The following is a 54552-nucleotide window of genomic DNA, read 5'->3' as shown; positions in this document are numbered from 1 at the left end:
GAGTTCCTGCTGGCGGGCCTTTCCTCACGCCTGGCCGACAGCATGCGCGAGGAGATGGAAACCGTGGGCAAGGTCACCTCCAGGGACGCCGAAGAGGCGATGAACGCCGTTGTCGCCGCGATCCGGCGGATGGAACAGGCGGGCGAGCTGTTCCTGCTGGTCGAGGAGGAGGACGACACCGGTGGGGCCGGATGACAGGGCTGCGGGGTGCCGCGCAGGATTGCGGCGGAAGGACGGGCTTCCCCCGTGGACTTGCAGGCCGTGCGCGCCCGTGACTAAGAGGATGCGGTATCGTTCCGGGGCGGCCCCATGACCAACAAGATCGCGCTCGTGCTGGCGCTGCTGATCCTCGGCCTTTTTGTCCTGGACGCGGCCGCCCTGCACTGGAACCTGCCGCTGCTGGTCGGGCGGCAGATGCTGCACCTGGTCGAATGGGTCAGCTTCTGGCGCTGATCCGCCTGCGGACTTTCCGGGACAGCCGAGCCCCGGAAACCATGCACCTGGTCGCCTGATTGCATTTCCCGCCCATCTTGGGCATTCCCCTTCCCGCGCAGACCAGCGGTTGGAGGTATTCATGGCAGTCAAGGTAGCGATCAACGGCTTTGGCCGGATCGGGCGGAACGTGTTGCGGGCGATTGTTGAATCGGGCCGCACCGACATCGAGGTCGTGGCGATCAACGACCTGGGTCCTGTTGAGACCAACGCGCATCTGCTGCGCTACGACTCTGTCCACGGCCGCTTCCCCGCCCAGGTGACCACCACCGCCGACAGCATCGACGTGGGCCGCGGGCCCATCCGCGTCACCGCCGAGCGTGACCCGGCCAAGCTGCCGTGGGGCGACGTGGACGTGGCGCTGGAGTGCACCGGCATCTTCACCGACGGGCAGAAGGCCAAGATCCACCTGCAGAACGGCTCGAAGCGCGTGCTGGTCTCGGCCCCCGTCTCGGGCGAATGGTCCACCGACCGCGCGCTGAAGACCATCGTCTACGGCGTGAACCACGAGACGCTGGAATCGGGCGACCACGTCGTTTCGAACGCATCCTGCACGACGAACTGCCTGGCCCCCGTGGCCTATGTCCTGAACGAGGCGGTGGGCATCACCCGCGGCTTCATGACCACGATCCACAGCTACACCGGCGACCAGCCGACGCTGGACACGATGCACAAGGATCTCTACCGCGCCCGCGCCGCGGCGCTGTCGATGATCCCGACCTCGACGGGCGCGGCCAAGGCCGTGGGCCTGGTGCTGCCGAACCTCAAGGGCAAGCTGGACGGCGTGTCGATCCGCGTGCCGACCCCGAACGTCTCGGTCGTGGACCTGGTGTTCGAAGCCGCCCGGGACACCTCGGTCGAGGAAATCAACGCCGCGATCAAGGAAGCAGCCAACGGCAAGCTCAAGGGCATCCTGGGCTATACCGAGGAGCCGCTGGTGTCCTCGGACTTCAACCACGACCCGCATTCCTCGGTCTTCCACATGGACCAGACCAAGGTCATGGAAGGCAAGCTGGTCCGCATCCTGTCCTGGTACGACAACGAATGGGGCTTCTCGAACCGCATGTCGGACACGGCGGTCACCATGGGCAAGCTGATCTGAAATCGCCCGCCGGATCGACGAAAGGCCCGGCAATCGCCGGGCCTTTTCATTGCGGCTGCCCTGTCCGGCAGCATTCGGCATCGTCCCGGCGCGAGGCGCCGGAGTCCGCAGCTTCAGCGACGCGCCAGCCGCTTGGCATTGGCGCGGGTCCGGCGGCCGTAAGGCTTCAGCGCCGCCGCGAGGATCTGGTCGGCGCGTGCACCACGTGCGGCCGAACGGAACGCCGCGCTCAGCGATTCGCGGCAGGCATCGGTCTTTTCGGTGACCATCAGCCTGTTTTCGTCCTTGCCGTGGGGCAGCATCCCCAGCATCCCCGCCGTGCGCAGGGTCATGATGAACTGAGCCTCGATCCCCATGTGCATCAGATCCCCCCAAAGCCGCATCGAAGGCGCGTAGGGTGCGATCATCATATTCATCCACGATATCCTTTCACGATAAGCCGCCGCGTCAGCCGGGATCATCCTGCACGGCGAAGGCTGCGCGCACAGTTGCCACGGCCTGCCCTCGGGCAACGTCGGGCTTCTGGCTAACGCCATACGGTTCATTATAGATGCAAGTCATGAACAACTTCTTGCGACTGCGCCGTCCGGATGACTGGCATCTTCACCTGCGCGACCAGCAGATGCTGGCGGCCGTGGCCCCCTGGTCCGCCGGACTGGGCCGGGCGATCATCATGCCCAACCTCGTTCCTCCGGTGGTGACAGGGACGCATGCGGCAGAATACCGCGCCCGCATCCTGGCTGCACTGCCGGAAAACGCGACGTTGCGTCCGCTGATGACGCTGTATCTGACCGAGACCACCGATCCGGCCGATGTCCTGGCCGCCCACGGGGCCGGCATCATCTCGGCGGTCAAGCTGTATCCGGCAGGCGCCACCACGAACTCGGCCAGCGGCGTGCGCGACTTCGACCGCGTGCGGCCCGTCTTCGAGGCGATGGCGGAAGCGGGCATCCCGCTGTGCGTCCATGGCGAGGTGACGGACCAGGCCGTGGATATCTTCGACCGCGAGGCCGTCTTCATCGACTGTGTCCTTGACCCGGTCCGCCGCGCGACCCCAGGCCTGCGCGTGGTGATGGAGCATGTGACGACCAGGGACGGCGTCGACTACGTCCGCGCGGGCGGCGACATCGGCGCGACGATCACCACGCATCACCTCGTCATCAACCGCAACCACATCCTCGCTGGCGGCATCCGGCCGCACTACTACTGCCTGCCGGTCGCCAAGCGCGAATCCCATCGGCTGGCGCTTGTCGAGGCGGCGACCTCGGGCGACCCGCGCTTTTTCAGCGGCACCGACAGCGCCCCCCATCCCGACCGCGCCAAGGAAAGCGCCTGCGGCTGCGCGGGCTGCTTCACCGCGCCGAACTGGCTGTCCATCTGCGCCCATGTCTTCGAGGAAGCGGGCGCACTGGACAAGCTGGAAGGCTTCACCAGCCTGAACGGCCCCGCCTTCTACCGCCTGCCCCCGAACGAGGACCACATCCGCCTCGTCCGTCATGACGAGCCCGCCGTCTTCCCCGACCGCATCGAGGCGGGGGGCGAGACTGTGACCGTCTTCGACCCCGGCTTCCCCCTGTTCTGGCATATCGAGACCGACGCATGACCCTGAGTTTCCCCACGCGCGAGGAGATCGCCCGCCTCTCCGCCCGGATGCTGCTGGAGATCAGGGCCGTGCACTTCTCGGCCGAGCCTTTCACCTATGCCTCGGGGCTAAAGGGGCCGACCTATATCGACTGCCGCAAGCTGATCTCCTACCCGCGCATCCGCGGCACGCTGATGGACTTCATGGCGGCCACGGTCTGCCGCGACGCGGGCTTCGAGGCCTTCGACAACATCGCGGGCGGCGAGACGGCGGGCATCCCCTTTGCCGCGCTGGTCGCGGAACGGCTGGGCCTGCCCATGACCTATGTCCGCAAGAAGCCCAAGGGCTATGGCCGCAACGCCCGGATCGAGGGCGAGATGCGCGAAGGCCAGCGCGTGCTGCTGGTCGAGGACCTGACCACCGACGGCGGATCGAAGCTGTCCTTCGTGGACGCCATCCGCGAAACGGGGGCGAGTTGCGCCCATACGGCGGTGATCTTCTACTACGGCATCTTTCCCGAGACGACGCAGCGTCTGGCCGACCATGGTGTAACGCTGCATCACCTGTGCACGTGGTGGGACGTGCTGGAAGAAGCCAGGGCGCAGGGATCTTTCAACCAGGCAACCCTTTCGGAAGTCGAGGCTTTCCTGAACGACCCGCGCGGCTGGCAGGCGGCTCATCCCTGATTCAGCCACAGGGTTATCCACAGGTTCATACCTTATCCACAGGCTTTCCACCGATCCGTCCCGCGCCGATGCGGGGCGGGATCGTGGACCCCTGCGGCGGGGCGTGAGATAGTCAGCGCACCCGAGTCGAGGACATGAGATGAACGAGCTTCGCGCGCTCGAGCCCCGCCGTCCGGCGGCCGCTGACGAGTCCGATATCCCTTCCGTGCCCTTCTCGATCGAGGCCGAACAGCAGCTTCTGGGCGCGCTGCTGACCAACAACGACGTGTTCGACTCGATCACCCGCCTCATCCGGGCCGAGCATTTCTACGACCCCGTCCACCGCCGCATCTTCGAGCTGTGTTCCGAGCGCATCGTGCGGAACGCGCTGGCGAGCCCGGTGACGATCAAGGCCTTCATGGAACATGACGCGGGGCTCAAGGAACTGGGCGGCCCCGCCTATCTCGCACGCCTGGCCGGGGCCGCGGTGTCCTCTTACGCCGCGCGCGACTATGCCCGGATGATCCGCGAGTTCGCCCTGCGGCGCGAGCTGATCGCGCTGGGGCAGGAAATCTCGGCCCGCGCCGCGACCGTCGCCATCGACGACGACGCCGAGGACCAGATCAAGACCGCCGAGCAGACGCTGTACAAGCTGGGCGAGCAGGGCGTGGCCGAGCGCGGCTTCCAGTCCTTCCTGCAGGCCGTCACGGGCGCCGTGGAAACCGCAAACGCCGCCTATCAGCGCGGCGGCAAGCTGTCGGGGATCTCGACCGGGCTGATCGACCTCGACGCCAAGCTGGGCGGCCTCAACAAGTCGGACCTGCTGATCCTCGCCGGGCGCCCCTCGATGGGGAAGACCTCGCTGGCCACCAACATCGCCTTCAACGTCGCCAAGGCGCACCGGATGGGCGATCTGCCCGACGGCAGCCGGGGCACGGTGGACGGCGGCGTCGTCGGCTTCTTCTCGCTGGAAATGTCGGCCGAGCAGCTAGCCGCCCGGATCCTGTCCGAAGCCGCCGAGGTGCCCAGCGAACTGATCCGCCGGGGCGAACTGTCCGAAGAGGAGTTCCGCCGCTTCGTCGAAGCCGCCCACGCGCTGCAGAACTGCCCGCTGTACATCGATGACACGCCCGCCCTGCCGATCAACCAGCTAGCCGCCCGCGCCCGCAAGCTGAAGCGGACCATGGGGCTCGACCTGCTGATCGTGGACTACCTGCAGCTTCTGCGCGCGGCCTCGGCCAAGGACAGCCGCGTGAACGAGGTGAGCGAGATCACCCAGGGGCTCAAGGCCATCGCCAAGGAGCTGAACATCCCGGTGATCGCGCTGTCGCAGCTAAGCCGTCAGGTCGAAAGCCGCGAGGACAAGCGCCCGCAGCTTTCCGACCTGCGCGAATCCGGCTCGATCGAGCAGGACGCCGACATCGTGATGTTCGTCTTCCGTGAGGAATACTACCGCGAGCGCGAGAAGCCCTCGGACCACGACCTCGACAAGATGGCCGACTGGCAGAAGCTGATGGAACAGGTCCATGGCAAGGCCGAGGTCATCATCGGCAAGCAGCGCCACGGGCCCATCGGCTCGGTCGAGCTCAGCTTCGAGGGCCGCTTCACCCGCTTCGGCAACCTGGAACGCCACCACGTCCAGCAATGGGGCTGAGCCTGCCCGTCCCTGTCGTCACCATTGGTCTGCTGGTCGCGTCGAACCTGTTCATGACGCTGGCCTGGTACGGGCATCTCAAGTTCAAGACGGCGCCGCTGGTCACGGTGATCCTGGTCAGCTGGGGCATCGCCTTCTTCGAATACGTCCTGCAGGTGCCCGCCAACCGCATCGGTCACGGGCATTTCAGCGCGGCCCAGCTGAAGACCATCCAGGAGGTCATCAGCCTGACCGTCTTCGCGGGCTTCTCGTGGCTCTACCTCGGCGAGCGGCTCGGCTGGCAACACGCCGTCGGCTTCGGGCTGATCTGCGCGGGCGCCTGGTTCGTGTTCCACGACTGGGGGTGACGGTGCGTGCAAGGCACGCACCCTACCGTCTTCCAAGGACCGTGCACCTGATGCACGAGCGATGCACAGGCCATGCACAGCCGATCTGAACGCCATCCTGCATTTGCGTTTGCAAATCCTCGACGATTTTGCAAACGACGCGGCAGGAGGGACCGATGGCCAGCCACAAGATCTATGCCGGGGCCTCGCTGCGCGAGACGCGCAACCGCCACGGGCTGACGCAGCGGGTCTTCGCCGACCGGCTGGGCGTCTCGCTGCCCTATCTCAGCCAGATGGAGAACAATCACCGCCCCGTCTCGGCCGGGGTGCTGCTGCGGCTCGCGTCCGAATTCTCGGTGGACGTCGGCGCGCTGGCGGCGGGCGACGCGGACCGGATGGTGGTGGACCTGGCCGAGGCGCTGGCCGATCCGCTGTTCGACGATGCGCCGACGCTGGCCGACATGCGGCTGGCGGCCTCGAACACGCCGGGGCTGGTGCGGGCCTTCCTCGACCTTTACCGCGCCCACCGCGAGGGGCAGGACCGGCTGGCGGCGCTGGACGAGGCCATCGGCGCCACGGGCCAGAATGCGCTGACCTCTCCCTGGGAAGAGGTGCGCGACTTCTTCCATTACTGCGACAACTACATCGACGCCGTGGACCGCGCCGCCGAACGCTTCGCCTGCCCCGAGGGACGGCGCGTGCCCCCCATGGAGCGGGCGCTGGCGGCGCTGGCGGAACGTGGCATTTCCGTGCGCACCGCCGAACTGCCGCCCGGATCGGTCTTCCGGCGCGATGGCGAGGTGATCACGCTGAACGCGGTGGCGGACCCCGCGACGCAGGTCTTCCAGCTGCTGAACCTTGTCGCGCGGGAAACCCGGGCCGAACTGCTGGACGCGACGCTGGATCTGGCCCGCTTCCGCAGCGAGGCGGCAAGGGACATCGCGCGGCTGGGGCTGGCCAACTACTTCGCCGGTGCGGCGCTTCTGCCTTACCGCAGCTTCCTTTCGGCGGCGCGGGCGGAACGGCACGACCTTGAACGGCTCGCGCATCTCTTTGGCGCCTCGCTGGAGCAGGTGGCGCATCGGCTCTCCACCCTGCAACGGGCGGGGGAACGCGGCCTCCCCTTCTTCTTCGTCCGCGTCGACCAGGCGGGCACGATCACCAAGCGCCATTCCGCCACGCGCCTGCAATTCGCGCGCTTCGGCGGCGCCTGCCCCCTGTGGAACGTCCATCGCGCCTTCGAGACGCCGGGCCAGTTCCTGCGCCAGCTCGCGCAGACGCCCGACGGGGTGCGCTACCTGTGCCTGTCGCGCGAGGTGTCCAAGCCCGGCGGCGCCTTCCGCGCGCCCGTGCGCCGCTTCGCCATCTGCCTGGGGGTCGAGATCGCCCATGCGCGCGAACTGACCTATGCCGATGACCTGGATGTCGCGAACCCGGCGGGTTACGAGCAGATCGGCGTCAGTTGCCGCATCTGCCCGCGGCAGGATTGCCACCAGCGTTCCGTCCCTCCGATCGACCGGAAGGTGACGATCCCGGGCGACCGCACCGGCCCACTGCCCTACGCGATCGCCTGAGTCGGCAAGGGCTGCCATCGTCGCAATGGCGGGTTTGCGCGGAAAGGTTCCACCCTTTCCGCCGCATTGGGCGAGGTTCCGCCGACCAGAATGCAAAGATTTCTGCAAGCGTTGCATGCGCGCCACGGTTTCCGTTAGCAAGCCGCAACCTCGAGGCCTTGGCCTCGGCCTCTCACGACTGGATCACCCCATGACGCGATCGGCTTCTCTCCGTTCCGCAACCGATACTCCTGTGGCTGCGCCCCGCCGCCCGATGGTGCGCCGGGTCGGCACGGTGATGGCCTTCGGCTGGGCTGCGGTGGCCACCTCGATCCTGGCGCTGGACGCCACCGGCCCGCGCACCACAACGGCGGCCCTTGAAGGCGAGCTTGCGCAGCTGGTCGCCGAGCGCGACGCCCGCGCGGCCGACGCCACGGCCGCGCAGACGCGCTTTACCGCCGCGCTGGACCAGATCTCGGCCATGCAGTCGCAACTGCTGGCGTCGGAAGAAAAGCGGCGCGAGCTGGAAAGCGGCATCGGCGCGGTCCAGGCCTCGCTGCACGACGCCCTGGCCGAGGCGCAGGACACGCGCCGGCAGTTGGCCGAAGCCGAGGCCCAGGCATCCGGCGCCCTGCCCCAGGCCGCGCGCGCCGAGGAGATGTCGGCCGCCCTGGGCGTCCTGTCGGACGAGCTGAAGACCGCCGCCGCCGAACGCAGCGCCGCCGCCATGCGCGCCGACCAGGCCGTCCGCACGGCCGAGGCGATGGCTGTCGAGCGCGACGCCATGATCGCCCGCAACGAGGAGATCTTCGCCCAGCTCGAGGAAGCCGTCGAAGCCTCGGTCAAGCCGCTGGACGAGATGTTCAAGCAGGTCGGCGTGGACAGCGAGCAGCTTCTGGCGACCGTCCGCGAGGGTTACGAGGGCACCGGCGGCCCGCTGACGCCCATGGGCTATTCGTCGCGCGGCAATGCGGCGATCACCGAATCCGAGGCCCGCGCGAGCGAGGTCATGGTCTCGCTGGGCAAGGTCAAGGACTACAAGATCGCCGTCAGCAAGCTGCCGCTGGCGATGCCGGTCAAGTCGGCGTTCCGCTTCACCTCGGGCTTCGGCAAGCGCTGGGGCCGCGCGCACCAGGGCATCGACATGGCGGGCCCCGTGGGCACCGCCATCTTCGCCACCGGCGACGGTGTCGTGACCTATGCCGGCTGGCAGCGCGGCTATGGCAACCTGATCAAGATCCAGCACGAGCTGGGGACCGAGACGCGCTATGGCCACCTGTCCAAGATCCGGGTGAAAGTGGGCCAGAAAGTCTCGCGCAACAGCCTGATCGGTGATATGGGCAATACCGGCCGCTCGACCGGACCGCATCTGCATTATGAAGTGCGCGTGGACGGTAAGGCCGTGAACCCCATGAGCTTCATCAAGGCCGCACAGAATGTTTTCTAAGACCCGCGTCACAGAACCCGGCCCTCGGGCCTTTACCCAGGACTCCGAAGTGAACCGGCCCGTGATGGACACCAAGCCTGACTTTCCCGCAGCTCCCCAGCCGATGCGCGCGCGCTCCGGCCCCTCGGTCCTGTCCAGCGACCTGACGGTCAAGGGCAACATCACGACCCAGGGCGACGCCCAGATCGAGGGCGTGGTGGAAGGCGACATCCGCGCCCACCAGCTGACGGTCGGCGAAAGCGCCACCATCCGGGGCGAGATCGTGGCCGACGAGATCATCGTGAACGGCCGCGTCGTGGGCCGCGTCCGGGGCCTCAAGGTGCGCCTGTCGGCCACCGCGCGGGTGGAGGGCGACATCGTCCACAAGACCATCGCCATCGAGTCGGGCGCGCATTTCGAAGGCTCGGTCCAGCGGCAGGAAGACCCGCTGGGCAACGGCATCACGCCGAAGCTGGCGCCACCCCAGCCGGTCGATCTGGACGACTGATTTTCCCGAGAGCGGGTACGGACGGGCGCCCCTGCGGGCGCCTGTTTTCGTTTCAGCCCTCGTCGTCCTCGGGGGGCAGTAGGTGGCGGTACATGTGCCAGCTGGCATGGCCCAGCACCGGCAGGGCGATGAAGAGCCCCAAAAACAGCGGCGCGATCCCGGCGAACAGGATCAGCGCGATCACCAGCGCCCAGGCGAGCATCACCAGCGCATTCGAGGTCACCGCGTCGAAGCTGGCGATGATGGCGCTGACCAGGTCCACCTCGCGGTCGAGGATCAGGGGCAGCCCCCCCACGGTCATGCCGAAAAGCGCCGCGGCAAAGCCCGCGCCGATCACCGTTCCCAGCGCCAGCATCGTCAGGCCGCGGCCCGTCAGCAGGATCTCGGGCGAGGTGGTGATGTTGGTCAGCGACTGGATGCCCATGAAGACCGCGAAGATCGTGTGGGCGACAAAGACCCAGAACATGAACATCAGCAGGATCGCCATGGCCATCGACGGCACCTGCCGGTCCTTCTGCGCGAAGACCGCGCCCAGCACGCCCGGCCAGTCGAGCGGCAGCCCGGCCTCGATCCGGCGGCTGACCTCGTACAGGCCCACAGCCGCGAAGGGGGCGATCAGCGGAAAGCCCACCACAAAGGGCATCAGCCACCATTCCTGCCCCGAGGCGGTGGCGACGGCGGTCAGCACCAGCCCGCCCAGCACGTAGAATCCCGCGAAGAACAGGCCGAAGGCGGGCGCGCGCTGAAAGTCGGACCAGCCCGCGCGCAGCGACTCGACAATGGCCTCCAAGCCGACCAGCGCGGGCGTGGGAATGGCGTCGGGGGTGATGTCGTCGCGGACCGAGCCGGGGCGGTAGGGCATTCCCGGCTCGTCGTAGCTGGTCAGCCGGGTGAAGTTCACGCGGCGCGCCCCGGCGGGGCCGGGCGCGGGGTCCGGCGCCGGGTCGGGCATCGGCGGCCGGGTCGGGTCGGGGATCGGCTGCGGCCTCGGAACGCCCGGATCGCTCATCCCGCCTTCCTTTCGGCCGGGGCCGCCGCATAGCGGGCGCGCAGTGCCTGGTTCACGGCGGGGGTGACGAACTTGGACACGTCGCCCCCCAGCCGCGCGATCTCCTTCACCAGCTTCGAGGCGATGGCCTGCCGCCGGGCGTCGGCCATCAGGAAGACGGTTTCCACGCTGGCGTCCAGCGCGCGGTTCATGCCGACCATCTGGAATTCATATTCGAAGTCGGCCACCGCCCGCAGGCCGCGCACGATGACGCTGGCGCCCACGTCGCGGGCGCAGTCGATCAGCAGGTTCTCGAAGGGATGAACCACGATCTCGACCCCGCGCGCCTGGCCGATGGCGTCGCATTCCGCGTGGACCATGGCCACGCGTTCCTCCAGCGAGAACAGCGGGCCCTTGTCGCGGTTGATGGCCACGCCGATCACAAGGCGGTCCACAAGGGTCGCCGCGCGCTGGATGATGTCCACATGGCCCAGCGTGATCGGGTCGAAGGTGCCAGGATAAAGGCCGATCCGCATGGGTCTGCTCCGTTCACGGTTCCGTCAGGAACGCAAACCGAAACGCCGCCGCTTTGCAAGCGCTGCAATGCAGCGGCAGGGCCTCAGTTGCCCATGATCATCCCGGTCAGCGCCTCTTTTTCGGCGTTCAGTTCCTTGAGGCGCCCGAACACCACGTCCCCGATGGACACGACCCCCAGCATCTCGCCCTTGTCGTCCACCACCGGCAGGTGACGGAAGCGCCCTTGGGTCATCCGCTCCAGCACCTCGAGCGCGTCGTCGGCGCAGACGCAGGTGCTGACCTTGCGGGTCATCATCTCGCTGGCCGTGCGCTCCAGCACCTCGGCGCCCGAACGGCCCAGTTCGCGCACGATGTCACGCTCGGACAGGATGCCCTCGGCCTTGCGTCCGTCCGAGGACACGACCACCGCGCCGATCCGGCGTTCCGACAGCAGCCGCGCCGCCTCGGCGACAGTGGTGTCGGGCCGGATCGTCACGATCTCGTCGGGACCGGACTTCATGGCGAGGATCTGCTTCACGATCATGGCGGGACCCCTTGGTGTTCGTGTCACCACCCAGCGTTGCCGCGACGGATCGTTTCGTCAACCCTGCGCGTCGACCAGCGATTCAAGCCGCGCCACCTCGCGGCGCAGGCCCAGCGCCACCGCCTCGGCCAGGCGGTTCAGCCGGGCCGAGCGGCGGTCGTCGGCCGGGCGAAGCAGCCAGAAGGACCGGGTCAGCGCGATCCGGTCGGACAGCACCCGCCGCACCCCCGGCGCAAAGGGGATAGCGAAGTCGTGGACGATTCCCAGCCCCGCCCCGGCCCGGATCGCCTGCATCTGCACGCTGACCGAGTTCGACGACAGCGCCGCATGGTCCGCCCCTGTTTCCGACAGGTAGTCGAGTTCGCGGTCGAAGATCATCTCGGGGATATAGCCGATCATCCGGTGCCCCCTGAGGTCCGCGGGGCCGAGGATCGGCGGGTGGCGGTCGAGGTAGTCGGCGTGCCCGGCCAGATGCAGGCGGTAATCGGCGACCTTCTGGATCGCCGCCCGGCCCGTCTGCGGGCGGCTGACGGCGATGGCCATGTCGGCTTCGCGCCGGGACAGGTTGAAGACGCGCGGCAGGGCGACGATCTGGATTTCCAGCCCAGGATGCTCATCCATCAGCCGGGCGGCCAGTTGCGGCATCAGGTAGTTGGCGCAGCCGTCCGGCGCGCCGATCCGCAGCTGCCCCGTCAGCCCCCCCTGGGTGAGGGCCTCGGCCGCCGCCTGCGCCGCCACCTCCGCGGCCTCGGCATGGGGGACCAGCGCCGCGCCTTCGGGGGTCACCGCGTAGCCCTGCGGGGTCTTGGCGAACAGCACCCGGCCCAGCGCGGTTTCCAGCCGCGCCACGCGCCGCCCCACGGTCGAGGCGTCCATCCCCAGCCGCCGGCCCGCGCGGGACAGCGATTCCTCGCGCGCGACGGCCAGGAAGATGCGGAGGTCGTCCCAGTCCATACCTGCATTCCTGCAAAACGGTTTGGCCGCATCGTCGCTTTACGCCTGCGTTTGCGCAAGGGTAGGTTCCGCCCGAAATATGGGGAGAGCCTATCATGCGCGCCATTCACCACTGGATCGACGGCCAGGAAGCGCCCGGCAAGTCCGGCCGCACCGCCGATGTCTTCAACCCCGCGACCGGCGAGGTCCAGGCCAAGGTGGACCTGGCCACGAAGGCCGAGGTCGATGCCGCCATCGAGCGCGCGGCCGAGGCGCAGGTGAAATGGGGCGCCACCAACCCCCAGCGCCGCGCCCGCGTCATGATGGAGATGGTGCGGCTGCTGAACCGCGACATGGACAAGATGGCCGAGATGCTGTCGTCCGAGCACGGCAAGACCTTCCCGGACGCCAAGGGCGACATTCAGCGGGGCCTCGAGGTGATCGAGTTCTCGATCGGCGCGCCGCACCTGCTGAAGGGTGAGTTCATCGACGGCGCCGGTCCCGGCATCGACATGTATTCCATGCGCCAGCCGCTTGGGGTCGTCGCGGCGATCACGCCCTTCAACTTCCCGGCCATGATCCCGCTGTGGAAGCTGGGCCCGGCGCTTGCCTCGGGCAACGCGGTGATCCTGAAGCCCTCCGAGCGCGACCCCTCCGTGCCGAACATGATCGCGGCGCTGTTCAAGGAAGCGGGCCTGCCCGACGGCGTGCTGCAGGTCGTCCATGGCGACAAGGAAGCGGTGGACGCGATCCTTGATTCCGAGATCATCCAGGCCGTGGGCTTCGTGGGCTCGACCCCGATCGCGCAGTACATCTATGAGCGTGCCGCCCAGACCGGCAAGCGCGCCCAGTGCTTCGGCGGCGCCAAGAACCACATGATCATCATGCCTGACGCCGACATGGACCAGGCGGCGGACGCGCTGGTGGGCGCGGGCTATGGCGCGGCGGGCGAACGCTGCATGGCGATCTCGGTCGCGGTGCCGGTGGGCGAGGAAACCGCCGACCGCCTGATCGAGAAGCTGGTGCCCCGGATCGAGAAGCTGAAGGTCGGTCCCTGGACCGCCGGCAACGACATCGACTACGGCCCGGTCGTGACCCGCGCCGCCAAGGAGAACATCCTGCGGCTGGTGGAACGCGGCGTGGAACAGGGCGCGGAACTGGTCGTGGACGGCCGGGACTTCAGCCTGCAGGGCTACGAGGACGGCTTCTTCGTCGGCCCGCACCTGTTCGACCGCGTGACGCCGGACATGGACATCTACAAGACCGAGATCTTCGGGCCGGTGCTGTCCACCGTCCGCGCGGCCTCCTACGAGGAAGCGCTGGGTCTGGCGATGGACCATGAATACGGCAACGGCACGGCGATCTTCACCCGCGACGGCGACGCCGCGCGCGATTTCGCCAGCCGCTGCAACATCGGCATGGTGGGGATCAACGTCCCGATCCCGGTGCCGCTGGCCTATTTCACCTTCGGCGGCTGGAAGAAGTCGGGCTTCGGCGACCTGAACCAGCACGGGCCGGATGCCTTCCGCTTCTATACCCGGACCAAGACGGTCACGAGCCGCTGGCCGAGCGGAATCAAGGAAGGCGCGGCCTTCAACTTCAAGGCCATGGACTGAACGACGCGGGCGCCCCTGACCGGGGGCGCCCTGCCCTGCCCTAATGCGAGCCGGTGCTGGCCGGGGTCCGGCCCGAGACGCCGCCCGACCAGACCGCGTCGCCCCGACGCATCAGCCAGTAGCTCGCGCCGCCGATCAGCACCCCGAAGAACCAGCCGTAAAGACCCCACCAGGACGGCAGCAGCGTCGTGAAGGTCGGCAGGATCGAGCTGAACACCATGCCCACGAACAGCGCGACGAAAGCCTTGCCGTGAAAGCCGCCGTTGAACCGGAACTCGCCCCGCTCGCGGTAAAGATCGGGCACGTTCAGTTGCGTGCGCCGGATCAGGTAATAGTCCACCATCATGATCCCGAAGATCGGCCCCATGGTCGAGCCGATGAAGTTCACGAAGCGCGTGGCCCCCGTTTCCCAGGGCGCCCAGGGGTAAAGCACCAGCGCGATCCCCGCCGCGATCAGCCCGCCCCGCCTGAAGTCGATGGCGCGCGGCGCGGCGTTGGAAAAGTCGAAGGCGGCCGAGACGAAGTTCGCCACCACGTTGATCCCCAGCGTCGCCACCACGAAGGTCAGCGCGGCCAGCAGCGCCAGGAACCAGCTGTCGAACTTGGCGCTGATCTGGTCGGGATGCAGCAGCACCTCGCCGTAGACGTGGAAGGCGGCGGTGGTCGTCACCCCGGCCACAAGGCAGAAGGCCAGCAGATTGACGGGCAGCCCCCAGAGGTTGCCGATCCTGAGCGATCGCTCCGACGTCGCATAGCGCGAGAAGTCGCAGAAGTTCAGGTAAAGCGCCGCGAAATAGGTGATCCAGGTCGCGGCCACCGCCATCAGCGTGGGCAGGCTGCCCGGCGGGGTCGAGATGCCCGCGTCGCGTGTCGCCTCGACCAGCACGTCGCGGGGGATTTCCTCGCCGAAGCTGAAGCGGCCGGACTTGGCCACGAGGTAGATGGCGAGGATCAGCATCATCAGCCAGACCGCCGGTCCCGCCCAGTCCTGGAAGCGGCGCACCGTCTCCATCCCGCGCTGGATGATCAGAAGCTGCGCGGCCCAGACCAGCAGGTAGCAGATCACCTCGAGCGTGGAATGCCCGAGCAGCTGGCTGGACTGGTGGAACTCGAGCATCGCGGGCCAGCGGATCATCAGCGCGACCAGCGCCCCCGAGGCGGCGGCGGTCTGCGCGCCGTACCAGAAGCAGGCGACGAGGCCCCGGATCAGCGCGGGGATGTTCGCGCCGAAGGTGCCGAAGGAGGCCCGCGCCAGCACCGGGAAGGGCACGCCGGTGCGGACGCCCGCCACGCCCACCAGCGTCATCAGCCAGTAGATGACCAGCGAGCCCGCCCCGATCGCCAGCAGGAAGTTCCAGAAGTTGCCGCACAGCAGGAACAGGCTGGCGGCAAGATAGTAGCCCCACAGCGAATGGACGTCCGAGGTCCAGACGTTGAAGATCGAGAAGGCGCCCCATCGCCGTTCCTGCGCGGGGGCGAGGTCCTCGTTGTAAAGCGCGGGCGAGGGATTGGTGACCTGCATGGGAAATCCGCTTGTGCATGGTTGCGTCGCACCCAGCCTGCGCCGGCCCCGCGAGTCTGTCCAATGTCCTTGCGCGCCGCTGGCCTTTCGGCCGCGCGCCTTGCAATAGTTGTGCAACACTGCGCCCCTAGGCGCAAAATCCGATCAGACGGGCGATGGGAGGTCGCATGGATTTCGCACTGACCGAGGAACAGCAGGCCATCTTCGACATGGCGCGCGATTTCGGGGCCGAGCATATCGCGCCCCATTCGCGCGCCTGGGAGGCCGCGGGGACCATCCCCCGGGACCTCTGGCCGCGCATTGCCGAGCTGGGCTTCGGGGGGCTGTATGTCAGTGAGGATTACGGCGGCTCGGGGCTGACGCGGCTGGACGCCACGCTGGTCTTCGAGGCGCTGGCGATGGCCGACCCGGCGGTGGGATCGTTCCTGTCGATCCACAACATGTGCGGCGGCATGATCGACAAGTTCGGCAAGCCCGAGGACAAGGAACGCTGGCTGCCCGACCTGTGCAGCATGAGGAAGGTCTTCTCCTACTGCCTGACCGAGCCGGGTTCGGGGTCCGACGCCGCCGCCCTGCGGACGCGTGCGGACCGGACCAACGCGGGCTGGAAGCTGAACGGGACCAAGGCCTTCATCTCGGGCGGCAGCTATTCGGACGCCTACATCTGCATGGTCCGCACGGGCGAGGACGGGCCGAAAGGCATCTCGACGCTCGTGGTCGAGGACGGGGCACCGGGGCTGTCCTTCGGCGCGCTGGAACACAAGATGGGCTGGCAGGCGCAGCCGACGACGCAGGTGCAGTTCGACGACTGCCTTGTGCCTTCCGAAAACCTGCTGGGCGAGGAAGGGCGCGGCTTCACCTACGCGATGGCCGGTCTGGACGGCGGGCGGCTGAACATCGCGGCGGGTGCGCTGGGCGGCGCGCAGGCGGCGCTGGACCAGACGATCCGCTACATGGGCGAGCGCAAGGCCTTCGGGAAGTCGCTCGACCAGTTCCAGGCGCTGCAGTTCAAGCTGGCCGAGATGGAGGTCGCGCTGCAATCCGCCCGCACCTTCCTGCGGCAGGCAGCCTGGAAGCTGGACAACAAGGCCCCGGACGCGACCAAGTTCTGCGCCATGGCCAAGATGTATGTGACCGACCGCGCCTTCGAGGTCGCGAACGGCTGCCTGCAGCTGCATGGCGGCTATGGCTATCTGGCCGATTACGGCGTCGAGAAGATCGTGCGCGACCTGCGCGTGCACCAGATCCTGGAAGGCACCAACGAAATCATGCGGCTGATCGTCAGCCGCGCCCTGCTGGCGGAGCGTGGCTGATGGACGACCTCAACATCCGCCGCGACCGCCATGCCGGCCGCATCACCCTGACGCGCCCCAAGGCGCTGAACGCGCTGAGCCACGAGATGGCGAATGCGATCAAGGCCGCGCTGGACGGCTGGCGCGACGATCCGGCCGTCCGGCTGGTCATCATCGACGCCGAGGGCGACCGCGCCTTCTGCGCGGGCGGCGACATCGCGGCGGTCTATCACGGCGGCCGCGCGGGCGACCACGGGATCGGACAGCGCTTCTTCGCGGACGAATACCGCATGAACGCCACGATCAAGGACTATCCCAAGCCGGTCGTCGCCTTCATGCAGGGCTTCGTCATGGGCGGGGGCGTGGGCATCGGCGGTCATGCCAGCCATCGCGTCGTGGGCGACACGACGCAGGTGGCCATGCCCGAATCCGGCATCGGCCTGATCCCCGACGTGGGCGGCACCTGGCTTCTGGCCCGCGCGCCGGGGCGGATCGGGGAATACCTCGGCCTGACGGGCGCGCGCATGGGCCCGGGCGACGCGATCCACGCGGGGTTTGCCGACATCTACCTGCCCGAGGCCGAGTGGGAGGCCGTGAAGGACAGGCTGGCCGAGACCGGCGATGCCTCGGCCCTGCACCGTCAGGCCCCGCCCCCTGCGGCGCTGGAAAGCCGCGACCTGTCGGCCTTCGGCGGGCGCACGGTCGAGGAGATCGTGGCCGCGCTTGAACACGCCGGCGACGACGAGGCGCTGAAGCCCATCCGCCGCAACTCGCCCCTGTCCATGGCCGCGACGCTGGCGATGGTGCGGGCCGCACGCGGCGACCTGCGGATGCAGGAGTCGCTGTCGCGCGAATACCGCTTCACCCATCGCGCGACGGCGGACAGCGACTTCCTGGAAGGCGTGCGGGCCCAGATCATCGACAAGGACCGCAAGCCGGCGTGGAGCTCGGCCGCGGACAGGGCAAAGGTGGACGCCATGCTGGCCGATCTGGGACCAGGCGAACTGTTGTGGGAGGATGACGCATGAAGGTCGGATTCATTGGCCTTGGCAACATGGGGGGGCCGATGGCCCGCAACCTCGTGGCGGCGGGGCACGAAGTCTCGGGCTTCGATGTGGCGGGCGCGGATGTCGAGGGCGTGACCCCGGCGCTGAGCGCGGCCGAGGCCGCCTGCGACGCCGACGTGGTCGTCACCATGCTGCCGAACGGCCCGATCCTGCGCAGCGTGGCCGACCAGGTGATTCCGGCGATGAAAGCGGGCGCGGTGCTTTGCGACTGCTCGACCGTGGACGTGGACAGCGCCCGCGCGGTGGCGGAACAGGCGCGGGCGGCGGGGCTGGGGGCGCTGGACGCGCCGGTCTCGGGCGGGGTCGGCGGCGCTTCGGCGGGGACGCTGACCTTCATGGTGGGCGGCACGGCCGAGGCCTTCGAGAAGGTGAAGCCCCTGTTCGATGTCATGGGCCAGAAGGCCGTCCATTGCGGCGATTCGGGCGCGGGTCAGGCGGCCAAGATCTGCAACAACATGATCCTGGGCGTGACCATGATCGCCACCTGCGAGGCCTTCGCCCTGGCCGACAAGCTGGGTCTGGACCGGCAGAAGATGTTCGACGTCGTGTCCACCTCGTCGGGCTACAGCTGGTCTATGAACGCCTATTGCCCGGCGCCGGGGGTGGGGCCGACCTCGCCCGCCGACAACGGCTATCGCCCGGGTTTCGCGGCCGAGCTGATGCTGAAGGACCTGCGCCTGTCCCAGCAGGCGGCCGAAAGCGCGGATGCCGACACGCCCATGGGCGAACTGGCGGCGCGGCTTTACGCCGAGTTCGTGGAGCGCGAGGACGGGCGGGGCCGTGACTTTTCTGCCATGCTGCCGCGGCTTGCCGGGCGGGGACGGCCTGCGGGCACGGCCTGAGCGAAACCCCGGCCACGGCCGGACGTTGATCCGGACGCAGCAGAAAGGACGCCGCATGAAGCTGAAAGGTTTTCTTGCCGTCGCCGCGGTGGCGCTGGTGGTGCCGGCGCTCGGCCATGCGGACAAGCCTGCACATGCCGGACAGAAGGGGCCGCGCGGCCATGCCGCCGCGCAGGCCAAGGCCACGCCCGCACGCGCCCAGGCCCGCGACCGGCGCGGCCAGGTCGTGGTGGTCAGGGACGAGCGGGCGCATTGCCCGCCGGGACTGGCGAAGAAGTCGCCCGCCTGCGTCCCGCCGGGGCAGGCGCGCAACGGGCTGGTGGGCCGCATCGTGGACTGGCGTCACGTCCATGTGGTGCGCAAGCCCGGACTTTACGGGCTGGCGCAGGCCCCGCGCGGGCAAAATTACGCGATCATCGACGGGCGGCTGGTGAGGATCGATTCGCGCACCGCCAAGGTGCTGTCGGTCATCCGCACGGTGGACACGATCCTCGACTGAGCCTCAGGCGGGCGCGCCCGCGGTCAGCAGCGCCTGGGCGGCGGCCCGGGCGGCGGGGGTGATCTCCTCGCCGGCCAGCATCCGGGCGATCTCCTCGACCCGCTCGGGCGCGTCCAGCGCCGTCACGCGCGAGGTGGTGACGCCATCCTCGACCGACTTGGCCACGCGGAAATGCTGCTGCCCCAGGGCCGCGACCTGCGGCGAATGGGTGACGACCAGCACCTGCGCCCCATCGGCCAGCCGTGCAAGGCGGCGGCCCACGGCGTCTGCCGTGGCCCCACCCACGCCCCGGTCGATCTCGTCGAAGATCATCACCAGCGGCTCGCCCCCGCGCGCAAGGCAGACCTTGAGCGCGAGCAGGAAGCGCGACAGCTCGCCGCCCGAGGCGATGCGGTCCAGCGGGCCGGCAGGGGCACCGGGGTTGGTGGCCACGGTGAAGGCCACGGCGTCGCGGCCATCGGGGCCGGGCTCGCCCCCGGTCACCCGGGTCTCGAAGACGGCGCGCTCCATCTTCAGGGGCGCAAGCTCGGCGGCCATGGCGGCATCGAGCCGCCCCGCCGCCGCGCGCCGCTCGGCGCTGATCTTCTTCGCGGCAGCGTCGTAACCGGCCTCGGCCTCGCGCAGGGCCTGCTGCAGGTCCGCCAGCCGCGCCTCGCCCGCGTCGAGCGCCTGAAGGCGGGTGGACAGCTCGGCGGCCAGTGTCGCCAGATCGTCGGGCAGCACATCGTGCTTGCGGGCCAGGGCGCGCAGGGCGAACAGCCGCTCCTCGGCGGCCTCCAGCGCGCGGGGGTCGAAGTCCATGCGCGCCAGGGCGTCCTCGACCCCGCGCGTGGCCTCGCCCAGTTCGATCGAGGCGCGGGCGAGCGCGGCCAGAGGCTCGGCCAGACCCTCCTCGGGATCGTCGCCCAGCTTGTCGGCGGCGCCTTCCAGCCAGCGGCTCGCCTCGACGATCAGCCCCTCGGCCCCAAGGTCCGAGCCGCTGCCGGCCAGCAGCGCCAGCGCGCGGGCCACGTCGCCGCGCACCCGCTCGGCCGCCTGCATCTGGCGGCGGGCGACATCCAGCGTGGCCTCCTCGCCAGGCTGGGGGGCGAGCTTTTCCAGCTCGGCCACGGCATGGCGCAGGAAGTCTTCCTCTTTCCGGGCGGCCTCGATCGCGGCCTCGGCCTCGGCCAGCGCGGCCGCGGCCTGCCGCCGCGCGGCCCAGGCGGCGCGGACGCCCGACAGGTCCAGCGCCCCGAAGGCGTCCAGCAGCATCCGGTGCCCGCGCGGGTTCAGAAGGCCGCGGTCGTCATGCTGGCCGTGCAATTCCACCAGCGCATCCGACAGCGCCCGCAGCACCTCGCCCGAGACGCGTCGGTCGTTGACCCAGCCGGTCTTGCGGCCGTCGGCGGCATTGACGCGGCGCAGGATCAACTCGTCCTCGGCCTCGATGCCTGCATCCTCCAGCACCGCGCGCGCGGGATGGCCCGGGGGCAGGTCGAAGACTGCCGTGACCTCGCCCTGGGTCGCGCCCGTGCGGACCAGTTCGGCCCGGCCGCGCCAGCCCAGTACGAAGCCCAGGCAGTCCAGCAGGATCGACTTGCCCGCGCCGGTCTCGCCCGTCAGCACGTTCAGCCCCGGCGCGAAATCCAGCGACAGCCGGTCGATCAGCAGCATGTCGCGTATGTCCAGAGTGCGAAGCATCCGACCCCGTTTCCGCCGGTTTCTCCGGCTCGCCGCGCCTATTGCCTTGTTGTCCTACAGCCACCGGCCCTGGATCACCTCGCGGTAGATCCGCGTAAGCCAGCTGTTCCCCTGCGGCGTGGGCGTCAGCCCGCGCCCGCGCAACTGGGCATAGGCGTCCTGATAGAAGGGCGACGACCGGAAGTTGTGCCCCAGGATCGCCCCCGCGGTCTGCGCCTCGTCCGTCAGGCCAAGGCCCAGGTAGGCCTCGACCAGCCGCATCAGGGCCTCGGGCGTGTGGGTGGTGGTCTGGTAATCCTCGACCACGACGCGGAAGCGGTTGATGGCGGCGGTGTGATGACCACGCTTGAGGTAGTAGCGGCCGATCTCCATTTCCTTGCCGGCCAGGTGATCGAAGGCCAGGTCGAACTTGAGCACCGAGGATTTCGCGTATTCGCTGTCGGGATACTGCTCGATCACCTCGCGCAGGCCCTGAAGGGCCTGGAAGGTCAGGCCCTGGTCGCGTCCGACCTCATCGATCTGGTCGTAATAGCTGAGCGCCAGCAGGTACTTGGCATAGGCCGCGTCCTCGTCGCCCGGATAGTTGTCGATGAAGCGCTGTGCCGCGCCGCGCGCCTCGTCATACTGGCCGGCCTTGTGATGCGAATAGGCCTGCATGATCAGGGCGCGCTTGGCCCATTCGGAATAGGGATAAAGCCGCTCGATCTCGCTGAAGTAATGGACCGCGTCCTTGGGGCGGTTGCGGTTCTCAAGCTCGTATTCGCCGCGCTTCCAGATCTGCTCGGCGGTGAAGTTGTCCAGCGGCTCGGCGCGGGTGCCGGCATCCTGCCGACCGCACGCCGCCAGCGAAAGGGACACCACGACCGCCATGAGCACGAGGCGCGTATTGCTGAATGCCATGTCTGTCCTTGTCCGTCCCGTCGTCCTGCGGCTCGCGTCCGTCCGGCCTGCGCCCGGCGCGCGGCCCAGCCGTCCTAGCACACAACATGGAGCCGCGCAAAAGGGCAAGTCGGCTGCCGGGCAAAGGCGCGTGACCTGACTGCAAGGGCAGGCCGCCGCCGGTCAGGCGACGGCGCGGCGGCGCGTCTCGGCCTCGGCGGCCTGATGCGCCAGAAGGCCCGCACCGGGCAACTGGCCCTCCAGTTCATCGGTGCAGGTGGTCCATTCCCAAGCGTCATCGCTGGCGAACAGCGCGCGCAGCAGCTTGTTGGTCATCGCATGGCCCGCGCGGTTGCCGCTGTAGCGCGCCAGCAGCGGCGCGCCCGCCAGCGCGAGGTCGCCCACCGCGTCCAGCATCTTGTGGCGCACGGGTTCATCGCGGTGGCGCAGGCCGCCGGGCGACAGCACCCGGTCCCCGTCCACGACGACGGCGTTGAAATAGGTGCCGCCCAGGGCCAGGCCGTTCGCCTTCATCGCCTCGACATCCGCCTGGCGGCAGAAGGTGCGCGAATCCATCAGCTCGCGCACGAAGGTGCCGTTGGCGAGGTCCAGCTGCTTCTGCTGGTGCCCGATGGCCGCGTCGGTGAAGTCGATGGTGAAGTCCATCTGCAGGTGGTCGGCGGGCGACAGCCGGGCGTAGCCCGCGCCCTCATGCACCTCGACCGGCCGCAGGACGCGGATCGCGCGCAGGGGCTCGGGCGAATGGAACAGGCCGGCCTGGAGGATGCCCGCCACGAAGGGCGCGGAGGAGCCGTCGAGGATCGGCACTTCCGGTCCGTCGATGTCGATCAGCGCATTGTGGACACCGGTCCCGGCCAGCGCCGCCATGACATGTTCCACGGTCGAGACGGTGGCCCCGTTCTCGCCCTTCAGCAGGGTGCAGAGCGGCGACGGCACCACATGGTCCCAGCGAGCAGGGATACGCAGGCCGCCAAGGTCCGTGCGGCGGAAGACGACGCCATGTCCAGCCGGGGCCGGGTTGATCACCAGCCGCGCGGGCTTGCCCGAGTGGAGTCCGGCGCCCGTGAACCGGGCTGGGGTTGCGAGAGTGGCCTGCATGGGTCTGTCCGTCCAAGTTGGGAAACGGCATGGTTCCCCGTTGGCACAGACTTATGGTCACCCCGCCCCCGGCTCAATTAACGATTTGTGACGGCCTGTAACATGCAACCCGGAAGTGTGCCCCAAAGGCCAAATCGTTGCGCAAAAAAGAAAAAGAGGCCGCGTTCGCGGCCTCTTGCCTGTTGCAATCCGGCACCTTCCGGAAGGCCCCAGCGGGGCGCCTCAGTTCGCCTGGCGGCGCAGGAAGGCGGGGATTTCCACGTTGTCCTGAGCGGCATCGGGCGAGGCGAGATCGTCGAAATCGGTCTCGACCTGACGCGCACGGGCCAAGCGGTCGCTCACGCGTTCGGCGATCGTCTCGGGACGCGGACGCTCGGCCTCGGGGGCGGCTCCGGCGACGCGGTTCAGCATCCGGCCCAGGCCCGACATGCGGCCCTGCGGCGTCGGGGCAGCGGGGGCTGCCGGAGCGCCGGGCCGCCGGGGGGCGACCGGCACCTCGGCGCCACGGTTCAGGGCGCGGTCGAGGCGTTCCTTCATGGCGGGGGCGGGCTCGCCGCGCGGGGCCTGCGGACGCGAGGGGGCGGTGAACTCGCTCGCCGGATCGCTCAGGCGCTGGTCCATGCTGCGCGTGTCGACGCGGACGGGGGGACGGGCCTCGGCAACCGGCTCGGCCGCGGGGCGATAGGCGGGCTCGGGCAGGTCCTCGGGCGCGGGCGCGGGGCGCGCGGCAGGGCTTTCCATGACCGGGCTGCGGCGCGGCGGCACGGGGGCTTCCTCGGGGGCGGGCGCGGCGGCGGGGGCCGTGGCGCGGCTGCCGACGGACGGCGTCTGGGTCAGCGGCTCCTTCAGGCCGCGGCGCGGGGCAGGCGCTTCGGCGGCGGCGGAGCTGTCGATGCCCGTGGCGACGACCGACACGCGGACCTTGCCTTCCATCGTCGGGTCGAGCGTCGAGCCCACTATGATGTTGGCGTCGGAATCGACCTTCTCGCGGATCTTCTCGGCCGCCTCGTCCATCTCGAACAGGGTGAGGTCGTGGCCGCCCGTGATGTTGATCAGGACGCCCTTGGCGCCGTGCAGGCTGATCTCGTCCAGCAGCGGGTTGGCGATGGCCTTTTCGGCGGCCTCGACGGCGCGGTTGTCGCCGGTGGCCTCGCCCGTGCCCATCATGGCCTTGCCCATCTCGTCCATCACCGCGCGCACGTCGGCGAAGTCGAGGTTGATCAGGCCCGGACGCACCATCAGGTCAGTCACGCCCTTGACGCCCTGGTACAGCACGTCGTCGGCCAGCGCGAAGGCCTCGGTGAAGGTGGTCTTCTCGTTGGCGATGCGGAACAGGTTCTGGTTGGGGATGATGATCAGGGTATCGACGACCTTCTGTAGGTTCTCGACGCCCTCGTCGGCCTGCCGCATCCGCTTGGAACCCTCGAACTGGAAGGGCTTGGTCACGACGCCGACGGTCAGGATACCCATCTCGCGCGCGGCCTGCGCGATGATCGGCGCGGCGCCCGTGCCGGTGCCGCCGCCCATGCCGGCGGTGATGAAGCACATGTGCGCGCCCATCAGGTGATCGACGATGTCCTCGATGGTTTCCTCGGCGGCCTGCGCCCCGATCGACGGCTTGGCGCCCGCGCCCAGGCCTTCGGTGACCTTGGGGCCCAGCTGGATGCGCGCCTCGGACCGGCTTTGCGCCAGGGCCTGCGCGTCGGTGTTGGCGACCACGAAGGTCACGCCGTCCAGCTGCTTCTCGATCATGTTGTTGACGGCGTTGCCGCCCGCGCCGCCCACACCGAAGACGGTAATGCGCGGGCGCAGCTCGTCGTCGTCACTCATCATCAGGTTGAGGTTCATCGCCGCCTGCCCTTCTGTTTCTTGTGCCGGCGCGTCAGGGCGCCCGGTCGATTCCGCCGCTCGCGGCAAGGGTAGCAGATTGCACCCCGCCGTCACTTGCCAATCGCCACATATCCCGAGATGCCGCACTTGGCACGCTGGCTTTTGGCGATATGTCGCCGACGACGCAAGCGGTTCGATCCGCCTGCGTCCCTCTCTCACCAGTTGTTGCGGAACCAGCGATAGGCCCGCCGCAGACCGACCACGCCCGCGCGTTCGGCTGGCATCTCGAAGTCCCACCATTCATCCTGCGGGTTGGCAGCGTGCAGGGCAAGCCCCACGGTCGCGGCGTGGCAGGAGGCGGTGTGCTGCTGCGCGAGCCCCTGGATGCGCAGGGGCCGGCCGATGCGGACATTGTAGCCCAGGATGCGCATGGCCAGCGTGTCCAGCCCCGGGATCTGGCTCGCGCCCCCGGTCAGCACCACCTGGCGCGAGGGCATCTGGTCGAAGCCCGCCGCTTCCAGGATCTCGCGCACGCCGTCCAGGATCTCCTCGACGCGGGGGCGCATGATTCCGATGAGATCGGCGCGGCTGACAAAGCGGCGCTCGCCGTCCCAGTCCTCGCCCGGCTCGCCGGTGACGTCGATCATCTCGCGGTCGTCGCGGCCCGTGGCCTCGAGCCCGCCATGGCGCGTCTTGAGCCATTCGGCGACCGGCAGCGGCACGCGCAGTCCCTGGCTGATGTCGCGGGTGACCAGATCGCCGCCCATCCGCACTGCGTCGGCGAACAGCATGTGCTTCTTGAGGAACAGCGAGACGCCCGTGACGCCGCCGCCCATGTCGATGCAGGCCGCGCCCAGTTCCTGTTCGTCCTCGACCAGCGCCGCGCGGCCCGCCGCATAGGCGGCCGAGCCCACGCCCGCCAGTTCAAGGTCGCAGCGCCGGATGCAGTGGACAAGGTTCGAGGCCGCGAATCCGTCGATCGTCAGGACATGCATGTCCACCGACAGGGTGTTCCCCACGATGTCGCGCGGGTCCGACAGGCCCGAGCGCGAATCGACCGCGAAGTTCACGGGCTGGGCGTGCAGCACCTCGCGGTTCTTGCCGAAGTCGGGAGCGTCGCAGGCGGCCAGCACGGCGGCCACGTCTTCCTCGGTCACCTTGCCGGACCGCAGCGGGATCTCGCCAGCCAGCCCATAGGACGCGGGCCGCGCGCCCGAGATCGTGGCAATGACGTGATCGACGCGGACGCCCGCCTGCTTCTGCGCGCCCTGCACGGCATGGCGGACGCAGCGCTCGACATCGGCCATGGTCTCGATCTCGCCATAGCGGACGCCGCGCGACTGGGTCGTGAACTGGCCGATCACGCGGAAGGACGACTGCCCCGCCATGGGGCCCACGCCGTCGGTTTCGCGGAACTGGCCGGGGCCGTCGAACTGCAGGATGATGCAGGTGACCTTCGAGGTGCCGATGTCCAGCACCGCCATGACCCCGCGCGCCATCGCCTGGCGGCGCATCTGCCGCATCGCCCGCTGAGCCTCGTAAAGATCGCGCATCCCTTTTCCGTTCCTTCCTGCCCCTGCCTCAGCCGCGTGACGCGGCGGCGGTCTTCTCGCCGCCCTTCGCCCCCGCTTCGGGGTCGATCAGATTGCCCTCGGCGTCCAGTTCCGGCAGCCCGGCGGCGCGGCGCAGCGTATTCTGCGCGGCCAGACCCATCTGCAGCACCGGGCGCGAGGGATCGCGCATGTCCACGGCCACCACGTCGCGCCCCAGCAGCCCGTCCTCGCGGTCCATCGCCAGCACCGCCTGCAGCGCGGCCAAGGGGCGGTCGGTCGGCAGCATGATCCGCTGGCCACGGTCCAGAACGACGTCCCAGCGCCGCTCGCCCATCCGTTCCAGGCCCCGCAGGCGCGGCAGGATGGGACCGGCCAGGTCGATCAGGGCCAGCGCCTCGGCGGCACGGTCGCCCGCGCCCTCGCCCGCGATCATCGGCAGGTCGGCCCGCATGTCGCGCGAGGTGATCGAGGCCACGCGGTGCCCCTGGGAATCCAGCAGGTCGAGCCCGCGCGCATGGCGCCACAGGATCGCGGGCTTGCGTTCGGTCACGACGGCCGACAGCACGCCGCCCGGCTTGATCCGCAGCTCCATCTTCTCGATGGCGTCCAGCCGCTCGACCGAGGCGCGCAGTTCGGGCAGGTCGATGTCGAAGCTCGACGCGGGCAGCGTCACCGGAAGCATGGCGCGCAGGCCCTTTTCCACGGCGGGCGAGGCGCCCTCGATCTCCATGCTGTGGACCATGAAGGCTTCCTGCGACTGGATGCGGTCCACCATGGACGTCATCGCGCCGGTCAGGTTCGCGCGGCGGGTGTCGTCGGCCAGCCACAGCCCGCCGATCAGGCAGACGAGGAAGGCAGGCAGGCCCACGCGCAGCAGCCGCCGGTACAGCGGCGTCAGCCACAGCCGGTTCAGCCGGTAGGCCAGCCGCGAGGGGCCGGGCTCGCGCCGGGGCGCGCGGGCGGGAGCCGGGCGGGCGCCGACGCGGCGCACGGGCGCGGGCTGGACGGCCGCCTGGAACGACCGGGTGAAGTCCTTCAGTCCCGACACAGCGCGTCCTCCACGATCCAGCGGCAGAGCGCCGGGAAATCGATGCCGGCATGGGCCGCCTGCTCGGGCGCGAGCGAGGTGGGCGTCATCCCCGGCTGGGTGTTGGTTTCCAGGATCACCAGCCCCTCGAGGCCGCGCGAATCGTCCCAACGGAAATCGGTGCGGCTGAGGCCGCGGCAGCCCAGCGCCTCATGCGCGCGGCGGGCATAGTCCAGGCAGGCCTGCGCGATCTCGTCCGGGATCCCGGCGGGGACGACATGGCGCGAGCCGCCCTCGGAATACTTGGCGTCATAATCGTACCAGCCCGCCGTCACGATCTCGGTCACGCCCAAGGGCCGGTCGCCCAGGACGGCGGTGGTGAGCTCGCGGCCCGGCGCATAGGCCTCGACCATGACCTCGGCGGGCATCTCGTCGGACAGGGGCGCGACGTTGTCACCCTCGCGCACGATGTAGACGCCGACGGACGAGCCCTCGTCGTTCGGCTTCACCACATAGGGCGGGCGCATGACGTGGCCCGCGCGCACCTCCTCGCGGCGGGCCAGCACGCTGTCGACCACCGGCAGGCCCGCGTCGCGGAAGACCTGCTTGGCGCGGGTCTTGTCCATCGCCAGCGCCGAGGCCAGCACGCCCGAATGGGTATAAGGGTAGCCCAGCCATTCCAGCAGGCCCTGGACGCGGCCATCCTCGCCCATCCGGCCATGCAGCGCGTTGAAGACGACGTCGGGGCGGGCCTCGGCCAGCCGCGCAGGCAGGGTTGCGGCGTCATCGCGGCCGAGAGCGATCTCGACCACCTCGTATCCTGCCACCCGCAGCGCATCCGCGCATCCGCGCCCCGACGACAGCGACACCTCCCGCTCCGCCGAGGGGCCGCCCATCAGGACCGCTACGGTGTGGGCTGTCCTGCTCGACCTGCCCGCCACATCTGCCTTTCGCCCCGTAAGCCGGGGACTGGTTCGGGGATCTTCGTCCCCGGTTTTCCAACGCCTTGCACGGCGTTTTTCGATGAAGAGATGATAGTCACAAAGCCGTGGATGGGGGAAGAGGATTCTGGCGGCTTTGCACGTTTCGCGCGATCAGCGCTCGCCCACCCGCACGACCTCCCAGGCAAGCTCGTGGCCGCTGGCTTCACGCACCCGCGCGCGGACCAGCTCGCCCAGATCCTCCAGTTCGGCGGCGGTGGCGCCCCCGGTGTTGATCAGGAAGTTCGGGTGCTTCTCGCTCATCTGCGCGCCCCCCAGGCGATGACCGCGCAGGCCCGCGCCCTCGATCAGCTTCCAGGCCTTGAGGTCGTGGACGTCGTCCGCCTGACCGGTGGAGCTGAACCCCGCCGGGTTGCGGAAGGTGGAGCCGGCGCTGCGCTCGCGCGTGGGCTGGCTCGCGTCGCGCCGGGCAAGTTGCTCCTCCATCCGGGCGGCCAAGACCTCGGGGTCGCCGGGCTCGGCCCGGAAGGTGGCGCGGGTCAGCACCCAGCCCTCGGGCAGCGCCGAGGATCGATAGGCGAGTCGCAGATCCGACGCCGCCAGCACCCGCGATTCGCCCTGCCGCGTGACCACCTCGGCCTCGACCAGGTGGTCCGCGACGTAGGAACCGTAGCAGCCCGCGTTCATGCGGACCGCGCCGCCGATGGTACCGGGGATGGTGCGCAGGAAGGTCAGGTCCAGCCCCGCCTCGGCCGCGCGTTTCGCCACGTGCATGTCCAGCGCGGCGGCGCCCGCATGGACCAGCCCGTCCGCGATCTCGATCCCGTTGAAGCCGCGGCCCAGCCGGATCACCACGCCCCGGATGCCGCCGTCGCGCACGATCAGGTTCGAGCCCACGCCCATCACGAAGACCGGCACCTCGGGCACGAGGTTCCGCAGGAACAGCGCCAGGTCCTCGCGGTCGGCGGGCTGGAACAGCCAGTCGGCAGGCCCGCCCACGCGCAGCCAGGTCAGGTCGGCCAAGGGTCGGTCCTGCGTCAGCGTGCCCCGGATCGGCGGGAGTTCATTCATCGGAAGCTTTCCTTTCTCGCGGCCCCGCCTAGGGCAGAGGCGCGGGACGGGCAAGCCGGACCATTCTCATGCGGCCACGGCCCATCTTCTGTCCCCAAATATCCTCGGGGGAGGCGCAAGGCGCCGGGGGCGGAAGCCCCCATCAGCGGTCGGGCGAATCGATCCGGCGGCGATGGGCTTCCCAGAAACCCGCGATGGCGCCAAGGATCAGGGAAACGACGCCGGGCACCACGATGAAGAAGATGACCCCCGCGCGGCGCATCTGGTCGTCACCCGTCAGCACGTCGCGGGTCAGGTTCCAGCCCACGATCGCCAGCAGCCCGCAGGCCGCCAGAGCCCCCATCAGCCCCGCCAGTCCGAATCGCCGCGCGGCCAGCCAGGCCAGAAGCCCCGGCAGAGTCCCGGCCAGGGCGGCCGGCAGGGCAAAGTCGCCGATCACGGGATCAGGCCGCCTTCAGCGCCAGCCGTTCGGGCAGGGCGTTGGCCCAGGCCGAGATCGTCCCGGCGCCGAGGCAGACCACCATGTCGCCCGGCCGCGCCTGCTCGCGCACCAGCCGCGCGAGATCGGATTCGTCCATCACCGCGCGGGCGTGGCGGTGGCCATGGGCGATCAGCCCCGCCACAAGGTCGTCGCGGCTGGCGCCGGGAATCGGGTCTTCGCCCGCCGAATAGACCTCGGCGATGGCGACCACGTCAGCCTCGTTGAAGCAGGTGCAGAAGTCGTCAAACAGGTTCGACAGCCGCGAATAGCGGTGCGGCTGGTGGACCGCGATCACCCGGCCCTTGGTCGCCTGCCGCGCGGCCTTGAGTACCGCGGCGATCTCCACCGGGTGGTGGCCATAGTCGTCGATGATGGTGACGCCATTCACCTCGCCCACCTTGGTGAAGCGCCGCCCCACCCCGCCGAAGGCCGCCAGCGCATCGCGGATCTGCGACCGCTTGAGCCCGAGATGACGCGCCACGGCAATGGCCGACAGCGCGTTGGAAACGTTGTGATCGCCCGGCATCGGCAGGGTGCAGCCCTCGATCATCGGCACCTCGCCGTCCTCTCCGCGTTCCCCCTGCAGGGCCACGTCGAAATGGGCGATGCCGTTCTCGTAGTGCAGGTTCACCGCCCGCACGTCGGCCTGAGCGTTGAAGCCGAAGGTCACGACCCGTCGGTCGGTGACGCGTCCGACGAGACCCTGCACCTCGGGGTGGTCGGTGCAGCAGACGGCGAGCCCATAGAAGGGAATGTTCGACACGAAGTCGGTGAAGCCCTTCCGCAGGGCGTCGAAGGACCCCCAGTGCTCCATGTGCTCGGGGTCGATGTTGGTGACGATGGCGATGGTCGCGGGCAGGCGGTTGAAGCTGCCATCCGATTCGTCGGCCTCGACCACCATCCACTCGCCCGCACCGGCCCGCGCGTTGGACCCATAGGCATGGATCACGCCGCCGTTGATGACGGTCGGGTCCAGCCCGCCCGCGTCCAGGAGCGTCGCCACCATGGTCGTGGTGGTGGTCTTCCCGTGGGTGCCCGCGATGGCGATGTTCGATTTCAGCCGCATCAGTTCCGCCAGCATCTCGGCCCTGCGAACAACAGGCAGGCCGCGGCGGCGCGCTTCCTCAAGCTCGGGGTTGCCCTTCTTGATGGCGGTCGAGATCACCACAACGCCCGCATCCCCGACGTTCTCGGCGCGCTGGCCCTCGAAGACGGTGGCGCCCAGGGACTCCAGCCGGTCGGTGATCTTGGACCGCTTGGCGTCGGACCCCTGGACCGTGTAGCCCAGCGTCATCAGCACCTCGGCGATCCCGGACATGCCGATGCCGCCGATGCCTACGAAGTGGATCGGCCCGAGTTCTCCGGGAAGCTTGGTGGCTGCGTTCATGGGGTCAGTTCCGTCACAAGGTCATGCAGTCGGGCCGCCGCGTTTGGGCGGCCGAGGGAAAGGGCGGCTTCGGCCATCGCCTTGGCGCGGGGGCCGTCCGTCAGGATCGCCCGCAGATCGCGCGCCAGGCTTTCCGCGTCCAGCACGGATTCAGGCAGGACGACCGCTGCGCCGGATTCCGCCAATGCCCGCGCGTTCGCGGTCTGGTGGTCGCCCGCCGCGGCGGCGAAGGGAATCAGGATCGCGGGCCGCCCGATCACGGTGATGTCGGCAATGGAGGAGGCCCCTGCCCGGCTGACGACCAGCTGGCAGGCGGCGAGCCGTTCGGGCACGTCGGTGAAGAAGGGCCGGACCTCGGCGCGAATACCGGCCTCGGCATAGGCGCGGGTGACGCGCTCGGCGTCCTCGGCGCGGGCCTGGTGGCTGACCTGCAGGCGCACGCGCAGCTCGTCCGGCAGGGCAGCCACGGCGGCGGGCACGCAGTCCGAAAGGACCCGCGCTCCCTGGCTGCCGCCGATGACAAGCAGGTGCAGCGCGCCGTCGCCGGGTGGGTGATAGGGCGCGGCGGCGCGGTCCAGAACCGCCTGGCGGACAGGGTTGCCGACATGGGCACCCTCGACCCCCTGCGGCAGCTCGGTGGGCCAGGTGCCGCAGGCGATCCGGTCCACGCGGCGGGCGAAGATGCGGTTCACCCGGCCCATGATGCCGTTCTGTTCATGAATCATGCGCGGCACACCCAGGATCGAGGCCGCACCCATCGCCGGGATCGTCGGATAGCCGCCGAAGCCCACGACCACCGCCGGGCGGTCGCGGCGCATGGCCCTCAGTGCGCCCATCAGCCCCTGCCCGATCCGCAGGGGCGCCGACAGCTTGCCCGCCAGACCGCCCCGCGCGGTGGTGGCGGATCGCACGATCTCGCGCGCGACCTCGGGCGGGAAGCCCCCGGCATAGCGCGCGCCGCGGTCGTCGGTGGACAGCTTGACCCGCCAGCCGTCAGCGAGCAGCCGTTCCGCCAGCGCCTGCGCCGGGAACATGTGCCCGCCGGTGCCCCCGGCGGCGATCAGGGCCAGCCTTGCCGCCCCGCTCATCGTGCCGCACGCCCCAGCACGTCCGCCAGCGCGTTCTGCGGACGGGTGCGCGTCAGCGCCAGCAGCATCCCCAGCGTGATCCCCGAAGCGATCACCGACGAGCCGCCATAGCTGACGAAGGGCAGCGTCATCCCCTTGGCGGGCAGCAGCCGCACGGCCACGCCCATGTTGATCAGCGCCTGCACGCCAAAGGCGCAGGCCAGCCCCGTGCCGGCGATGCGCGCGAAGGGGTCGCGTTCGCCCAGCAGCCGCCAGAGCGAGCGCACGACGATCGCGCAGTAAAGCGCGATGATCGCCATGACCATGACGAAGCCGTATTCCTCGGCCGCGACTGCAATGATGAAGTCGGTATGCGCGTCGGGCAGCGACCATTTCACCGTCCCCTCGCCCACGCCGACGCCGAAGAAGCCGCCCTCCTGGATGGCGTTGGTGGCATAGCCGATCTGGGTGCGCGGATCGACCTCGTTCGACAGGAATCCGTTGATGCGGCGGGCGAAATGCTCGCTGTTGGCATAGGCGAACATGCCGCCCATGCCGGCCAGCCCGATGGTGCCCGCGATCAGCAGGACCGGCGCGCCCGCGATGAAATACATCACCAGCCAGGAAAACAGGATCAGCGAGGCTTGGCCGAAGTCCGGCTGCAGCGCCAGCACGACGATCACCGTTGCCGCCACGAAGAACGAATAAAGCCGCCCCGGCGGTCCGCCCACGGCCTGGGCCGAGGCCATGAACCAGGCGCAAAGGGCGATGAAGCCGGGCTTGAGGAACTCGGACGGCTGGACCGAGGCAAAGCCCAGCGACAGCCAGCGCGTCGCCCCCTTGCCGAAGTCGGTGCCGATGATGGGCAGCGCCATGACCGTGGCCAGTGCCCCCAGGAACAGCAGCACGCCCAGGCGGCGCACCTGCACGGGCGGCAGCATGGACACGACCAGCATCACCCCCAGCGCCATGCCCCCGAAAGCCGCCTGCCGGGAGACATAGTAGAAGGCGGGCAGGTTGTTGCGTTCGGCCAGCGGCACCGAGGCCGCGAGCCCCAGAAGCAGCCCCAGCGCGAACAGCGCCAGCACGCAGGCCAGCGCCCATTTGTCCACCGTACGCCACCAGCGTGGAAGAATCGGATCGCCCACCCGAACGGGTGTGGCGCCAAAGACCATCTCGGTCATGGGTTCACCGCTGACACTGCCTCTGCCCTGCCCGGTTTGGCCCGGGTCTGGGCGCGACCATAGCGCGAATGGCTGCTTGAGGCTAGAAAATGATTGCGCCGCAGGACGGCCCTGCGCGGGGCCGCCGTTCGGTTCAGCCCCGGCGCAGGGCCTCGACCAGCGCGGTGAAATGCTCGCCGCGCTTTTCGAAGTTCGGATACTGGTCGAAGCTGGCCGAGGCCGGGGCGAGCAGCACCGTGTCGCCGGGCTCGGATTCGGCGCTGGCGCGGGCGACGGCGGCTTCCATCGTCTCGACGACCTCATGCGGCGTGTCGGACAGTTGCAGCGCGAAGTCGCGGGCGGAGTGGCCGATCAGGTAGGCCTTGCGGATGCGCGGAAACAGCGGCGCGAGCGCGGCGATGCCACCTTCCTTGCCCATGCCGCCCGCGATCCAGCGGATGTTCTCGAAAGCCATCAGCGCCTTTTCCGCCGAATCGACGTTGGTGGCCTTTGAATCGTTCACCCATCGTACGCCGTTGATCTCGGCCACCGTCTGGCTGCGATGCGGCAGGCCCGCGAAGCTGTGGAAGGCCGCCTCGATGTCGCGCGGAGCCAGCCCGATGCTGCGGCAGGCGGCGTAGGCGGCGCAGGCGTTCTGGTGGTTGTGCGCGCCGGGCAGGCCCCTGATCCCGCGTAGGTCCATCGAGGCGATCTGCCGGCCCTTGCGCCACTCGGACAGGTATCCCTTGCGCGCGGACACGGACCAGCCGAAGCCGTCGAGCTTGTCCTCGACCGAGACGCGGATCACCCGGTCGTCCTGCGGCCCCTGCCCCATCTGGTTGGCGAGATAGCGCCCCTCGTCCTCGTCCACGCCGATCACGCAGCGGTCCGGGCCGCCTTCCGCGAACAGCCGCCGCTTGGCCGCGAAATAGCCGCCGAAGCCGCCATGGCGATCCATGTGGTCGGGCGATAGATTGGTGAAGACCGCCACGTCTGGCGTCAGCGCGCGGGCGAGGTCGGTCTGGTAGGAGGACAGTTCCAGCACCACGACCTCGCCGTCCACGGGCGGCTCCAGCGACAGCACCCCGGTGCCGATGTTGCCGCCCATCTGCGTGGGACGGCCCGCCGCCCGCAGGATGTGGTGGATCAGGGCCGTGGTGGTAGACTTGCCGTTCGAGCCGGTGACGCAGATCACCCGCGGGGCCGTGTCGAAACCCGCCCAGTCGAGCGCGCCGAAGCTGCGGAAGAACAGCCCGATGTCGTTGTCCACCGGCACGCCGCGCCTGAGCGCCTGCGCAATGGCCGGATGCGGATGCGGATAAAGATGCGGGATGCCGGGCGAGGTGATCAGGGCGTCGATCCTGTCGCGCCAGCCCGTGTCCCGGGTCAGGTCGAGAAGCGGCAAGCCCTCGGCTTCCGCCTGCGCCCGGGTCTCGGCGCTGTCGTCCCAGGCGACGACGGTGGCGCCACCCTCGCGCAGCGCGGCGGCGGTGGCCCGGCCCGAGCGGCCGAGGCCAAGGACGGCGATGGTCTGGTTCTGAACGCCTTGGACGGGGATCATGCGGCACCGGCAGCAACGAAAATGCGGGGACCGGTGTCGCATGGACGCTGGGCGGCGGCAACCTTGCCGACGCTTACAGGGGCTTCAGCGCCTCGGGCTTGTGGGCCGCCTGCGCGCCGTTGTCGGTTTCGACGAGATACTGCGGCTCGTCCTCGCTTGCGGCGACCTCGTGATCCTTGATCTTCATGCGCGAGGTCAGCTTGCGCAGGACCTTGCCATGCGACGTGCCGCCCGAGCTTTGCCAGCTGACGCGCTGGCCCGGATGAAACTCGTCCGCCATCCGATGTTCCTCCGTCATGGGTCAACAGTCGAACACCGGGGCAGGCGGGCAGTTCCCCTCTAGCGCAGCTTCAGCGTGGACAGCCCGATCAGCGCGAGGATCACGGCAATGATCCAGAAGCGGATGACGATCTGCGGCTCGGCCCAGCCCTTCTTCTCGAAATGGTGGTGGATCGGGGCCATCAGGAAGACGCGGCGGCCGGTGCGCTTGAAATAGGCGACCTGGATGATGACCGACAGCGCCTCGACCACGAAAAGGCCGCCGACGATGGCCAGCACGATCTCGTGCTTGATGCAGACGGCGATGGCGCCCAGCGCGCCGCCCAGGGCGAGGCTGCCGGTGTCGCCCATGAAGACGGCGGCGGGCGGCGCGTTGTACCACAGGAAGCCGAGACCGCCCCCGATCAGGGCGGCGACGAAGACGGCGATCTCGCCCGTGCCGGGGACGAAGTGGACGCCGAGGTAGTTGGCGAAATTCGCGTTGCCGACAAGATAGGCGATGATCCCGAAGGTGACGGCGGCGATCATCACCGGGCCGATGGCGAGGCCGTCCAGCCCGTCCGTCAGGTTCACCGCATTGGCGGCGCCCACGATCACCAGCATGGCGAAGGGGATGAAGAAGACACCGAGGTTGATCAGCACGTCCTTGAGGAACGGCAGCGCCAGTTGCCCCGACAGCGGGTCGGGGTTCAGCCAGATCACGGCGAGACCTGCCAGCGCCCCCACGCCCAGCCCGATCGCCATGCGGACGCGGCCCGACACGCCCGCGTGGTGCTGCTTGGTGACCTTGGCATAGTCGTCGGCAAAGCCGATGGCCGCAAAGGCCGCCGTCACCAGCAGCACGACCCAGACATAGCCGTTGTCCAGCCGCGCCCAAAGCAGGGTCGAGACGAACAGCGCCGACAGGATCAGGATGCCGCCCATGGTGGGCGTGCCCGCCTTGGCGAAATGATCCGGGCCGATCTCGCGCAGGGGCTGACCCTTCTTCTGCTTGACGCGCAACCAGTCGATCAGCGGCCGCCCGAAGATGAAGCCGAAGATCAGCGCCGTGAAGAATGCCGCGCCCGAGCGGAAGGTGATGTAGCGGAACAGGTTGAAGAGGCCGCCATTGTCGGACAGGTCCGCCAGCCAGTAGAGCATCGGGTTTACCCCTTGTTGTTATCAGATGCGGGCGTCTGCCGTGCCCGGCGGATCGCGTCAACCACGCTTGCCACGCGAGAGCCCTTGGAGCCCTTGACGAAGACCACGTCGCCGTCGCGGACGAGTTCCCCCGCGCGGGCACAGAGGTCGGCGGCATCCTCGGACCAGAGGCCCCGGCGATCTGCGGGCAGCGCCTCCATCAGGTGGCGCATCCGGGGACCGCAGGCATGGACCAGCGCAACCCCCTGCATCTGCGGGTAATCCGCGATGGCGCGGTGCAGGGCGTATTCGTCCTCGCCGAGTTCCAGCATGTCGCCCAGGATCGCCACGCGGCGGCCGGGCGGCATGGCGTCCAAGGTCGCAAGGCCCGCGGCGAGGCTGGTCGGGTTGGCGTTGTAGCTGTCGTCGATCAGCGTGATCCCGCCGATCCGTTCCACCCCGCCGCGGCCCTTGTAGGGGCGCCAGTCGGAAAGGCCCCCGGCCGACGCCTTCGGCTCGGCGCCTAGTACGGTGACGGCGGCCAGCACGCCCACCGCGTTCATCACGAAATGCGCGCCGGCGGTGGAAAGGGTGAAGTCCAGCGTCTCGCCCAGCACGCGGGCGCGGACGCGGGTTTCCCCTTCGGCCACCGCCGAGGACACCGGTTTCGCCATCCCGTCGCGGCCGAAGCCCACGACGATGGCGCCGGCGCGGTCGGCGGCGTCGCGCAGGATCTGCGTCACGGGCAGGTCCTCAGGGATGATGGCGTGGCCCGCGGGCTCCAGCCCCTCGAAGATCGAGGCTTTTTCCACGGCGATGCCTTCGAGGCTGCCGAAGGCCTCCATATGCGCGGCGCCGACGGTGGTGATCATCGCCACATGGGGGCGGGCCATGCGCGACAGGGGCGCGATCTCGCCCGGGTGGTTCATGCCCAGTTCGAGGATCGCCCAGTCGGTGTCGGCGGGCATCCGCGCCAGCGTCAGGGGCACGCCCCAGTGATTGTTCAGGCTCGCCTCGGCGGCATGGACCCGGCCCTGCGGGGAAAGCGCGGCGGCGGCCATGTCCTTGGTCGAGGTCTTGCCGACCGAGCCGGTGATCGCCAGCACCCGCGCCCTGGTGCGCGCGCGGGCGGCGCGGCCCAGCGCCTCCAGGGCGGGCAGGACGTCGTCCACGACCAGCAGGGGGGCGTCGGGGGCGACGTCTTCGGGGATGCGGCTGACCAGCGCGGCGGCCGCGCCGTTCTCCAGCGCCTGAGCCACGAAGTCGTGGCCGTCGCGCGCGTCCTTCAGTGCGACGAACAGGTCGCCGGGCCGGAGCGTGCGGGTGTCGATCGAGATGCCCTCGGCAACCCAGTCGGCGGTCACGCGGCCGCCGGTCGCGGCGGCGGCGTCGGTCGAGGTCCAGAGGCTCATATCGTGCCGTCCAGCGCGGCGACGGCGACGGAGGCCTGTTCCGCGTCGTCAAAGGGGAAGACGTCCGAACCGATGATCTGGCCCGTCTCGTGCCCCTTGCCCATGATCAGCAGCGCGTCGCCCGGTTCCAGCGCGTCCACGGCGCGCAGGATCGCCTCGGCGCGGTCGCCGACCTCGGTCGCGTCGGGACCCGCGCCCGCCATGACCTCGGCGCGGATGGCGGCGGGGTCTTCGGTCCGGGGGTTGTCGTCGGTCACATAGATCATGTCGGCATATTGCCGCGCGGCTTCGCCCATCAGCGGGCGCTTGCCCCGGTCGCGGTCGCCGCCCGCGCCGACAATGGCGATGATGCGGCCTATCACATGCGGCCGCAGCGATTGCAGCGCTGCGATCACGGCGCCGGGCTTGTGGGCGTAGTCCACGAAGACCGCAGCCCCGTTCTGGCGCTGGGCCGCCAGCTCCATCCGGCCGCGCACGGTAGTCAGGCCCGGCAGCGCCCCGATGACACGCTGCGGGTCGGCACCGGTCGCGATGCAGAGGCCAGCCGCGCAAAGCACGTTTTCCGCCTGGAAGCCGCCGATCAGGTTCAGGCGGATCAGATGCGTCTGGCCGTTCAGGGAAAAGCGCAGCTCCTGCCCCGTGGCGTCATAGCGCTGGGCGAGGATGCGCAGGTCGCAATCCTCGGCCCGGCCATAGGTCAGCAGCCGCAAGCCCCGGTCGCGGGCAATCTGCGCGGCCTCGCGACCGCGTGCGTCGTCGGTGCAGATCACCGCCCCAGCACCAGGTTCGAGGATATGGTTGAACAGCAGCGCCTTGGCCGCGAAGTAGCTGTCGAAGTCGTGGTGATAGTCCAGGTGGTCCTGGCTGAAGTTGGTGAAGGCCCCTGCCGCGACCCGCACCCCGTCCAGCCGCCGCTGGTCGAGGCCGTGCGAGGATGCCTCCATCGCCGCATGGGTGACGCCCGCCGCAGCAGCCTCGGACAGGACGCGATGCAGCGTCACCGGCTCGGGCGTGGTGTGGGCAAGCCTGGCCGTGAAATCGCCCTGCACGCCCATGGTCCCGAGGTTGATCGCCTTCAGGCCCAGCGCCTGCCATATCTGGCGGGTGAAGGTCGTGACCGAGGTCTTGCCCGAGGTGCCCGTGACCGCCACCACCGTCTCGAGCTGGGCCTTGAACCATAGGGCGGCCGCACCGGCGAGCGCCGCGCGCGGGTCCTCGGCCACCACCAGGGCTGCGGAAGATGCCGCCAGCTCGGCTGCGGCGATCTCGGCGCCCTGGCGGTCCGTCAGGATGGCCGCCGCACCCTGGCGCAGCGCATACTGGATGAACTCGCCCCCATGCGACGCCGATCCGGGCAGCGCCGCGAACAGGTGCCCGTCGCGGACTTGGCGCGAATCGACCGAGATGCCGGTGATCAGCGGATCGCGTCCGTCCCCTGCCCGCAGCCCCAGCCGGGACAGGTTCATGGCCTTGTCGTTGTCCATCATCCCTCGGTCCTTATTGTGCCGAGACCCTTACGGCATCGGCCGGACGGGGTTCAATCACGGGCAGCTTCAGCCCGTCGGGTTGCAGGCCCAGCATGGGCGTCAGCCGCTGGATCAGGGCGGCGGCGACCGGGGCGGCGGTGGCGCCCGCCGTGCGCATCTCGCCCCCGCCGGCGGCCGAGACCTTGGGCTCGTCCAGCGTCACGACCAGCACGTATTCGGGATCGTCGGTCGGATACATCGAGGCGAAGGTCGAGACGTTGCGGTTCTTGTAATAGCCGCCGCCGGGGCGCGGCTTGTCGGCGGTGCCGGTCTTGCCCCCGACCTCGTAGCCCGCGACCTCGGCCTGACGGGCGGTGCCCTTGGTCACGACGTAGCGCAGCAGATCGCGCGCCTGCTTGGCGGCCTTGGGCGACAGCACCTGTTCGCCCTGCACCGGCACCTTCCGGTGGATCAGCGTCGGGCGCACGCGACGCCCGTCGTTGCCGATGGTTGCGAAGGCCGAGGCGAGATGCAGGGGGCTTGCCGCCAACCCGTGGCCAAAGGACACCGTTGCCGCCGTCACCGCCGGCCAGCGCGAGGGCACGATGGGCTTGCCGGTCGGCGCCTCGGTCATCTCGACTGGGGTGGGCTCGAAGAAGCCGAGGTCCTTGAGGAACTTCTGCTGGCGTTCCGGCCCCAGCATCTGCGCGATCCGCACCGTGCCCACGTTCGAGGACTTGCCCAGCACGTCGCGCACGGACAGCTGGCCGCCGTAGTTGTGGAAGTCGTGGATCAGGTATTTCCCGATCTTCATGGGCGAGGAGGCGTTGATCATGGTGTTGGCGTTGATCAGCCCCTCGTCGATCGCCTGCGCGATGGGGAAGATCTTGAAGGTCGAGCCGAGCTCATAGACGCCCTGAACCGCACGGTTGAACAACGGGCTGTCCGAAGGGTCGCCCTTGGTCAGCGGCCTCGGGCGGTCGTTGGGGTCGAAGTCGGGCAGGCTCGCCATGGCCAGGATCTCGCCCGACTTCACCTCCATCAGGATGCCGGTCGCGCCCTTGGCGTTCATCACCTTGATGCTGTTGGCCAGCACCTCCTCCATCGCCGCCTGGGCGGTCAGGTCGATGGACAGCTGCAGGGGGGCGCCGCCATTGGCGGGGTCGCGCAGCCAGCGGTCGAAGGCCTTTTCGACACCCGCCATGCCCAGGACCTCGGCCGAACTCACGCCCTCGGCCCCGAACTGCGAGCCGCCGAGGACATGGCTGGCAAGCCGCCCGTTCGGGTAAAGCCGCATCTCGCGCGGACCGAAGACCAAGCCCGGCTCGCCGATGTCATGGACGGCCTGCATCTGCTCGGGCGACAGCTTCTTCTTGATCCAGACGAACTTGCGCTCTCCGGTGAGGTCCTTCTTCAGCCGCTCGGCGTCGAGGTCGGGGAAGATCCTGGCCAGCTTGGCCGCCGCCGTCGCGGGGTCCACGAGGTCGCGGGGATGGGCGTAAAGCGCGTGGGTGGACAGGTTTGTCGCCAGCACCCGCCCGCGCCGGTCCACGATGTCGGCCCGCTGCGAGATGATCTGCGCGCCCGAGGCATGGGCGCGGGGTTCGGCCGGCTGGCTGCTGGCCAGCGCCCCCATCCGCAGGCCCACGGTGCCGAAGGCCACCACGAAGCAGACGACCATCCATTTCAGCCGCGTCTCGGCCCGGCGGCGGGCGCGATCCTGAATCTCGGCGTGGCGCTGGGCGCGCAGCTCGGCCTCTATCTCGTCGGGGTCCTGACCGGCCTGCCGGGCGCTGAGGATGCGGGCCAGGGGGCGCAAGGGGGTGCGGATCATGGCGGTCACTCCTCTGTCGGGTCAGGCTCGGCGACAAGGTCTGCGGGAAGGGGCAAGGCGGGGCGCGGCACCGGCGCGCCGCGGTTGTTCGAGGGCGTGCGGGGCACCCAGCCGGCGGTTGTCTCGCCGGGCGTCAGTTCGGTCGGCGGCGCCACGGGCTCGGGCGGCGGATAGTCGATGTTGCGCGCGGTGCCGAACTGGTTGGCCTGCACGGGCGCAAGGCGCAGGCGCTCGAAGTTCATGTCCACAAGCTGGCGCAGCCGGTCGGGGCGGTTCAGATAGGCCCACTCGGCGCGCAGCACGCCCAGGTTTTCCCGCAGGCCCGCGATGTCCCGCTGCACCGCCTGCATCTGGTCGATCTGCGCCTGGGTGCGGTAATTCTCGCGATAGGCCCAGAAAGCCAGGCCCATCACCACCATCGCCGCCATGAGATAAAGAAGCGGCCGCATCACATCCCTCCGGGAAGCTGCGGCAGGCCAAGCGCGGCCGGATCGGGCCTGCCCGCGGGCGCGTCGGTGCGGACCGCGACGCGCAGGAAGGCCGAACGCGCGCGCGGGTTGGCGGCCAGTTCCTCGTCATCCGCGCCGATCGCGCGGCGGAAGGGCAGCGTGAAGGCGGGAGCCTCCTGCCGCAACTCGGGCGCATAGCGGCTGCCGCCGCCCGCCGCATTGGCCCTGGCCTGCATGAAACGCTTGACCACCCGGTCTTCCAGCGAATGGAAGCTGACCACCGCCAGCCTGCCGCCCGGCTTCAGCGCGCGCTCGGCGGCCATGAGCCCAGACAGAAGCTGGCCGAATTCGTCGTTCACCCAGATGCGGATCGCCTGAAAGCTGCGAGTGGCGGGATGGCTCTGGCCGGGCTTGGGGCGCGGCAGGCAGGACTGGACGACTTCGGCCAGTTGTGCGGTCGTGGTCAGGGGGCGGGCCGCCACGATGGCGCGGGCGATGCGGCGGGCGGCACGCTCTTCGCCGTAATGATACAGCACGTCGGCGATGCGGGATTCCTCGGCGGTGTTCAGCAGGTCGGCGGCCGAAGGCCCGTCCTGCCCCATGCGCATGTCCAGCGGCCCGTCACGCAGAAAGGAAAAGCCACGCTCGGGCTGGTCGAGCTGCATGGAGCTGACGCCAAGGTCCAGCACCACGCCGTCCACCGGCTCGCCGGCCAGTTCGTCAAGGTCCGAGAAGGTCCCCGGCACCAGCCGCAGCCGGTCGCCGTACTCGCCTGCCCAGGCACGCGCCATGTCGAACACCGCCGGATCGCGGTCGATGCCGATCACGCGGCCAGCGCCGGCCTCCAGCAGGCCGCGCGCATAGCCCCCCGCGCCGAAGGTGCCATCCACCCAGGTGCCACGGACGGGGGCCACCGCCGCCAGAAGGGGGCGCAGCAGGACAGGGACATGCGGCGCAGTCATCAGCTTTCGGAAGCCGGGGGCAGCAGGGACAGCGGATCAGCGCCCGGTTCCAGCGTCGGCATGTCGGCCTCGATCGCGCGCAGGTCGGCCTCGTGCGTCTCGGGGGTGGACACCTTCAGGTAATCGCCCTGCGCCATGAAGAAGGCGCGGTCCTCGAGCCCGATCTTCTCGCGCAGGCGCTGGGGCAGGACCAGGCGGCCGTCGGCGTCGATCTCGGCCTCATCCGACAGGCCGTTCATCAGGGTTTCCAGATAGCTGCGCTCGGCCGAGCCGCGGGGCATCCGGCTGATGCCCTCGTCGATTTCCTCGATCGCTTCCATGGTGTACAGACGCAGGTGAGTCCAATCGGCGAAGCCATAGACGACGACCAGCTGCGCGCGGTTGCGGGAGGGAAAATCCGGATCGGCCGATTCGAAGACGCGGCGAAACTTGGCGGGGATCGAGACGCGCCCCTTGGCGTCGACCTTGACCTCCTCCGAGCCTCTGAACCTGCGTGCCAAGCCCGCCACCTTCCACTGTCCCTGCCCGAACAGGGTGCCCTGAACGGGAAAGGGCGGATCGGGCCGCTGCCACTGCCCGATCCGCCGCCCTCGTCCCATCTCTGGGCCCCGAAGTTTCGGGGATCGCCCGGTCTCATGCGCCACCTCGGGGGAAGGTGCTGCTCGCGCGCGGCCAGGTCATTTTTCGGATCGCGGGTGCCTGTATGAAGCCTGCCTTGGCCGGGGTCTTCACCGCCCCTTAACTGCCCGTCTTCCGTGGTTGAAGGGATGCCATGGGAAAGCATGGGAAGCAATGGGGTGAATGCGGGAACACTGACGATCTCGCAGCCCCAGCTTCGCGCGTGAGGCGTGAACGACAGCCGAACGAGCGGTTAACACGTCCAAATCTGGTGCGCTACCGCAGTTAAAAAACTAGATGTTGTGAAAAACACGCTGTGGCAGAATAGTCCCAGATTCTCCCGGTCAAGAAGAAAACTGCCTTCGGCAACCGGGGAACTTGGGCGGAGCAGCGCCTATCGCAGGACCGATCACGCCCCATCACGGCCCTGCGATTCTGACGGACAGCGGCCGGAAGGACCGCCTGTCCCATGATTTCCCGCCGGGGCCAAGCCCGGCGTTCCCGTGATTTCCCGAAGGAAAGCCCGCAGGCTCAGGCCATGTCGCCGCGGATCAGCCGGTCGGCCAAACGCCCGTAGGCCTCGGCCACCGGCCCCTCGCCCAGGGCGACCGGTTGCCCCGAATCGCCCCCGAGACGGACCGACAGGTCCAGCGGCACCTCGCCCAGGAAGGGCAGGCCGCGCTCGGCCGCCTCGGCGCCGACGCCGCCCTGGCCGAACAGATGCGCCTCGTGCCCGCAGTTCGGGCAGACATACGAGGACATGTTCTCGACCAGCCCCAGCACCGGGGTCTTGAGCTTGTCGAACATGTCGATGGCGCGGCGGGCGTCGATCAGCGCCACGTCCTGCGGCGTGGACACGATGATCGCGCCCGTGACCGGCGCCTTCTGGCACAGGCTCAGCTGCACGTCGCCCGTGCCGGGCGGCAGATCCACCAGCAGCGCGTCCAGTTCGCCCCATTCGACCTGGTTCAGCATCTGCTGCAGCGCGCCCATCAGCATGGGGCCGCGCCAGACGACCGCCTCGCCTTCCTTCATCATCAGGCCCAGCGACATCATTGTGACGCCATGGGCGCGCACGGGGATGATGCGGTCGTTCTCGCTGCGCGGGCGGTCGCTGACGCCCAGCATCCGCGGCTGGCTGGGGCCGTAGATATCGGCATCCAGCACGCCGATTCGCCGCCCCTTGCGCGCCAGCGCGACAGCGAGGTTGGTCGTCAGGGTGGACTTGCCGACGCCGCCCTTGCCCGAACCGATGGCGATGATGCGGCGCACGCCCGGGATCGCCTGCGGTCCGGCCTGCGGGGTCGGGTGCCGCCCGATGGTCAGGCTGGGCGGGGCGCCCGCCCCTGCCGCCGGACCCGAGCGCGCGGCCACGGCGGGCTGCTTGCCCGCAGGCGCGGTGGTGACAATGCGCACGCGGGCAAAGCCCAGCGCGCGCAACCGCGATTCGGCCTCGGCGCTGGCGCCTTCCAGCGCCCGGGCCAGGGCCGCATCGCCGGCCTCGATGACGAAGCTCACCTCATCCTCTGCAATCGACAGGGCGCGGATCAGGTCTGCCCTGACCAGATTGCTGCCGCCGGGAATTGCGACCTGTTCGAGTTCCTGCATCACCCTGTCGCGATTCACCGCCATGTGTCCGATCCTTTGACTGTCGTTGGCAGCGATATAGGACGGCAAGCAGGCCACAACCAGACGAGCCCCGGATCATGCTGCTGCGCAGCATCATTGGAGATGGTTCCGCCAGAACGTTGCGTCACACGCATAGGTGATACATCTTATGGGTGATTTAGCGGCAGCAAGTGCGATTCCTGTCACACAATTGACTTACTTGCAGGCATGTTCCTGTTTATTCCATGCACGAAACGCATAACAGACCAGCGCAAACATGCGTTGTGCAATCGCAGCATCAAAGGCATCTTGTGCACATGGATCGCAGCCGACCTCCTCCCCGGTAGCGATCCGGATGCAGCGCCGCCCCTCCTCCTCCCTGGGCGCGTTGTCGGCGGCGACCCCTCTCCTCCTCCCCGGGGTCGCCGCTTCCTTCTCTTTCCAATCCGGAACGCGGCGGCTAGGGACGAGCCATGTTGTCCTATCAGCACGCGTATCACGCGGGAAACCTGGCGGATGTGCACAAGCACGCCCTGCTCGCCACGGCCCTGTCGCACCTGACGGCCAAGCCGAAGCCGCTAAGCTATATCGAGACCCATGCCGGGCGGGGCCTTTACGACCTTGCCTCCGAGGCCGCACAGCGGACGCAGGAGGCCGAGGCCGGGATCACCCGCGCGCTGGCCCAGGGCTGGCTGCCGCCTGATCATCCCCTGTCAGAGGCACTGGCGGCGGTCCGGGACCGCTTCGGCCCGCGGGCCTATCCCGGCTCTCCCCTGATCGCGGCACATTTCCTTCGGCTCGGCGACATGACCCATCTGGCCGAGCTGCACCCGGCGGAACACGCCGCCCTGTCCGAGGTCGCGGGTTTCCCGCGGCTTCACCAGCAGGACGGCTTCGCGATGGCGAATGCCCTGATCCCGCCCATGCCGCGGCGCGGGCTGCTGCTGATCGACCCCAGCTACGAGGTCAAGGCCGACTATGACCGCATCCCCGGCTGGATCGCCCGCATGGCGCGCAAGTGGAACGTGGGGGTGATCGCGCTGTGGTATCCGATCCTTGCCGACGAACGGCACCGCGCCATGGCAGGTGCGTTGAGGGCGGATCACCCGCAGGCCCTGCTGTCCGAGGTCCGCTTTCCGCCCGCACGCGCGGGCCACGGCATGATCGGATCGGGGATGTTCATCATCAACCCGCCCTATGGGCTGGACGCCGAGGCCGAGCGTCTTGCCGTGCTTTATGCCGGACTGTAGCGCAGGACGCCCGCCAGCAGGTCCCCTTCCCCCGAGGCCTCGCGCTCGCCGTCCCAGACCGGCAGTTCGAGAAAGTCGAAGGGGCTCACGCCGTCAAGGCAGGCCGCGCTGACGGCGACCTGGCCGGGAACCGAGCTGCGGTGGTGGTGCGTGTTGATGCCGCAGACCCGGCAGAAATGATGGGCTGCTACACCCGAGCCGAAACGATAGGTTTCCAGATCGCCAGCGCCCGAAAGCAGCCGGAAGCCCCCGTCCGCCACCGTGACCCAGATGCTGCCCTTCATCCGGCAATAGGAACAGGTGCAGCGGCCCGCCGAACCCAGCCCCTGCGCCAGGGCTGCACGGAACCGCACCGCGCCGCAGTGGCAGCCACCCTGAGCCTCGGCCATGTCCGGCGCGGGGCCGCCGGGCCGCAGGTGGATTCGCTCACTCACGCCGCACCCGCAGAAGCCGCGTCTCGTGGATCACGCGGCGCAGCCGGGCGCGGGTCTCGGGCGGCTCTTCCGCCAGCGCGCCCAGCACCGCCCGCATCTCTCCCCTGATCCCGTTCAGCTGGTCGATCAGCGACAGGACCAGCCCCAGGGCCTCGGGGTCGAGCCGGAACATTTCCTCCAGCTCGACGGCAAGCTGCAGGCGCGCGGCGTCGATTTCGCGGAAGCGCGGCTCGCCCTCGCCCAGAAGGGGCTGGATGACGCCCGCCTCGGTCAGCGCCGCCAGCGCCTCGGGCGAAAGATCGGGGATCAGCGACAGGATCTCGTCGCGGGTCATCGAATGGCGGATCATCGTCCTTTCCCCCCTGCGGCGCGCGGGTTGTAGGCATGGTCCTTGCGCCAGGTTTCGATGAAGCGGGCCAGTTCGTCGTCGACCTGCGGCGGCATGACGATGCGCAGCTCGACATGCTGGTCCCCGCGCTTGCCGCCTGACCCGGCCAGCCCCCGGCCCCGCAACCTGAGCTTCTGCCCCGAGGAGGCGCCGCGCGGAATCGTCAGCATCACCGGCCCGTCGATCGTCTGCGCCTGGACCCTGCCCCCCAGCACCGCCTCGTCCAGCGAGATCGGAAGCACCGTGGTCACGTCGTCGCCCTCGCGCCGCCAGTCGGGGTCCTCGCGCACGGTGACCGCCAGCAGCGCGTCGCCCGGCTGGCCGTTGCCCATGCCCGCGCCGCCCTTGCCCCGCAGTCGGATGGTCTGGCCGTCGCGGGTGCCGGCCGGGATGTTCACGTCCAGCACGTTGCCGTCCGGCAGGGTGATGCGGGTCGTGCCGCCCCGCGCCGCGGTCATGAAATCGACCTCGAGCGTATAACGGTGGTCCTGCCCGCGCATGTCGAAGCTGCGCGCACCGCCCCCGAAGCCCCCCTGCCGGAAGCCGCGCTCGCCAAAAAGATCGGAAAAGACGTCCGAGAAATCGCCGTAGTCCGCCTGCCCGCGATAGGGATTGTCCGGCGCCTCCGAGAAGTCGCGGTAATAGCGGCGCTGAGGACGCTCCTGCCCCTGGGCGTCGATCTCGCCCCGATCGAAGCGGGCGCGCCGGGCGGGGTCCTTCAGCAGGTCGTAGGCGGCCGAGGCCGCCTTGAAGCGCTCATGCGCCTTCGGATCGTCCGTCAGGTCCGGGTGATCCGTCTTGGCGATCCTGCGGTAGGCCTTCTTGATCTCGGCATCGCTGGCCGTCTTCGACACGCCCAGTGCGGCATACGGATCGTCCGCCATCTGCAACCCCTTGCTTTGTCCGTGAAACGCCCCGAGGCGTCCCCGGTTTCCCTGCACGGCCCTTGCCGCAGAGGCAAGCGGCGGCTTTGCGGATTCCGCTTGACGCCCCGCGAGTCGCGCCCTAAATCCCGCGCACCCCTCGCGGGATGCATGGGGCGGAGTAGCTCAGCTGGTTAGAGCAGAGGAATCATAATCCTTGTGTCGGGGGTTCAAATCCCTCCTCCGCTACCATCCCGAGGCTGACGCGTCCGAAGGCTTGCATGCCTACGCATCGTTGCCGCAATCTTTTCTATAAAGATTCTGCGCCTTCCGGGACAAACGCAGGCTGACATTTGCCTTTATAGGATTGCTTAAGAGTCGAAGCCCCGTGGACGATATGCAGCTTGCAACCGAAACCTGGAGCGTGGTTGCAACAGTCCGCGCGAGCCACTCGCTTTGCGATCTGTTTGCGTGCCACTACCTCGCCTTGGGCGCGCGTCAGGTGTTCCTGTTCCATGACGATCCGGAGATGGCGTTCTCAGTCCAGAGGGATGGGGTGCAGAACACCGTTTGCGACGAGCGCTGGTGGCAGTCCGGCCGTCCAGAAGCACTGGAAAAGCGCCAAGTGCATAACGCGACCCAAGCCAAAAACGAGTGTTCGACGGACTGGATCCTGCATTGCGACGTGGACGAGCTGATCTGGTCCGAGCAGGCGGTGTCCGAGGTACTTGGCGCCCTTCCCGGCATTGTCGGGGGCGTCCGCATCCGGACTGCGGAAGCGGTATATGACTCCGTGCCTGAGCGCGACCGGATGTTTGACACGCCCTATTTCAAGATCTTCTACAGGAAGGGCCGGGGCAAGGCTTACGGCGAAATCTCGCAGCGCGCCTATGGCGGCATATGGGAAGCGTCGAATCACGGCTTCTGGGGTCATCCGATCGGCAAGTCCTTTATCCGGGTTCGTGCCCCTGTCGGGCGAATGCCGCTGCACGCCAAAAGAAGGAGCGAGATCGCAGGGTTTCGGATGCACGAAGTCTCGGAGCAGATGATCCTGCGGCATTACGATACGCTCTCGCCCGAGCTGTGGAAGGAAAAGCACCTTCGACGGATCAATGGCGATGTTGCCACGCCCTTGGCCGGGAAGTTCAGGCAACGGCAGCAAAAGCTGATTGCGGAGGCGGCCCTTGCCGGAGAAACGGCTCTGGAGCAGCTTTACCTAAAAATGGCGACCTTGCCGCCGGATGTCCTGGCTGAATGCATCGCTTCGGGCTTTGTCCGCGTCATCCCGCCCGAGCCCCATCTACTGAAACATGCTCCTCCTGCTGCTTGAGTCTGGGTATGCGGATAGCAACTTGGACTGATTTTCAGAGCTTCGGCGCAGAGGATGGCACCTTATCAAACCCTAGCTTGTTACATGCTGAACCTGAGTTATCTCTCCTGCCTGAACTTGCCCCTGGAAAGGGATGACAAACTCCCTTTTGCCCTTACAATACAAACATTCGGCGCTTCTTCTGCACGTTTAGCAGCATCTCCAAGAGCCTAAGAAACTAGCAAGAGAATTTCTATGAATAAGCAAACTTCCGTGGTGAATATTTCACACACGCACTCTCCCAGCGATCCCTCTGGTTCTCGACACTACCATCTGGTTCCGCGGATTTCCGATGTGGCGCAATCGAAGGGCGCAGCTCATTTCCTGCTGGAAGGAGATTTGGTAGATGCCCTGTTCATCCGGCGCTCGGATGTCCTCCTCGTCACCTTCGACAATCTTGGAACTGTCGGCAAATACGAACATTCCCGGCCATGGCTCGCCTCTGTTGCAGAAGCAGCCGGCGTCTCGAACCTTGGCATGATTGCGAGGCAGAAGGACTGGTATCGCAACGAAGATACACCGAGGCTGATCAGATCACTGCGGGACACAGGTTTTTTTGGCGAGTTCAAGCACATTATCTTCTGCGGCGCCTCAATGGGGGGATATGCTGCTCTGACCTATTCGGCCTTGCTGCCCGGCTCTGTTGTGCTCGCCTTCAGCGCCCAAAGCAGCCTGGCCCGGGAGCTGGTCCCATTTGAGGGACGGTATCGCTACGATGCGCGCAAATGGGACTGGCACTTGCTGCCTTTCCGTGATGCCGCAGAGGCCATTCCCCATGCTTCCAGAGTTTACCTGATATACGACCCTTTTGTGGCCGAGGATCGTGCCCATGCAAGTCGCCTGACCGGCGAAAACGTGGTGCAATTGCACGCACCCCATATGGGCCATCGCGCGATACGCTATCTCAAAGCCTTCGGCATGCTGCCCTGGATTGTGCAGGAAGTTGTGCAGGATCAGTTTGACCGCCGCGAATTTGCAAGAAGGCTGCGGATGCGGCGCCAGAATATCGACTGGCAGCGCAAGGTCTTGGCCGAGGCTGAGAGTCGGGGCCACAAGCGCCTTGCGATCTCCGCGACCGAACGCTTGGCACTAGATTATCCTGAAAGCGGGTTTGCCCGGCGGCATCTCAAACGCCTGAGAAAGGGCCAAAGCTGATCTTTTTTGCAGGTTCAAAGTTTCTTTCCGCTTGGGAAAAGGTTAACGCAGTCGGTACTGAATGAAAAACTGGAAGATCAGGAAACGGGCAGAGCCAATCAACAAAAACTGAAACGCCGCCCTTGCAGGGCGGCGCTATCCATTTACGACTGAAAACCGTGCCTCACTCCGCCTTGTCGGCGGGCTTGGCGTTCAGTTGACCGTAGTTCTGGACGCCGATCTCGTCCATCAGCGACAGCTGCGTTTCCAGGAAGTCGATGTGGCCTTCCTCGTCCTCGATCAGGTCGTCGAACAGCGACTTGGACACCTGGTCGTTGATCTCGGAGCAGTATTTCCGCGCCTCGAGGTAGAGGGTGCGCGCCTCGTGCTCGGCCGCGAGGTCGGCTTCCAGCGTTTCACGCAGGTTCTGGCCGATGCGCAGGGGGTCCAGCTTCTGCAGGTTCGGGTGACCTTCCAGGAAGATGATCCGCTCGATCAGACGATCGGCGTGGTGCATCTCCTCGATGGATTCGGCCTTCGACTTGTCGGCGATCCGGCCGTAGCCCCAGTCCTCCTGCAGGCGATAATGCAGCCAGTACTGGCTGACGGCCGTCAGCTCGGACCTGAGCGCGGCGTTGAGATAGTCGATGACCTTCGGATCACCCTTCATGGACAGCCCCTCTGCTTTCAGCCCGCCGCGCCTTGACGCAGTCCGCGCAGCACCGGGGGCACTGCCCTCTGGCCTGAGTCCACGGCAAAGCCGTCAGCGGCGCGCATCGTCGCAACGAACAGTTTCATGCACCCGCCGCAATCCGCGCTTTTTCCAAGAGCGTGGTAAATCTTGCCGGGCGTGACGATCGTATCAGCATCCGAAGCGCGCATCCAGCCGACCGCGGCCCGGATATCGGCATCGCTGATGCCCATGCAGTGGCAGACGATCATCGGGACAACCCGGCTGCGGCGGGCAGGTGAAACGAGAAGGGCATGAGGCCGGGCTTCCTGTCAGGGGCTGGGCGTAGGGGAGGAAATCACTTGGTCAGGATCAGCTTTCCGGCGCGGGTGATCCGCAGGGTATAGATCTGGTCGGCCAGGGCGATCTGCGCCAGGTGGCCGCCTGCCGTCAGCGTGGTCGCTTCATGCAGGGGGGTCGGCATCCGGACGGGCGTGCGATCCGTTCCGTGGAAGGTAAGATCGTTCATCTGAGCCTCCTGTTAGTTGAGAAGTTCACTCGGGTATGTTCGAGTTCTTACGTCGGGCATCGAGTCTGTCAACGGAAAATTTCTCCCGGGGTGCAGGGGCGCTCTCCGGTCCGGAGCGCCGTTCGCCGTGGCGGGCGCGGCGTTGCGGAGAAAGGCCTCGATGTGCGGGCCGGCGCTGCAAAGGCGGTCGGCTTTCGTGGCGGCCTTGTTCCGGTACATAGTTGACAGGAATGGTCAGGTCTGTTTGGACCCGAGTTGAACGCGGCCTGCCCGCACTTTGCCCAGCAAGGTCTGTCCATGAAGCCTGAACTGTCCCGCACCGCCCCGACCGGCCTTTCGCTTGCCACAGCCATCGCCCTCGGCGTTCTGGCAGTGGCGCCTCCGGCGCTGGCCCAAGGGCAGGAAACCGCACCTGCCACGGCAGGCGCCCCCGCGCAGCAGGCGCCTTCGCCTAGCGCAGCCGTCCCCGGGGTTGCGCCCGAGTCCCTTCCCGCAGTCGCGACGGCTCCAGTTGCCACCCAGGCCGATGTGGCTGCCCCTGCGGTCCCGGCCACGGCTCCTGAACAAGCGGCCACGCCTGCCGCGCCCATCCCGGCAGCACCGGCGGCTCCGGCCATCGAGACCATCCCGGCCCAGACCCTGCCCCATGACCTGTCGCCGATGGGGATGTACCGGCAGGCCGACATCGTGGTGAAGGCAGTGATGCTCGGGCTGGTCTTCGCCTCGGTCGTCACCTGGACCGTGCTGATCGTGAAGCTGTTCGAATACCTGATCGCCATGTCCGCGATCGGCCGGGGTGCCCGCCGGATCGAGGCGGCCGAATCTTTGCGCGCGGCCCTGTCCGGCGCGGATGGGCGGGGCCCGGACGCGCGGATGCTGCGGGCGGCGGCGCGCGAGCTGAACCGCTCGGCCTCGGGCTTGTCGCCCGACGGCGTGCGCGAGCGCATCGCTTCGCACCTGGGCCAGATCCAGGCGCGGGCCGCGCGGCACATCGGGCGCGGCACGGGCGTGCTGGCCACCATCGGTTCGACCGCGCCCTTCGTGGGTCTGTTCGGGACCGTCTGGGGGATCATGAACAGCTTCATCGGCATTTCCGAGGCGCAGACCACGAACCTCGCCGTTGTGGCCCCCGGCATTGCCGAGGCGCTGCTGGCCACCGCCATCGGCCTTGTCGCGGCCATCCCGGCGGTGGTGATCTACAACTTCTTCGCCCGCGCGATCACCGGCTACCGGCTGCGCCTGAACGAAACGGCGGCGAGCGTCGAGCGGCTGGTCAGCCGCGACCTCGACCGCGCTGCCGCGGGGCTCCGGGTCTGATGGCGGGGGGCATCCGGAACCAGCCGGGCGGCGACGACGATCTGGTCGAGAACCACGAGATCAACGTCACCCCCTTCATCGACGTGATGCTGGTGCTGCTGATCATCTTCATGGTCGCCGCGCCGCTGTCGACCGTGGACATCAACGTGGACCTGCCGGTGTCGAACGCGCCCGTGTCGGGCCGCCCCGACACGCCCGTCTGGCTGACGGTGGGACCCGACCTCGCGCTGTCGCTGGGCAACCGCGCCATCGCGCCCGGGACGCTGGCGGCGGAACTTTCCGCCGCGACCGAGGGCGACCCGGAAACCCGCATCTACCTGCGCGCCGACCAGGCGGTGGCCTATGGCGACCTGATGGAGGTGATGAACAGCTTGCGCGACTCGGGCTACCTGAAGATCGCCCTGGTCGGGCTGGACCGCGCCAGCGCGCCCCCCGCGGCGCTTGCGGCTACGCCATGAGCGGCGGCCGCCTAGGCGGCGCGGGCGCCTGGCTCGCGGTCGGGGCGCTGGTGATGTCGGCCCATGTCGCGGTGGCCGCCTGGGCGATGCGCCAGCCCGGGCAGGACCTTCCCCCCGCACCGGAGGCGATTCCCCTGGACCTCGCGCCCCCGCCCGCGGGCGCGCCTGAACCTGCCGCTGCCCCCAGCGAGGAAGCGGTCGAGCCGGAAACCCCGCCCGCAACGGAACCCGAACCCGAGCCGGAACCCGAGTTCACCCCGCCCGAGATCGAGCCCCTGCTCCCGCCCGACTTCGCGGACCTGGCCCCGCCCGAGCCCGTGCCGGACTTCGTCCCGCCGCCGGTCGTGCCGATGCCGCCCCCGGATTTCGCAAGCCTCACCCCGCCCCCGGAAACCGAGCCCGCCATCGTTCCCCCGCCCCTGCGCCGCCCCGAGCGGCTGGTCCGGCGCGAGCCGCCCAGGGAAGAGCCCCGCGAGGAGCCGAAGGAGGAGCCCCGCCGTGAAACGCGGCGCGAGCGCGACCGCGAGCAGCCCCGGACCGAGCGGCGGGAAGAAAGGCGCGAGCCGTCCCGCGCCTCGCGCCAGGGTCAGCAGGGCCAGAGCGAGTCGCGCCAGACCTCCAGCTCGTCCCGGGGCAACTCGCAAAAGGCGCAGGCCAGCTGGAAACAGCGCGCCGGCGCCACAGTCAGCAAGCACATGAGCCGGACCCGCGTTTCCGGCCGGCGGGGCGGGACCGTGCAGGCGACTGTCACCGTCAGCGTCTCGGCCAGCGGGGCGACCAGCGCCCAGCTGGCGCGGGGGACCGGCGACCCTTCGGTGGACGCTGCGCTCGCCCGGCAGGCCGCGCGGATGCCGAACCTGCCTCCACCGCCCAGCGGCCAGTCGGTCCAGTTCACCCAGCCCATTGCGATCAGGCTGAGATAAGACGGACCCGGCCCCCTGCGGGACCGCCCTGCCAATGGCGGAACGCATGAAAAAAGGCGGCCCACGGGCCGCCTTTGTCGTTTCGGGCTTACCGCTCGGCGGCGGGCACCCTTTGCAGCAGGGGCATCAGCTCACCCATCTCGGGGCCGTGGTCCATGCCCGTCAGGGCCTTGCGCAGCGGCATGAACAGGCCCTTGCCCTTGCGGCCCGTCGACGCCTTGACCGCGCCCGTCCATTCGCCCCAGGTCGCCCCGGTCCAGGGACGGGCGGGCAGCATCGCCAGCGCCTGGGCCACGAACTCGGCGTCCTCGGGGGCGATCACCGGCTGGGCGCCGTCGCGCATCAGCGTCCACCATTCGCCCAGATCATCCAAGCGCGTGATGTTCTGCCGGGCGACCGACCAGAACTGCTCGGCAATGTCATCCGGCACGCCCATGGCCGCGATCCGGTCCCGCACCGCCTCATAGGGCAGGTGCTGGTTGCGTTCGCGCGTCAGCGGCCACAGATCCTCGGCGTCGAACTTGGTGGGCGAGGCGCCGAACTGGTCAAGGTCGAAGCCCTCAGCCAGCTCGTCCAGCGAC

General features: G+C 68.7%; 56 protein-coding genes and 1 tRNA gene (2 of these 57 running past the window's edge). 22 read left to right on the top strand and 35 right to left on the bottom strand.

Going from position 1 to position 54552, the window contains the following annotated elements:
• From BLQ03_RS02450 to gap, 3 genes are all read left to right on the top strand, one after another.
• A protein-coding gene (locus tag BLQ03_RS02450) for a flagellar motor switch protein FliG (protein ID WP_090752350.1) crosses the window boundary here: on the top strand, window positions 1-195 show its 3' end. 834 nt of this gene lie to the left of the window's left edge; the window shows 195 of its 1029 coding nt (coding positions 835-1029); its start codon lies off the left edge, out of view; the stop codon is at window positions 193-195.
• 114 nt (window positions 196-309) lie between these two features.
• Window positions 310-453, top strand: coding sequence for a hypothetical protein (locus BLQ03_RS18230; RefSeq protein WP_175558748.1), 144 nt, complete (start codon window positions 310-312; stop codon window positions 451-453).
• 121 nt (window positions 454-574) lie between these two features.
• Window positions 575-1594 carry a type I glyceraldehyde-3-phosphate dehydrogenase gene (gap, locus tag BLQ03_RS02445; RefSeq protein ID WP_090752348.1) on the top strand — a complete coding sequence of 340 codons (1020 nt, stop codon included), beginning with the start codon at window positions 575-577 and terminating at the stop codon, window positions 1592-1594.
• Window positions 1595-1707: 113 nt separating this feature from the next.
• Here gap and BLQ03_RS02440 read toward each other — a convergent pair whose 3' ends face one another.
• Complete coding sequence (locus BLQ03_RS02440; protein WP_090752347.1) at window positions 1708-2010, bottom strand: hypothetical protein; 303 nt, start codon at window positions 2008-2010, stop codon at window positions 1708-1710.
• A 143-nt stretch (window positions 2011-2153) separates the two neighbouring features.
• On the opposite strand from BLQ03_RS02440, the gene pyrC reads away from it, so the two are divergent.
• From pyrC to BLQ03_RS02405, 7 genes are all read left to right on the top strand, one after another.
• The gene (gene pyrC, locus BLQ03_RS02435) at window positions 2154-3197 is read left to right on the top strand and encodes a dihydroorotase (protein ID WP_090752345.1); all 1044 of its coding nucleotides are present in this window, start codon (window positions 2154-2156) and stop codon (window positions 3195-3197) included.
• Window positions 3194-3862 carry an orotate phosphoribosyltransferase gene (locus tag BLQ03_RS02430; RefSeq protein WP_090752343.1) on the top strand — a complete coding sequence of 223 codons (669 nt, stop codon included), beginning with the start codon at window positions 3194-3196 and terminating at the stop codon, window positions 3860-3862. The genes pyrC and BLQ03_RS02430 overlap by 4 nt, the downstream gene beginning before the upstream one ends.
• Window positions 3863-4001: 139 nt before the next feature.
• Window positions 4002-5495, top strand: coding sequence for a replicative DNA helicase (locus BLQ03_RS02425; protein WP_090752341.1), 1494 nt, complete (start codon window positions 4002-4004; stop codon window positions 5493-5495).
• Window positions 5486-5842 (top strand): DMT family protein, encoded by a 357-nt coding sequence (locus BLQ03_RS02420; RefSeq protein WP_090752338.1) that lies wholly within the window; start codon window positions 5486-5488, stop codon window positions 5840-5842. Before BLQ03_RS02425 ends, BLQ03_RS02420 begins: the two co-directional genes overlap by 10 nt.
• 155 nt (window positions 5843-5997) lie before the next feature.
• Window positions 5998-7395, top strand: a complete 1398-nt coding sequence (locus BLQ03_RS02415; RefSeq protein WP_090752336.1) for a helix-turn-helix domain-containing protein — start codon at window positions 5998-6000, stop codon at window positions 7393-7395.
• Window positions 7396-7585: 190 nt separating this feature from the next.
• Window positions 7586-8821: a DUF5930 domain-containing protein gene (locus BLQ03_RS02410; RefSeq protein ID WP_090752334.1), complete on the top strand. Its 1236-nt coding sequence runs from the start codon at window positions 7586-7588 to the stop codon at window positions 8819-8821.
• On the top strand, window positions 8811-9308 hold the full coding sequence (locus BLQ03_RS02405) for a bactofilin family protein (protein WP_090752332.1): 498 nt from the start codon (window positions 8811-8813) through the stop codon (window positions 9306-9308). The genes BLQ03_RS02410 and BLQ03_RS02405 overlap by 11 nt, the downstream gene beginning before the upstream one ends.
• A gap of 52 nt (window positions 9309-9360) precedes the next feature.
• Here BLQ03_RS02405 and BLQ03_RS02400 read toward each other — a convergent pair whose 3' ends face one another.
• The 4 genes from BLQ03_RS02400 to BLQ03_RS02385 all read right to left on the bottom strand — a co-directional run bounded on the left by BLQ03_RS02400 (window position 9361) and on the right by BLQ03_RS02385 (window position 12310).
• The gene (locus BLQ03_RS02400) at window positions 9361-10170 is read right to left on the bottom strand and encodes a DUF2189 domain-containing protein (protein ID WP_425415714.1); all 810 of its coding nucleotides are present in this window, start codon (window positions 10168-10170) and stop codon (window positions 9361-9363) included.
• Window positions 10171-10313: 143 nt separating this feature from the next.
• Entirely contained in the window at window positions 10314-10832 is a 519-nt protein-coding gene (coaD, locus tag BLQ03_RS02395; RefSeq protein ID WP_090752327.1) for a pantetheine-phosphate adenylyltransferase, read from the bottom strand.
• Between the two features lie 83 nt (window positions 10833-10915).
• Window positions 10916-11356, bottom strand: a complete 441-nt coding sequence (locus BLQ03_RS02390) for a CBS domain-containing protein (protein WP_090752324.1) — start codon at window positions 11354-11356, stop codon at window positions 10916-10918.
• Window positions 11357-11413: 57 nt separating this feature from the next.
• Window positions 11414-12310 carry a LysR family transcriptional regulator gene (locus BLQ03_RS02385; RefSeq protein WP_090752322.1) on the bottom strand — a complete coding sequence of 299 codons (897 nt, stop codon included), beginning with the start codon at window positions 12308-12310 and terminating at the stop codon, window positions 11414-11416.
• 95 nt (window positions 12311-12405) lie between these two features.
• Between BLQ03_RS02385 and BLQ03_RS02380 the strand changes: the two genes are divergently transcribed.
• Window positions 12406-13905, top strand: a complete 1500-nt coding sequence (locus tag BLQ03_RS02380; protein ID WP_090752319.1) for a CoA-acylating methylmalonate-semialdehyde dehydrogenase — start codon at window positions 12406-12408, stop codon at window positions 13903-13905.
• Window positions 13906-13945: 40 nt separating this feature from the next.
• Here the strand turns inward: BLQ03_RS02380 and BLQ03_RS02375 are convergent, their stop codons facing one another.
• A complete protein-coding gene (locus tag BLQ03_RS02375) occupies window positions 13946-15427 on the bottom strand; it encodes an NCS1 family nucleobase:cation symporter-1 (protein WP_090752316.1) in 1482 nt (493 codons plus the stop codon).
• Between the two features lie 167 nt (window positions 15428-15594).
• Between BLQ03_RS02375 and BLQ03_RS02370 the strand changes: the two genes are divergently transcribed.
• Genes BLQ03_RS02370 through BLQ03_RS02355 form a run of 4 tightly spaced genes read left to right on the top strand, consistent with a single transcriptional unit; the run spans window position 15595 to window position 19127 of the window.
• Window positions 15595-16740 (top strand): acyl-CoA dehydrogenase family protein, encoded by a 1146-nt coding sequence (locus BLQ03_RS02370; RefSeq protein WP_090752314.1) that lies wholly within the window; start codon window positions 15595-15597, stop codon window positions 16738-16740.
• The gene (locus BLQ03_RS02365; protein WP_090752312.1) at window positions 16740-17747 is read left to right on the top strand and encodes an enoyl-CoA hydratase/isomerase family protein; all 1008 of its coding nucleotides are present in this window, start codon (window positions 16740-16742) and stop codon (window positions 17745-17747) included. The genes BLQ03_RS02370 and BLQ03_RS02365 overlap by 1 nt, the downstream gene beginning before the upstream one ends.
• Window positions 17744-18628: a 3-hydroxyisobutyrate dehydrogenase gene (gene mmsB / locus BLQ03_RS02360; protein ID WP_090752310.1), complete on the top strand. Its 885-nt coding sequence runs from the start codon at window positions 17744-17746 to the stop codon at window positions 18626-18628. The genes BLQ03_RS02365 and mmsB overlap by 4 nt, the downstream gene beginning before the upstream one ends.
• Window positions 18629-18683: 55 nt before the next feature.
• Window positions 18684-19127, top strand: coding sequence for a hypothetical protein (locus BLQ03_RS02355; protein WP_090752308.1), 444 nt, complete (start codon window positions 18684-18686; stop codon window positions 19125-19127).
• A gap of 3 nt (window positions 19128-19130) precedes the next feature.
• Here BLQ03_RS02355 and recN read toward each other — a convergent pair whose 3' ends face one another.
• The 22 genes from recN to BLQ03_RS02245 form a co-directional block, all read right to left on the bottom strand.
• Window positions 19131-20810, bottom strand: coding sequence for a DNA repair protein RecN (recN, locus tag BLQ03_RS02350; protein ID WP_090752306.1), 1680 nt, complete (start codon window positions 20808-20810; stop codon window positions 19131-19133).
• 54 nt (window positions 20811-20864) lie between these two features.
• On the bottom strand, window positions 20865-21710 hold the full coding sequence (locus BLQ03_RS02345) for an outer membrane protein assembly factor BamD (protein ID WP_090752303.1): 846 nt from the start codon (window positions 21708-21710) through the stop codon (window positions 20865-20867).
• A 162-nt stretch (window positions 21711-21872) separates the two neighbouring features.
• Entirely contained in the window at window positions 21873-22808 is a 936-nt protein-coding gene (lpxC, locus tag BLQ03_RS02340) for a UDP-3-O-acyl-N-acetylglucosamine deacetylase (protein ID WP_090752301.1), read from the bottom strand.
• Between the two features lie 222 nt (window positions 22809-23030).
• On the bottom strand, window positions 23031-24656 hold the full coding sequence (gene ftsZ / locus BLQ03_RS02335) for a cell division protein FtsZ (protein WP_090752299.1): 1626 nt from the start codon (window positions 24654-24656) through the stop codon (window positions 23031-23033).
• A gap of 197 nt (window positions 24657-24853) precedes the next feature.
• A complete protein-coding gene (gene ftsA / locus BLQ03_RS02330; RefSeq protein WP_090752296.1) occupies window positions 24854-26191 on the bottom strand; it encodes a cell division protein FtsA in 1338 nt (445 codons plus the stop codon).
• Window positions 26192-26219: 28 nt separating this feature from the next.
• Entirely contained in the window at window positions 26220-27239 is a 1020-nt protein-coding gene (locus tag BLQ03_RS02325) for a cell division protein FtsQ/DivIB (RefSeq protein ID WP_245688646.1), read from the bottom strand.
• Window positions 27227-28114, bottom strand: coding sequence for a D-alanine--D-alanine ligase (locus tag BLQ03_RS02320; protein WP_245688645.1), 888 nt, complete (start codon window positions 28112-28114; stop codon window positions 27227-27229). Before BLQ03_RS02320 ends, BLQ03_RS02325 begins: the two co-directional genes overlap by 13 nt.
• A gap of 198 nt (window positions 28115-28312) precedes the next feature.
• Window positions 28313-29230 carry a UDP-N-acetylmuramate dehydrogenase gene (gene murB, locus BLQ03_RS02315; protein WP_090752292.1) on the bottom strand — a complete coding sequence of 306 codons (918 nt, stop codon included), beginning with the start codon at window positions 29228-29230 and terminating at the stop codon, window positions 28313-28315.
• A 142-nt stretch (window positions 29231-29372) separates the two neighbouring features.
• Window positions 29373-29669 carry a hypothetical protein gene (locus tag BLQ03_RS02310; protein ID WP_090752290.1) on the bottom strand — a complete coding sequence of 99 codons (297 nt, stop codon included), beginning with the start codon at window positions 29667-29669 and terminating at the stop codon, window positions 29373-29375.
• Between the two features lie 4 nt (window positions 29670-29673).
• Complete coding sequence (gene murC, locus BLQ03_RS02305) at window positions 29674-31098, bottom strand: UDP-N-acetylmuramate--L-alanine ligase (RefSeq protein ID WP_090752288.1); 1425 nt, start codon at window positions 31096-31098, stop codon at window positions 29674-29676.
• On the bottom strand, window positions 31095-32186 hold the full coding sequence (gene murG / locus BLQ03_RS02300) for an undecaprenyldiphospho-muramoylpentapeptide beta-N-acetylglucosaminyltransferase (RefSeq protein ID WP_090752286.1): 1092 nt from the start codon (window positions 32184-32186) through the stop codon (window positions 31095-31097). Before murG ends, murC begins: the two co-directional genes overlap by 4 nt.
• On the bottom strand, window positions 32183-33349 hold the full coding sequence (locus BLQ03_RS02295; protein WP_090752284.1) for a peptidoglycan glycosyltransferase FtsW: 1167 nt from the start codon (window positions 33347-33349) through the stop codon (window positions 32183-32185). The genes murG and BLQ03_RS02295 overlap by 4 nt, the downstream gene beginning before the upstream one ends.
• Window positions 33350-33482: 133 nt before the next feature.
• Window positions 33483-34889, bottom strand: coding sequence for a UDP-N-acetylmuramoyl-L-alanine--D-glutamate ligase (gene murD / locus BLQ03_RS02290; RefSeq protein ID WP_090752282.1), 1407 nt, complete (start codon window positions 34887-34889; stop codon window positions 33483-33485).
• A 73-nt stretch (window positions 34890-34962) separates the two neighbouring features.
• Window positions 34963-35169 carry a hypervirulence associated TUDOR domain-containing protein gene (locus tag BLQ03_RS02285; RefSeq protein WP_090752280.1) on the bottom strand — a complete coding sequence of 69 codons (207 nt, stop codon included), beginning with the start codon at window positions 35167-35169 and terminating at the stop codon, window positions 34963-34965.
• A gap of 59 nt (window positions 35170-35228) precedes the next feature.
• Window positions 35229-36308: a phospho-N-acetylmuramoyl-pentapeptide-transferase gene (gene mraY, locus BLQ03_RS02280; RefSeq protein ID WP_090752278.1), complete on the bottom strand. Its 1080-nt coding sequence runs from the start codon at window positions 36306-36308 to the stop codon at window positions 35229-35231.
• A gap of 5 nt (window positions 36309-36313) precedes the next feature.
• Window positions 36314-37699, bottom strand: a complete 1386-nt coding sequence (locus BLQ03_RS02275) for a UDP-N-acetylmuramoyl-tripeptide--D-alanyl-D-alanine ligase (RefSeq protein WP_090752276.1) — start codon at window positions 37697-37699, stop codon at window positions 36314-36316.
• A complete protein-coding gene (locus BLQ03_RS02270) occupies window positions 37696-39183 on the bottom strand; it encodes a UDP-N-acetylmuramoyl-L-alanyl-D-glutamate--2,6-diaminopimelate ligase (RefSeq protein WP_245688662.1) in 1488 nt (495 codons plus the stop codon). Before BLQ03_RS02270 ends, BLQ03_RS02275 begins: the two co-directional genes overlap by 4 nt.
• 13 nt (window positions 39184-39196) lie before the next feature.
• Window positions 39197-40999 carry a peptidoglycan D,D-transpeptidase FtsI family protein gene (locus BLQ03_RS02265; RefSeq protein ID WP_090752274.1) on the bottom strand — a complete coding sequence of 601 codons (1803 nt, stop codon included), beginning with the start codon at window positions 40997-40999 and terminating at the stop codon, window positions 39197-39199.
• A 5-nt stretch (window positions 41000-41004) separates the two neighbouring features.
• Window positions 41005-41448, bottom strand: a complete 444-nt coding sequence (gene ftsL / locus BLQ03_RS02260) for a cell division protein FtsL (protein WP_245688644.1) — start codon at window positions 41446-41448, stop codon at window positions 41005-41007.
• Window positions 41448-42410, bottom strand: coding sequence for a 16S rRNA (cytosine(1402)-N(4))-methyltransferase RsmH (gene rsmH, locus BLQ03_RS02255; protein WP_090752272.1), 963 nt, complete (start codon window positions 42408-42410; stop codon window positions 41448-41450). Before rsmH ends, ftsL begins: the two co-directional genes overlap by 1 nt.
• The gene (mraZ, locus tag BLQ03_RS02250; RefSeq protein WP_090752979.1) at window positions 42410-42910 is read right to left on the bottom strand and encodes a division/cell wall cluster transcriptional repressor MraZ; all 501 of its coding nucleotides are present in this window, start codon (window positions 42908-42910) and stop codon (window positions 42410-42412) included. The genes rsmH and mraZ overlap by 1 nt, the downstream gene beginning before the upstream one ends.
• Before the next feature lie 649 nt (window positions 42911-43559).
• A complete protein-coding gene (locus BLQ03_RS02245; protein ID WP_090752270.1) occupies window positions 43560-44660 on the bottom strand; it encodes an Mrp/NBP35 family ATP-binding protein in 1101 nt (366 codons plus the stop codon).
• Between the two features lie 449 nt (window positions 44661-45109).
• Between BLQ03_RS02245 and BLQ03_RS02240 the strand changes: the two genes are divergently transcribed.
• A complete protein-coding gene (locus BLQ03_RS02240; RefSeq protein ID WP_090752268.1) occupies window positions 45110-45886 on the top strand; it encodes a 23S rRNA (adenine(2030)-N(6))-methyltransferase RlmJ in 777 nt (258 codons plus the stop codon).
• On the opposite strand, the gene BLQ03_RS02235 is transcribed toward BLQ03_RS02240, so the two are convergent.
• From BLQ03_RS02235 to BLQ03_RS02225, 3 genes are read right to left on the bottom strand one after another with little or no spacing between them, the layout of a single operon-like run.
• The gene (locus BLQ03_RS02235; RefSeq protein WP_245688643.1) at window positions 45871-46320 is read right to left on the bottom strand and encodes a GFA family protein; all 450 of its coding nucleotides are present in this window, start codon (window positions 46318-46320) and stop codon (window positions 45871-45873) included. The two genes, BLQ03_RS02240 and BLQ03_RS02235, sit on opposite strands and share 16 nt — an antisense overlap.
• A complete protein-coding gene (locus tag BLQ03_RS02230) occupies window positions 46313-46669 on the bottom strand; it encodes a hypothetical protein (protein WP_090752265.1) in 357 nt (118 codons plus the stop codon). Before BLQ03_RS02230 ends, BLQ03_RS02235 begins: the two co-directional genes overlap by 8 nt.
• Window positions 46666-47592 (bottom strand): DnaJ C-terminal domain-containing protein, encoded by a 927-nt coding sequence (locus BLQ03_RS02225; protein WP_090752263.1) that lies wholly within the window; start codon window positions 47590-47592, stop codon window positions 46666-46668. The genes BLQ03_RS02230 and BLQ03_RS02225 overlap by 4 nt, the downstream gene beginning before the upstream one ends.
• Window positions 47593-47746: 154 nt before the next feature.
• Between BLQ03_RS02225 and BLQ03_RS02220 the strand changes: the two genes are divergently transcribed.
• The 3 genes from BLQ03_RS02220 to BLQ03_RS02205 all read left to right on the top strand — a co-directional run bounded on the left by BLQ03_RS02220 (window position 47747) and on the right by BLQ03_RS02205 (window position 50095).
• A tRNA-Met gene (locus tag BLQ03_RS02220) sits at window positions 47747-47823 on the top strand.
• A gap of 145 nt (window positions 47824-47968) precedes the next feature.
• Window positions 47969-48901 (top strand): glycosyltransferase family 2 protein, encoded by a 933-nt coding sequence (locus BLQ03_RS02215; protein ID WP_090752261.1) that lies wholly within the window; start codon window positions 47969-47971, stop codon window positions 48899-48901.
• Between the two features lie 234 nt (window positions 48902-49135).
• The gene (locus BLQ03_RS02205) at window positions 49136-50095 is read left to right on the top strand and encodes a hypothetical protein (RefSeq protein WP_139166609.1); all 960 of its coding nucleotides are present in this window, start codon (window positions 49136-49138) and stop codon (window positions 50093-50095) included.
• Window positions 50096-50258: 163 nt separating this feature from the next.
• On the opposite strand, the gene bfr is transcribed toward BLQ03_RS02205, so the two are convergent.
• From bfr to hemP, 3 genes are all read right to left on the bottom strand, one after another.
• The gene (bfr, locus tag BLQ03_RS02200; RefSeq protein WP_090752256.1) at window positions 50259-50744 is read right to left on the bottom strand and encodes a bacterioferritin; all 486 of its coding nucleotides are present in this window, start codon (window positions 50742-50744) and stop codon (window positions 50259-50261) included.
• Window positions 50745-50761: 17 nt separating this feature from the next.
• A complete protein-coding gene (locus BLQ03_RS02195; protein WP_090752254.1) occupies window positions 50762-51016 on the bottom strand; it encodes a (2Fe-2S)-binding protein in 255 nt (84 codons plus the stop codon).
• 86 nt (window positions 51017-51102) lie between these two features.
• Entirely contained in the window at window positions 51103-51228 is a 126-nt protein-coding gene (hemP, locus tag BLQ03_RS02190) for a hemin uptake protein HemP (RefSeq protein WP_090752976.1), read from the bottom strand.
• Between the two features lie 342 nt (window positions 51229-51570).
• On the opposite strand from hemP, the gene exbB reads away from it, so the two are divergent.
• From exbB to BLQ03_RS02175, 3 genes are read left to right on the top strand one after another with little or no spacing between them, the layout of a single operon-like run.
• Complete coding sequence (gene exbB / locus BLQ03_RS02185; protein ID WP_090752251.1) at window positions 51571-52590, top strand: tonB-system energizer ExbB; 1020 nt, start codon at window positions 51571-51573, stop codon at window positions 52588-52590.
• Window positions 52590-53048, top strand: coding sequence for a TonB system transport protein ExbD (gene exbD, locus BLQ03_RS02180; protein WP_090752250.1), 459 nt, complete (start codon window positions 52590-52592; stop codon window positions 53046-53048). Before exbB ends, exbD begins: the two co-directional genes overlap by 1 nt.
• Entirely contained in the window at window positions 53045-53971 is a 927-nt protein-coding gene (locus tag BLQ03_RS02175) for an energy transducer TonB family protein (protein ID WP_090752248.1), read from the top strand. The genes exbD and BLQ03_RS02175 overlap by 4 nt, the downstream gene beginning before the upstream one ends.
• Before the next feature lie 88 nt (window positions 53972-54059).
• Here BLQ03_RS02175 and gltX read toward each other — a convergent pair whose 3' ends face one another.
• Window positions 54060-54552 carry the end of a glutamate--tRNA ligase gene (gene gltX / locus BLQ03_RS02170; RefSeq protein WP_090752245.1) on the bottom strand. It continues 836 nt past the right edge of the window, so the window shows 493 of its 1329 coding nt (coding positions 837-1329); the start codon falls outside the window, past its right edge — the gene reads right to left on this strand; it ends in the stop codon at window positions 54060-54062.

It is taken from the genome of Paracoccus chinensis, from assembly GCF_900102885.1.
Lineage (GTDB): Bacteria > Pseudomonadota > Alphaproteobacteria > Rhodobacterales > Rhodobacteraceae > Paracoccus > Paracoccus chinensis.
This window is presented reverse-complemented; position numbering and strand designations above follow the sequence as displayed.

Bases quoted from the DNA above. Each gene is read 5' to 3' on its own strand.
- BLQ03_RS02405 (WP_090752332.1), top strand. From the start codon at position 8,811: ATGTTTTCTAAGACCCGCGTCACAGAACCCGGCCCTCGGGCCTTTACC.
- BLQ03_RS02275 (WP_090752276.1), bottom strand. From the start codon at position 37,699: ATGAGCCTCTGGACCTCGACCGACGCCGCCGCCGCGACCGGCGGCCGC.
- ftsL (WP_245688644.1), bottom strand. From the start codon at position 41,448: ATGCGGCCGCTTCTTTATCTCATGGCGGCGATGGTGGTGATGGGCCTG.
- lpxC (WP_090752301.1), bottom strand. From the start codon at position 22,808: ATGCAGGCCACTCTCGCAACCCCAGCCCGGTTCACGGGCGCCGGACTC.
- BLQ03_RS02295 (WP_090752284.1), bottom strand. From the start codon at position 33,349: ATGACCGAGATGGTCTTTGGCGCCACACCCGTTCGGGTGGGCGATCCG.
- BLQ03_RS02375 (WP_090752316.1), bottom strand. From the start codon at position 15,427: ATGCAGGTCACCAATCCCTCGCCCGCGCTTTACAACGAGGACCTCGCC.
- BLQ03_RS18230 (WP_175558748.1), top strand. From the start codon at position 310: ATGACCAACAAGATCGCGCTCGTGCTGGCGCTGCTGATCCTCGGCCTT.
- murB (WP_090752292.1), bottom strand. From the start codon at position 29,230: ATGAATGAACTCCCGCCGATCCGGGGCACGCTGACGCAGGACCGACCC.
- BLQ03_RS02365 (WP_090752312.1), top strand. From the start codon at position 16,740: ATGGACGACCTCAACATCCGCCGCGACCGCCATGCCGGCCGCATCACC.
- BLQ03_RS02230 (WP_090752265.1), bottom strand. From the start codon at position 46,669: ATGATCCGCCATTCGATGACCCGCGACGAGATCCTGTCGCTGATCCCC.
- mraY (WP_090752278.1), bottom strand. From the start codon at position 36,308: ATGCTCTACTGGCTGGCGGACCTGTCCGACAATGGCGGCCTCTTCAAC.
- BLQ03_RS02440 (WP_090752347.1), bottom strand. From the start codon at position 2,010: ATGAATATGATGATCGCACCCTACGCGCCTTCGATGCGGCTTTGGGGG.
- BLQ03_RS02410 (WP_090752334.1), top strand. From the start codon at position 7,586: ATGACGCGATCGGCTTCTCTCCGTTCCGCAACCGATACTCCTGTGGCT.
- ftsA (WP_090752296.1), bottom strand. From the start codon at position 26,191: ATGCGCGATCTTTACGAGGCTCAGCGGGCGATGCGGCAGATGCGCCGC.
- murD (WP_090752282.1), bottom strand. From the start codon at position 34,889: ATGATCCCCGTCCAAGGCGTTCAGAACCAGACCATCGCCGTCCTTGGC.
- murC (WP_090752288.1), bottom strand. From the start codon at position 31,098: ATGAACGCAGCCACCAAGCTTCCCGGAGAACTCGGGCCGATCCACTTC.
- BLQ03_RS02175 (WP_090752248.1), top strand. From the start codon at position 53,045: ATGAGCGGCGGCCGCCTAGGCGGCGCGGGCGCCTGGCTCGCGGTCGGG.
- bfr (WP_090752256.1), bottom strand. From the start codon at position 50,744: ATGAAGGGTGATCCGAAGGTCATCGACTATCTCAACGCCGCGCTCAGG.
- BLQ03_RS02380 (WP_090752319.1), top strand. From the start codon at position 12,406: ATGCGCGCCATTCACCACTGGATCGACGGCCAGGAAGCGCCCGGCAAG.
- BLQ03_RS02385 (WP_090752322.1), bottom strand. From the start codon at position 12,310: ATGGACTGGGACGACCTCCGCATCTTCCTGGCCGTCGCGCGCGAGGAA.
- murG (WP_090752286.1), bottom strand. From the start codon at position 32,186: ATGAGCGGGGCGGCAAGGCTGGCCCTGATCGCCGCCGGGGGCACCGGC.
- BLQ03_RS02240 (WP_090752268.1), top strand. From the start codon at position 45,110: ATGTTGTCCTATCAGCACGCGTATCACGCGGGAAACCTGGCGGATGTG.
- pyrC (WP_090752345.1), top strand. From the start codon at position 2,154: ATGAACAACTTCTTGCGACTGCGCCGTCCGGATGACTGGCATCTTCAC.
- BLQ03_RS02225 (WP_090752263.1), bottom strand. From the start codon at position 47,592: ATGGCGGACGATCCGTATGCCGCACTGGGCGTGTCGAAGACGGCCAGC.
- BLQ03_RS02390 (WP_090752324.1), bottom strand. From the start codon at position 11,356: ATGATCGTGAAGCAGATCCTCGCCATGAAGTCCGGTCCCGACGAGATC.
- BLQ03_RS02400 (WP_425415714.1), bottom strand. From the start codon at position 10,170: ATGCCCTACCGCCCCGGCTCGGTCCGCGACGACATCACCCCCGACGCC.
- hemP (WP_090752976.1), bottom strand. From the start codon at position 51,228: ATGCCGACCCCCCTGCATGAAGCGACCACGCTGACGGCAGGCGGCCAC.
- BLQ03_RS02205 (WP_139166609.1), top strand. From the start codon at position 49,136: ATGAATAAGCAAACTTCCGTGGTGAATATTTCACACACGCACTCTCCC.
- recN (WP_090752306.1), bottom strand. From the start codon at position 20,810: ATGCTTCGCACTCTGGACATACGCGACATGCTGCTGATCGACCGGCTG.
- BLQ03_RS02355 (WP_090752308.1), top strand. From the start codon at position 18,684: ATGAAGCTGAAAGGTTTTCTTGCCGTCGCCGCGGTGGCGCTGGTGGTG.
- BLQ03_RS02370 (WP_090752314.1), top strand. From the start codon at position 15,595: ATGGATTTCGCACTGACCGAGGAACAGCAGGCCATCTTCGACATGGCG.
- BLQ03_RS02320 (WP_245688645.1), bottom strand. From the start codon at position 28,114: ATGGGCGGCCCCTCGGCGGAGCGGGAGGTGTCGCTGTCGTCGGGGCGC.
- BLQ03_RS02420 (WP_090752338.1), top strand. From the start codon at position 5,486: ATGGGGCTGAGCCTGCCCGTCCCTGTCGTCACCATTGGTCTGCTGGTC.
- exbD (WP_090752250.1), top strand. From the start codon at position 52,590: ATGGCGGGGGGCATCCGGAACCAGCCGGGCGGCGACGACGATCTGGTC.
- rsmH (WP_090752272.1), bottom strand. From the start codon at position 42,410: ATGACTGCGCCGCATGTCCCTGTCCTGCTGCGCCCCCTTCTGGCGGCG.
- mmsB (WP_090752310.1), top strand. From the start codon at position 17,744: ATGAAGGTCGGATTCATTGGCCTTGGCAACATGGGGGGGCCGATGGCC.
- BLQ03_RS02425 (WP_090752341.1), top strand. From the start codon at position 4,002: ATGAACGAGCTTCGCGCGCTCGAGCCCCGCCGTCCGGCGGCCGCTGAC.
- BLQ03_RS02345 (WP_090752303.1), bottom strand. From the start codon at position 21,710: ATGGCATTCAGCAATACGCGCCTCGTGCTCATGGCGGTCGTGGTGTCC.
- exbB (WP_090752251.1), top strand. From the start codon at position 51,571: ATGAAGCCTGAACTGTCCCGCACCGCCCCGACCGGCCTTTCGCTTGCC.
- BLQ03_RS02195 (WP_090752254.1), bottom strand. From the start codon at position 51,016: ATGATCGTCTGCCACTGCATGGGCATCAGCGATGCCGATATCCGGGCC.
- coaD (WP_090752327.1), bottom strand. From the start codon at position 10,832: ATGCGGATCGGCCTTTATCCTGGCACCTTCGACCCGATCACGCTGGGC.
- BLQ03_RS02430 (WP_090752343.1), top strand. From the start codon at position 3,194: ATGACCCTGAGTTTCCCCACGCGCGAGGAGATCGCCCGCCTCTCCGCC.
- BLQ03_RS02270 (WP_245688662.1), bottom strand. From the start codon at position 39,183: ATGGACAACGACAAGGCCATGAACCTGTCCCGGCTGGGGCTGCGGGCA.
- BLQ03_RS02265 (WP_090752274.1), bottom strand. From the start codon at position 40,999: ATGATCCGCACCCCCTTGCGCCCCCTGGCCCGCATCCTCAGCGCCCGG.
- BLQ03_RS02285 (WP_090752280.1), bottom strand. From the start codon at position 35,169: ATGGCGGACGAGTTTCATCCGGGCCAGCGCGTCAGCTGGCAAAGCTCG.
- gap (WP_090752348.1), top strand. From the start codon at position 575: ATGGCAGTCAAGGTAGCGATCAACGGCTTTGGCCGGATCGGGCGGAAC.
- BLQ03_RS02245 (WP_090752270.1), bottom strand. From the start codon at position 44,660: ATGGCGGTGAATCGCGACAGGGTGATGCAGGAACTCGAACAGGTCGCA.
- BLQ03_RS02215 (WP_090752261.1), top strand. From the start codon at position 47,969: ATGCAGCTTGCAACCGAAACCTGGAGCGTGGTTGCAACAGTCCGCGCG.
- ftsZ (WP_090752299.1), bottom strand. From the start codon at position 24,656: ATGAACCTCAACCTGATGATGAGTGACGACGACGAGCTGCGCCCGCGC.
- BLQ03_RS02415 (WP_090752336.1), top strand. From the start codon at position 5,998: ATGGCCAGCCACAAGATCTATGCCGGGGCCTCGCTGCGCGAGACGCGC.